48 protein-coding genes and 1 riboswitch (1 of these 49 running past the window's edge) are annotated in these 57,671 nt (G+C 44.1%); of the genes, 25 read left to right on the top strand and 23 right to left on the bottom strand.

What is annotated here, in order from left to right; translation table 11 throughout:
• Positions 1–504 carry the 5' end (the start) of a carboxypeptidase M32 gene (locus L3V33_RS17985; RefSeq protein WP_237290957.1) on the bottom strand. It extends 969 nt beyond the left edge of the window, so only the first 504 of its 1,473 coding nucleotides appear in the window; its start codon is at positions 502–504; its stop codon lies off the left edge, out of view.
• A gap of 313 nt (positions 505–817) precedes the next feature.
• On the opposite strand from L3V33_RS17985, the gene L3V33_RS17980 reads away from it, so the two are divergent.
• Positions 818–1,453 carry a LysE family translocator gene (locus L3V33_RS17980; RefSeq protein ID WP_102567533.1) on the top strand — a complete coding sequence of 212 codons (636 nt, stop codon included), beginning with the start codon at positions 818–820 and terminating at the stop codon, positions 1,451–1,453.
• A gap of 154 nt (positions 1,454–1,607) precedes the next feature.
• Here the strand turns inward: L3V33_RS17980 and L3V33_RS17975 are convergent, their stop codons facing one another.
• The 4 genes from L3V33_RS17975 to L3V33_RS17960 all read right to left on the bottom strand — a co-directional run bounded on the left by L3V33_RS17975 (position 1,608) and on the right by L3V33_RS17960 (position 6,706).
• The gene (locus L3V33_RS17975) at positions 1,608–3,083 is read right to left on the bottom strand and encodes an aerolysin family beta-barrel pore-forming toxin (protein ID WP_237290956.1); all 1,476 of its coding nucleotides are present in this window, start codon (positions 3,081–3,083) and stop codon (positions 1,608–1,610) included.
• A 557-nt stretch (positions 3,084–3,640) separates the two neighbouring features.
• Positions 3,641–4,102: a hypothetical protein gene (locus L3V33_RS17970; protein ID WP_171313520.1), complete on the bottom strand. Its 462-nt coding sequence runs from the start codon at positions 4,100–4,102 to the stop codon at positions 3,641–3,643.
• A complete protein-coding gene (locus tag L3V33_RS17965) occupies positions 4,099–4,959 on the bottom strand; it encodes a winged helix-turn-helix domain-containing protein (RefSeq protein WP_237290955.1) in 861 nt (286 codons plus the stop codon). The genes L3V33_RS17970 and L3V33_RS17965 overlap by 4 nt, the downstream gene beginning before the upstream one ends.
• 376 nt (positions 4,960–5,335) lie before the next feature.
• The gene (locus L3V33_RS17960; protein ID WP_061025471.1) at positions 5,336–6,706 is read right to left on the bottom strand and encodes a sodium:alanine symporter family protein; all 1,371 of its coding nucleotides are present in this window, start codon (positions 6,704–6,706) and stop codon (positions 5,336–5,338) included.
• Positions 6,707–6,834: 128 nt separating this feature from the next.
• A riboswitch (glycine riboswitch) is annotated at positions 6,835–6,969 on the bottom strand.
• Between the two features lie 301 nt (positions 6,970–7,270).
• Between L3V33_RS17960 and L3V33_RS17955 the strand changes: the two genes are divergently transcribed.
• The 3 genes from L3V33_RS17955 to L3V33_RS17945 all read left to right on the top strand — a co-directional run bounded on the left by L3V33_RS17955 (position 7,271) and on the right by L3V33_RS17945 (position 8,834).
• The gene (locus tag L3V33_RS17955; RefSeq protein ID WP_048659466.1) at positions 7,271–7,429 is read left to right on the top strand and encodes a hypothetical protein; all 159 of its coding nucleotides are present in this window, start codon (positions 7,271–7,273) and stop codon (positions 7,427–7,429) included.
• Between the two features lie 173 nt (positions 7,430–7,602).
• Positions 7,603–8,337: a chromosome partitioning protein ParA gene (locus L3V33_RS17950; protein ID WP_102495782.1), complete on the top strand. Its 735-nt coding sequence runs from the start codon at positions 7,603–7,605 to the stop codon at positions 8,335–8,337.
• Between the two features lie 263 nt (positions 8,338–8,600).
• Positions 8,601–8,834 carry a hypothetical protein gene (locus L3V33_RS17945; RefSeq protein WP_237290954.1) on the top strand — a complete coding sequence of 78 codons (234 nt, stop codon included), beginning with the start codon at positions 8,601–8,603 and terminating at the stop codon, positions 8,832–8,834.
• Positions 8,835–9,019: 185 nt separating this feature from the next.
• Here the strand turns inward: L3V33_RS17945 and L3V33_RS17940 are convergent, their stop codons facing one another.
• The 6 genes from L3V33_RS17940 to L3V33_RS17915 form a co-directional block, all read right to left on the bottom strand.
• Complete coding sequence (locus tag L3V33_RS17940) at positions 9,020–10,561, bottom strand: alanine/glycine:cation symporter family protein (protein ID WP_054547673.1); 1,542 nt, start codon at positions 10,559–10,561, stop codon at positions 9,020–9,022.
• 572 nt (positions 10,562–11,133) lie between these two features.
• Positions 11,134–12,288 (bottom strand): ABC transporter permease, encoded by a 1,155-nt coding sequence (locus L3V33_RS17935; RefSeq protein ID WP_237290953.1) that lies wholly within the window; start codon positions 12,286–12,288, stop codon positions 11,134–11,136.
• The gene (locus L3V33_RS17930; protein ID WP_237290952.1) at positions 12,285–13,637 is read right to left on the bottom strand and encodes an ABC transporter permease; all 1,353 of its coding nucleotides are present in this window, start codon (positions 13,635–13,637) and stop codon (positions 12,285–12,287) included. Before L3V33_RS17930 ends, L3V33_RS17935 begins: the two co-directional genes overlap by 4 nt.
• A 7-nt stretch (positions 13,638–13,644) precedes the next feature.
• A complete protein-coding gene (locus L3V33_RS17925) occupies positions 13,645–14,619 on the bottom strand; it encodes an efflux RND transporter periplasmic adaptor subunit (RefSeq protein ID WP_054547676.1) in 975 nt (324 codons plus the stop codon).
• 3 nt (positions 14,620–14,622) lie between these two features.
• On the bottom strand, positions 14,623–16,062 hold the full coding sequence (locus tag L3V33_RS17920; RefSeq protein ID WP_237290951.1) for a TolC family protein: 1,440 nt from the start codon (positions 16,060–16,062) through the stop codon (positions 14,623–14,625).
• Between the two features lie 212 nt (positions 16,063–16,274).
• Positions 16,275–16,502: a hypothetical protein gene (locus L3V33_RS17915; RefSeq protein WP_004733582.1), complete on the bottom strand. Its 228-nt coding sequence runs from the start codon at positions 16,500–16,502 to the stop codon at positions 16,275–16,277.
• 662 nt (positions 16,503–17,164) lie between these two features.
• Here L3V33_RS17915 and L3V33_RS17910 point away from each other — a divergent pair.
• The 5 genes from L3V33_RS17910 to gnd all read left to right on the top strand — a co-directional run bounded on the left by L3V33_RS17910 (position 17,165) and on the right by gnd (position 23,668).
• Positions 17,165–18,772, top strand: coding sequence for a sensor histidine kinase (locus L3V33_RS17910; protein ID WP_237291005.1), 1,608 nt, complete (start codon positions 17,165–17,167; stop codon positions 18,770–18,772).
• Positions 18,773–18,841: 69 nt separating this feature from the next.
• Complete coding sequence (locus L3V33_RS17905) at positions 18,842–19,537, top strand: response regulator (protein WP_237290950.1); 696 nt, start codon at positions 18,842–18,844, stop codon at positions 19,535–19,537.
• Between the two features lie 437 nt (positions 19,538–19,974).
• A complete protein-coding gene (gene zwf / locus L3V33_RS17900) occupies positions 19,975–21,477 on the top strand; it encodes a glucose-6-phosphate dehydrogenase (protein ID WP_004733585.1) in 1,503 nt (500 codons plus the stop codon).
• Positions 21,474–22,190, top strand: coding sequence for a 6-phosphogluconolactonase (gene pgl / locus L3V33_RS17895; RefSeq protein ID WP_237290949.1), 717 nt, complete (start codon positions 21,474–21,476; stop codon positions 22,188–22,190). Before zwf ends, pgl begins: the two co-directional genes overlap by 4 nt.
• Before the next feature lie 29 nt (positions 22,191–22,219).
• Positions 22,220–23,668: a decarboxylating NADP(+)-dependent phosphogluconate dehydrogenase gene (gene gnd, locus L3V33_RS17890; protein WP_004733587.1), complete on the top strand. Its 1,449-nt coding sequence runs from the start codon at positions 22,220–22,222 to the stop codon at positions 23,666–23,668.
• Positions 23,669–23,801: 133 nt separating this feature from the next.
• Here the strand turns inward: gnd and L3V33_RS17885 are convergent, their stop codons facing one another.
• Complete coding sequence (locus tag L3V33_RS17885; protein WP_237290948.1) at positions 23,802–24,962, bottom strand: HD domain-containing phosphohydrolase; 1,161 nt, start codon at positions 24,960–24,962, stop codon at positions 23,802–23,804.
• A gap of 425 nt (positions 24,963–25,387) precedes the next feature.
• On the opposite strand from L3V33_RS17885, the gene L3V33_RS17880 reads away from it, so the two are divergent.
• Complete coding sequence (locus tag L3V33_RS17880; RefSeq protein ID WP_004733589.1) at positions 25,388–25,801, top strand: VF530 family DNA-binding protein; 414 nt, start codon at positions 25,388–25,390, stop codon at positions 25,799–25,801.
• A gap of 174 nt (positions 25,802–25,975) precedes the next feature.
• Here L3V33_RS17880 and L3V33_RS17875 read toward each other — a convergent pair whose 3' ends face one another.
• From L3V33_RS17875 to L3V33_RS17855, 5 genes are all read right to left on the bottom strand, one after another.
• Positions 25,976–26,167 carry a hypothetical protein gene (locus L3V33_RS17875; RefSeq protein WP_004733590.1) on the bottom strand — a complete coding sequence of 64 codons (192 nt, stop codon included), beginning with the start codon at positions 26,165–26,167 and terminating at the stop codon, positions 25,976–25,978.
• 226 nt (positions 26,168–26,393) lie between these two features.
• Positions 26,394–27,152 (bottom strand): sulfite exporter TauE/SafE family protein, encoded by a 759-nt coding sequence (locus L3V33_RS17870; protein ID WP_146456780.1) that lies wholly within the window; start codon positions 27,150–27,152, stop codon positions 26,394–26,396.
• 193 nt (positions 27,153–27,345) lie between these two features.
• Positions 27,346–28,866 carry a tripartite tricarboxylate transporter permease gene (locus tag L3V33_RS17865; RefSeq protein WP_146456782.1) on the bottom strand — a complete coding sequence of 507 codons (1,521 nt, stop codon included), beginning with the start codon at positions 28,864–28,866 and terminating at the stop codon, positions 27,346–27,348.
• 10 nt (positions 28,867–28,876) lie between these two features.
• Positions 28,877–29,377 (bottom strand): tripartite tricarboxylate transporter TctB family protein, encoded by a 501-nt coding sequence (locus tag L3V33_RS17860; RefSeq protein ID WP_004733594.1) that lies wholly within the window; start codon positions 29,375–29,377, stop codon positions 28,877–28,879.
• Between the two features lie 245 nt (positions 29,378–29,622).
• Entirely contained in the window at positions 29,623–30,594 is a 972-nt protein-coding gene (locus tag L3V33_RS17855; RefSeq protein WP_017076146.1) for a tripartite tricarboxylate transporter substrate binding protein, read from the bottom strand.
• Between the two features lie 450 nt (positions 30,595–31,044).
• Here L3V33_RS17855 and L3V33_RS17850 point away from each other — a divergent pair, with 450 nt between their 5' ends.
• A complete protein-coding gene (locus tag L3V33_RS17850) occupies positions 31,045–34,215 on the top strand; it encodes an HD domain-containing phosphohydrolase (protein WP_237290947.1) in 3,171 nt (1,056 codons plus the stop codon).
• Positions 34,216–34,246: 31 nt separating this feature from the next.
• Here the strand turns inward: L3V33_RS17850 and L3V33_RS17845 are convergent, their stop codons facing one another.
• Positions 34,247–35,011: a helix-turn-helix transcriptional regulator gene (locus tag L3V33_RS17845; protein WP_237290946.1), complete on the bottom strand. Its 765-nt coding sequence runs from the start codon at positions 35,009–35,011 to the stop codon at positions 34,247–34,249.
• 98 nt (positions 35,012–35,109) lie between these two features.
• Here L3V33_RS17845 and L3V33_RS17840 point away from each other — a divergent pair, with 98 nt between their 5' ends.
• The 11 genes from L3V33_RS17840 to L3V33_RS17790 all read left to right on the top strand — a co-directional run bounded on the left by L3V33_RS17840 (position 35,110) and on the right by L3V33_RS17790 (position 49,026).
• Positions 35,110–36,231 carry a multidrug effflux MFS transporter gene (locus L3V33_RS17840; RefSeq protein ID WP_237290945.1) on the top strand — a complete coding sequence of 374 codons (1,122 nt, stop codon included), beginning with the start codon at positions 35,110–35,112 and terminating at the stop codon, positions 36,229–36,231.
• A gap of 377 nt (positions 36,232–36,608) precedes the next feature.
• On the top strand, positions 36,609–37,328 hold the full coding sequence (locus tag L3V33_RS17835) for a GntR family transcriptional regulator (RefSeq protein WP_054547688.1): 720 nt from the start codon (positions 36,609–36,611) through the stop codon (positions 37,326–37,328).
• Positions 37,329–37,428: 100 nt separating this feature from the next.
• The gene (gene prpB, locus L3V33_RS17830) at positions 37,429–38,325 is read left to right on the top strand and encodes a methylisocitrate lyase (protein ID WP_237290944.1); all 897 of its coding nucleotides are present in this window, start codon (positions 37,429–37,431) and stop codon (positions 38,323–38,325) included.
• Between the two features lie 146 nt (positions 38,326–38,471).
• Positions 38,472–39,686: a 2-methylcitrate synthase gene (prpC, locus tag L3V33_RS17825; RefSeq protein ID WP_237290943.1), complete on the top strand. Its 1,215-nt coding sequence runs from the start codon at positions 38,472–38,474 to the stop codon at positions 39,684–39,686.
• 101 nt (positions 39,687–39,787) lie between these two features.
• Positions 39,788–42,424, top strand: coding sequence for a Fe/S-dependent 2-methylisocitrate dehydratase AcnD (gene acnD, locus L3V33_RS17820; protein ID WP_237290942.1), 2,637 nt, complete (start codon positions 39,788–39,790; stop codon positions 42,422–42,424).
• Between the two features lie 9 nt (positions 42,425–42,433).
• On the top strand, positions 42,434–43,606 hold the full coding sequence (prpF, locus tag L3V33_RS17815) for a 2-methylaconitate cis-trans isomerase PrpF (protein ID WP_114633601.1): 1,173 nt from the start codon (positions 42,434–42,436) through the stop codon (positions 43,604–43,606).
• Between the two features lie 118 nt (positions 43,607–43,724).
• Positions 43,725–45,629, top strand: coding sequence for a propionyl-CoA synthetase (locus L3V33_RS17810; RefSeq protein WP_237290941.1), 1,905 nt, complete (start codon positions 43,725–43,727; stop codon positions 45,627–45,629).
• A 147-nt stretch (positions 45,630–45,776) separates the two neighbouring features.
• Positions 45,777–46,223: a hypothetical protein gene (locus tag L3V33_RS17805; RefSeq protein WP_237290940.1), complete on the top strand. Its 447-nt coding sequence runs from the start codon at positions 45,777–45,779 to the stop codon at positions 46,221–46,223.
• A 239-nt stretch (positions 46,224–46,462) separates the two neighbouring features.
• On the top strand, positions 46,463–46,864 hold the full coding sequence (locus tag L3V33_RS17800) for a glycine zipper domain-containing protein (protein WP_237290939.1): 402 nt from the start codon (positions 46,463–46,465) through the stop codon (positions 46,862–46,864).
• A 197-nt stretch (positions 46,865–47,061) separates the two neighbouring features.
• The gene (locus tag L3V33_RS17795) at positions 47,062–47,541 is read left to right on the top strand and encodes a GNAT family N-acetyltransferase (RefSeq protein WP_237290938.1); all 480 of its coding nucleotides are present in this window, start codon (positions 47,062–47,064) and stop codon (positions 47,539–47,541) included.
• 72 nt (positions 47,542–47,613) lie between these two features.
• Positions 47,614–49,026, top strand: coding sequence for a phosphatase PAP2 family protein (locus L3V33_RS17790; RefSeq protein WP_237290937.1), 1,413 nt, complete (start codon positions 47,614–47,616; stop codon positions 49,024–49,026).
• Positions 49,027–49,128: 102 nt separating this feature from the next.
• Here L3V33_RS17790 and L3V33_RS17785 read toward each other — a convergent pair whose 3' ends face one another.
• Positions 49,129–49,938, bottom strand: coding sequence for a Cof-type HAD-IIB family hydrolase (locus tag L3V33_RS17785; protein WP_237290936.1), 810 nt, complete (start codon positions 49,936–49,938; stop codon positions 49,129–49,131).
• A gap of 185 nt (positions 49,939–50,123) precedes the next feature.
• Here L3V33_RS17785 and queE point away from each other — a divergent pair, with 185 nt between their 5' ends.
• Together queE and queC are read left to right on the top strand one after the other, a co-directional pair.
• A complete protein-coding gene (gene queE, locus L3V33_RS17780) occupies positions 50,124–50,792 on the top strand; it encodes a 7-carboxy-7-deazaguanine synthase QueE (RefSeq protein ID WP_308829676.1) in 669 nt (222 codons plus the stop codon).
• Positions 50,793–50,852: 60 nt separating this feature from the next.
• Positions 50,853–51,548, top strand: coding sequence for a 7-cyano-7-deazaguanine synthase QueC (gene queC, locus L3V33_RS17775; protein WP_237290935.1), 696 nt, complete (start codon positions 50,853–50,855; stop codon positions 51,546–51,548).
• On the opposite strand, the gene L3V33_RS17770 is transcribed toward queC, so the two are convergent.
• From L3V33_RS17770 to L3V33_RS17755, 4 genes are all read right to left on the bottom strand, one after another.
• Entirely contained in the window at positions 51,508–53,541 is a 2,034-nt protein-coding gene (locus L3V33_RS17770; protein ID WP_237290934.1) for a tetratricopeptide repeat-containing diguanylate cyclase, read from the bottom strand. The two genes, queC and L3V33_RS17770, sit on opposite strands and share 41 nt — an antisense overlap.
• Positions 53,542–53,703: 162 nt before the next feature.
• Positions 53,704–54,054, bottom strand: a complete 351-nt coding sequence (locus tag L3V33_RS17765) for a DUF2750 domain-containing protein (RefSeq protein ID WP_004733613.1) — start codon at positions 54,052–54,054, stop codon at positions 53,704–53,706.
• Positions 54,055–54,190: 136 nt separating this feature from the next.
• Positions 54,191–54,808 (bottom strand): OmpA family protein, encoded by a 618-nt coding sequence (locus tag L3V33_RS17760; protein ID WP_237290933.1) that lies wholly within the window; start codon positions 54,806–54,808, stop codon positions 54,191–54,193.
• On the bottom strand, positions 54,808–56,115 hold the full coding sequence (locus tag L3V33_RS17755) for a TolC family outer membrane protein (protein WP_237290932.1): 1,308 nt from the start codon (positions 56,113–56,115) through the stop codon (positions 54,808–54,810). Before L3V33_RS17755 ends, L3V33_RS17760 begins: the two co-directional genes overlap by 1 nt.
• 403 nt (positions 56,116–56,518) lie before the next feature.
• Here L3V33_RS17755 and L3V33_RS17750 point away from each other — a divergent pair.
• The coding region (locus L3V33_RS17750) for an Ig-like domain-containing protein (RefSeq protein ID WP_237290931.1) at positions 56,519–57,671 on the top strand (1,153 nt) is incomplete at its 3' end.

Genomic DNA, 57,671 nt, shown 5'->3' with positions numbered 1-57,671 from the left:
GTCAAGCGAAGCAGAGCTCGTTCCCGGTTCATAGATATCCAGCATGGCATCATAAGGCGTTAGGTTCGCTGCATCGGCGCGGATCTGCGCTTCTTCACGAGATAGCTCAACCACTTCACGCCAGTTCTTTTCGAACCCAACCCAGTCGTTGTTACCACGTTGGCTTCGCCATGCATGTTCACATTTTGAACCTGCTAGAGATTTCGCTTCAACCAGTTTTTCTGGAAGTAGATTAGCTTGTTGCCATTGGCGTTTAATTTCACGCAAAGACGATTGTTGCTCGCCATTTAGCGCTTCGTTTTCAGCGTCTGAAATCCAATCGCCAAGCTGTGGTTGCGTCATCAACCCGTGAATATGAACCGAAAGTTCGGCCATCGCTTCACTACGAGCTTGGTTACCACCGGCAGGCATCATTGAAGCTTGGTCCCAACCACAAATAGAGGCGAGGTGTTGAAAGCGTGAACATTTTTGAGAGTGCTCGACTAGTTTTTTGAATGCGCTCATTTGACTACTCTTAATTTGGTTTCTTTAAATGATCCTTAGGACAGCGTCAGCTTTAAGGTTCATCTCTCGTGTACTTTGATTATGGCTCTGCTTTTTAATGACGCAGTACTTCGTAGTTGAAGATACAGCGATAGAAGATATAGCGATAAAAGCATGAGGCAGTACGATGCCTAGAATTTACTATTTCTTAACAAATCAAACTGTTCCATTGTGCACAAAATCAGTGACTTGTATAGCAAATGGCAATTGTTGCTTGCGAATTGTTCAGATAAGCGGTATTGATGATAGATCGCTGAACAACAATGACAATAATATGGATATTTTGAACTTTGAGGCATTTCTAATTGCCATCACTATTTTAACACTAACGCCGGGCTTAGATACGGCTTTGGTGATTCGCAACACGAGCCGCTCGGGCTTATCTGACGGTATAATGACCAGCTTTGGTATTTGTAGCGGCCTCTATGTACACGCCTTTTTCTCTGCTGTAGGGATTTCTGCAATTCTTGCCCAGTCTGCTGAACTCTTTCAAGCCGTTAAGATGGTGGGTGCGGTTTACCTCATCTGGCTTGGCTTAAGCAGTTTGCGAGCGTTGATGAAAAACGGTGGCGGTTTGAAGGTTGGTGAACAAGTTCAGCAAGCATACAGTGCAAAGCGTTCTTTGCGTGAAGGCTTCTTGTCTAACGTTCTTAACCCCAAAACAGCGGTTTTCTATTTGGCCTTTTTACCTCAATTTGTAAACCCTGAAGGTTCGCCTTTATTGCAATCTATGTTGATGGCTTCGGTCCACTTTATGATTGCGATGGTGTGGCAATGCGGTTTGGCTGGGGCACTTAACTCAGCTAAAAACTTGCTCAAGAACGCGAGTTTTATGAAGTGGATGGAAGGTGTGACGGGTATGGTGCTGGTGGGGCTAGGTGTTAAGCTTCTGATGGAAGAGCCAGTATAACCTGAACCGTTTTGGGTATAGGTTATTGAGAGTCGTCCTAAAGGCTCTACACAATTGAATTAAAAAGAAGAAAGCCCACGTTAGGTTTGTATATAAACACTGCCGTGGGCTTTTTTGTTAATGGTAAACCGAGTGTTAGATGTGAGCTACTGCGTTATTCGACAACGCTAATGTTCATCTCAGCGCCTTCGAAACCTAAGTCACTTAACTCATCTGCATTAAAGTTGGTGGTAACTTCGATATCACCAATGCGCTCAGTGGTTTCGCTGACTGAATCAACGCTTCTTTTGCTACGAACACTGTTGGTAATTGGTGTTGCTTGGCCAATTTCAATGGTGCCTGCAAATTGAGATTCAGCGTTAAAGTCGCCAGATACGTAAGAGTGGAATGGGCGTAAGCTTCCTCCAGTCGCGTACTGCATGCTTGATAAACCGGCTTCTTTGATAGCCCAGCCCCAGTCCCACCATTTCGTTTCGCCTGGGATGTATCGGTGATCCCATTGGTAGCGAATATCGGCTGATTCATTGCTGCTACGGCCCATAGTGAAGGTGTGAGCTTTGTAAGGGCGGTTGTCTGGTTGAGTGTGCCATGCGTTACCACCCCAACGAAGGAAGCCGTTAAATTCAACATCGTAACTGATGTCAGCGTTGAATCGGTACGGATAAGAGATGGTTGAACGATACAACTCAACTCGAATCGGCAGCTCCGAATTCGCTGGAACCATAGGACGAGCTTGCAGTGTTACTTGCTCGCTAGTGGAGTTGCCATTGGTTTCAGCAAAGCTCTGGTTCGCTTCTAACTTGATTGTAAGCTTAGTCTCGCCAACCAAAGGCCACTTGAATGTATTCTCTGTTTGAACACTTTCGGAGAACCCATAGCTATTCGTTTTCGACCAATTTGTAGACTCATCGACTTTTAGGTCGACAACGACTTGCTGCGCGATGTCGCTTCTGTTTCTTGCCGTTGCATAAACGGTCTTAACCAGTTCACGATCGGACTCGACGACATCGCCGTGCCAAAAATTATTGTCGTTAACGGTGTAGGTGAAGTTATCGACGGTGATCTTAGTCTTTTCGTTACAGCGATAACCATCACAAGAGCCACTGTTGTTACCTTGTATCACCCAAGAGTCACCCGAGCGGTTAATGGTCATGTCCTCACCAACATACTGACTGTTGTTACCGCCAACCCAAGCATAACCTAGGTTGTGAGCTAGATAGCTAAGAGGGCGTACAAAATCATTGCGGTTGTTTACTAAGTCATATTCAACGTCTATCTCGCTGCCTTCTGTGACGGCTTTAGCAGAGTAATTTGGTATTTCAGATTGGTCATTGTTCGGATAACAGAACGTCGACCCGCTGTTTGATTGTTTAATTTCGCCATGATAACCAGGTCCCATGATTACCCAGTTTCCTTGTAACCCGGTAATCTGCCAAGTGCCCATACGAGCGACCAAAGCACTCTTCTGCTCTTCGGCTTCATAACGGTCTAAAGGGCGATAACCAGAGCGACATACATCTTCACCAAGTTGGTCAAACACTATTTGGTCTGGGTAAACCTTTGCGTTTACACCGGTTGATAGAACAGACAACACTGCGGTTGCTAAGAGACTTCTGTTTATACTAATCATTAACAATTCCCTCGTTTGTAATTTTTCTATTTTGATAATGTTTTGTGTGCCGTGTAGTTAACAAGACAAGTTCACTTTTTCATGTTGATAAATAGATAGATACTGAAAAGGCTTGAATTAATTTACCCTTTGAATTCATCGGGTTGTATTGTTGAATGTGTTTATATGGTGAAAGTGTATGCAACTTAAAGGAAATTATTTGATGGGGCTCAAACCGTTTTTAGAAAAATAGAGTGTTATTATTTGGGCTTAAACGTCAAAACGCTTTGATGTTATTTCGTTACGCTTGATGTGAATGGTTAAGTAGAAAGCTAGATATAACCATTCACAATGTTCGTAACTTTAAGGCGGGTATTTAGCCATAAGGAGTCTAAATCTAGATTGGATATCTTGATATGCGACCTTTTTTAACATTGAAACACTTTAAGTTAGGATAAAGTCGCCATTGTATTACTGACAGAAGAATAAAAATAACCATCCGTTTTCTATGTGTAATATCGGCAAGGATCGTCATTTGATAATAAAGTAGCGGTTGCTGGTGGAAAAACTGTTCCTAATTATCGCTTAGCCAGAAGTTGTGTTCGGCCTGTATTACACGTTTTTATTATGGCAAATAAATCATTTGAACTTAAGATATCAATCTTTATCGTTAATGGGTCATTGTTGATTAAAAGATAAGGTGACAATAGGCTGTCATTCATTGTTTTATTTATTTTTTGTACAGAGACTAAGTCGATGGTACCAGATATAGAAAAGAAAAATGATTGAGAAGGGTTAGCTTTTCCTTTGAATCTCAGGACAATCGGGTTTGGCATGTTGTCGTCCTGGACTGACATAAGATGCAGGACTTCGTTGTTACTTATTTTTGTTAATCCATCGGTACGTAATACATTGTCATCCACTATGAAGTCCACCACACTATGTTGATAGCGATGCTCTTCTTTTGGTTGGGGCGAAGGGATATTCCATATGCCAACTAATAAAGCGAATGCGGAAATGAGTGCAACGAATGGCATCATAGTTGGCCTCTCTCTAGGAATAGCGCCAGCTCGGTGCTAGCTCGATCCAATTGTGTTGACGTGTAAAAGATATTGACAGACTGGCGTGTTGCTTTGTTGAGTACGGAGAGTTCTGAATAGCCGGGCTCTTCGCTAACGTACGCCACACAATCACATTGATACTGATAGAGGATGCTTTCTAGCTCAGGAGTCATCGCCATTTCAGGATCTTGGAAAACTTGTACTTGACCAATCCACTGCTCGTTTAGTCGGTTAACCGGGTTGATATCACTGAGGTTTCTCTCATTAACTTTAGCGAAAGCCAATAACGCGGATGCCAGCAGCAAACATCCAGTAGTGAAGTAACACAGTCTATTTCGGTATGAGCCGACTTGATGGTAAGCAGGTGTCGTCTGTTTAGATTCAGATTCATGGCTACTTGCAAGAGAGAGCGCAATACTGCTTTGACCTTGTGAACAGCGATTACCTAATGAACTGCTATGACTTAGTGAACTGGTATGACTTAGTGATATGTGGTCGCTCACTGGAGTGAGAAGTATAGTGGCTCCACTTTGTGGCTGCGATTCGATCAAGACACAACCATCGATAAGGCGGTAACCAACCTTTGGCACAGTCACGATTGGCGTCTCTTTGATACCGAGCTTAACGAATCCTTGGCGAAGCAAGCTGATACATTTCGCTAGTGACGTATCACCAATGAATTCGCTTCCCCATGCGAAACTAATAATATCTTGTTTGCGCACAATTTCGGGAGATTTTTTAAGTAATAACTCTAAAACACGAGTCTCACGATATCCTATTTTAATAGAACGTTCGTCGTTATAAATACGGTTTTTAATTGGGTCAAATTTGATCATATAGCCAACATTTTATTTTTATTATAATTCTCTCAAGAGTGTAGATGACTATAAACTGACTCATATGTGAATTAAAGTCACATATTTTATTATGGTGTTTTTTTGTGTGGTTGGAACAAAATGTTTCTTATTCGTTTATGATAAAAATAACGCTATTTAGACACAACCTGTTAAATATAAGTAACATCTAATTAAGCGTTGGTTTTATTAGTGACCTTTTTATTAGTCTTTTCATTATTTTAATTAGAACAACCGCCGAATAAATATCTTATTATATTTTTGGGTATATAGGACAAGTAATAATGTAGTCATTTGAAGCGTTGAATCAATAAAAAAGCCCGCATTTATTGCGGGCTTGGTGTTCAATCAATTCAAGTTATGCTTTAACGGCTTCACAATCATTTGAAGAAGTTAAAGGTTTGAAGAATAGCTTTGTTTCTTCGATGACAACGTGGCGTAACAAGATAAGACCGATAAGGTTAGGAATAGCCATTAGGCCGTTCACGATATCAGCCATCAGCCAGATCATGTCGAGTTTTAGGAATGCACCAGAAGCAACCAACGCAATGAAGATGATTTTGTAAGGCAGTACTGCTTTGGTACCTAGTAAGAAAACAACACAGCGCTCACCATAGTAGTTCCAGCCTAAAATCGTTGTAAACGCAAAGAAGATTAAGCCAATCGAAACTAACATTGGACCTAGAGTATCGGCGTTTAAACCCACAGCGAATGCATGAGTGGTCATCGCTGCACCAGAGAGGTCGGTTTGCCAAGCACCCGTTAAGATTAGCGCCAAGCCTGTCATCGTACAGATGATGATGGTGTCAAAGAAGGTACCTGTCATCGAGATAAGGCCTTGCTTCACGCACGAGTCCGTTTTAGCCGCTGCTGCTGCCATAGGCGCACTACCTAGACCAGATTCGTTCGAGAATACACCACGAGCGATACCTGATTGGATAGCAAGCATGATGCTTGCACCAAAGAAACCACCGGTTGCAGCGGTGTTGGTAAACGCAGAGGTAACCACAAGGGTAATGGCATTCAGTAATTGGTCTGCATTTGAAACCAGCACGCTCAAACACGCGACGATGTACATAATTGCCATGGTTGGAACCACTTTTCCTGCCACCTTCGCGATAGATTGAATACCACCAAGGGTTACAACTGCCACCAATATCGTAAGAACGACAGCAGACATCTCACGAGAAGCACCAAATGAAATTTGAGTTGCGTCTAAGATAGCGTTGACCTGTGGGAAGGTACCAATACCGAAGCAGGCAACACCTAACGCGAAGACAGCGAACATTACCGCTAAGATTCGTGAGCCGACACCGTATTGCAGGTAGTACATTGGGCCGCCAACCATTTCGCCATTGCTATCGGTTCTGCGGTATTTAACGGCAAGTAGACATTCTGCATATTTGGTCGCCATACCAAATACAGCGGCAAGCCACATCCAGAATAGGGCTCCAGGGCCACCAATCTTAATTGCGGTCGCTACACCAACGATGTTACCTGTACCAATAGTTGCTGAAAGTGCTGTACACAAAGCGGCGAAACTCGATACGTCACCCGTACCGGATTTGTCTTTGGTGAACACCATTTTTAGTGCGGTTGGGAGGTGTCTAAACTGGAGTAAGCCTAAGCGAAAAGTAAAGTAGATCCCCGTTCCCACTAGAAGAATAAGCAGTGGTGGTCCCCAAACGAATTGGTTGATGGTTTGTAGTGTAGCTTGTAGATGGTTCATAGTTTCCCCTTAATAAATATAAAATTTAAGGAGAAGAGGGAAGGCAGTGCGGATCTCAGGGATCGATAGCACTACTTAATACAGACGGATTTCTAGATAGAATTCTTTTGTTAATTAAGGCTGTTGCTTTCCACTCCTCTGTCCTTTTGCCTGAGAGTTTCACTTAGCGAATCACTTATAGATAAGTAACGGGCACTAAGCTTGCTCCTTCGGCGACCGCTTGCTACAAAAAAAGTAGTACGGTTCTCTCCAGAGGTTCCTCCAACGACAGTCCTCACTTTTCTGGATTTCTCCAGCATAAAGCACCTGAAAGATTTACTTCTTCGGCGGGTCAATCTAACTAAATGTTAATATTTAGTTAAAAACCACTCTCCTGCAGTCTTCATCGGAACAATTACCTAAATAATTAGGTAATCTGTAGACGTATCCTAGATCATATAAAATGTGATGTCAGCTACAAAATATCTGTTTGCTTAAATGTTGTTCAACTAAATGATCAAACAACGAGTCTCTGACGTAACTTGCTTATTTAAATGGTATAAAATAGAGAAACAAGGAGGAGTTATGACTCGACTAATAGCGATTGTTTTTTTATTGGCTTTGGCATTTGTGCTGTTTCGTTACCGGACAAACGAAAAACTGCAAAAAGGGGTAGTGATCGTTATCGTTAGCAGCTTCCTTTTGTATACGGCCAGCTTGATGATTTCGGAGTTAACTCGTTAAACCTGTCTGTGAGTAGATAAGACGAACGTGTAAGCAAAGCTCAAGTGCTTCTGGCTTGGGTAATAGGTTTAACTGAGCTTAAAGTATCAGTATCAGTATCAGTATCAGTATCAGTATCAGTATCAGTATCAGTGACCGTGTAACGTTAAACAAATTTTTGGGAGTACCCGCTAGTGAACCAGCAATCTGGACAAAGCGAACAAGATGAAGTGGTTGTTATTGAAGAACGCGATAAGCGCAGTCAGCTTTATATCGGCATTGCTGCGGTTATAGGTTTGGCGTTAGGTGGCTTGATCGGTTCTACAATCACGGCTTCGAAGTGGGAGTCCACTTATCAGGTACTCGAAACTCGTTATCAAGAACTGCATGACAGCAAAACACAGTTGATGACATCCGTTGAAACTAAAGTGGCAAAAGTCGATACCGAAATCGATGAAAAAGTAGAAGCCGCTCTAGTAAAACAAACAGAAGAACATCAAAAAGAGCTCCAAGACCTAGCGAAGCAGTCTTCGGTTTTAGAGAAAGCGAACTACTCATTAGAGCAGCAGCTAAACGAACAGAAGCAAACGTTAGAGCAAACTCAGCAAGACAACCAGAAACTTAATCGTCAGGCTGATATGCAATCGACCTTGTTTGAGCGTTCGCGTGAAGTTTTCCGAAAAGAATTACAGATCTCTCAAGAACTTGAAAAGCTTGAGAAAGAAAAAAATGAACTTGAGCAGAACCTTGGTTCTCTGAAGAAAGCGTGCGACGTTTTCTTAGATGGCACATCATGGGATGCTAAATCTGACGCGTGTGAGAAGCAGGATAACGCTAACTCTCGTCTGAGTGATATCAGACAAATGATTGAAGTCCACACCATGGATCTTAAGCAGATCAAAACGCTCACTGAAGAGATGGGCCTATAAACCACAGGCTTTAATCAACCCAGAGATAGTTTACAGTAAATATTGAAACGCCCACATCACACACGTTATGTGGGCGTTTTGCGTTTTCTGGGGAGCATAGATCCGGTGCTTTCTCATTATTGATTATTTGAGTGTTTTCATTGTTTGCTTAGATATTTGTGAATAGTTACGTATATTCGCAATGATATGTTACTTGTTGTCTATTGAATGACTTTGCATACATATTTTCAGATCAGAGTCGCTGCATAATAGTGTTGTTCAGGATGAACACGCAGTCGATTGCTAGCTCGCATTTGGCTGCTTTGACGACAAGGGATGAAGTGATGCCAGAGTACCTTTGTGAGAACTGCACCATAGCTTATTGTTTCGATGATTGTTGTTCGCCATTAGCGCAAAAAGAGATGATCGAAGTAGAAGAATTAGTTCGTCGTTTCGACGTTGAACATGATGGTGAAAAGAGTGAAAAGAGTGAAAAGAGCATTGAGGATAGCAACTAGCCCAACTATTCAGGCATAAAAAATCCCCACAAGCAAAGCTAGTAGGGATTTGGATAAGCTGCAGTCCTGTTCTCGCTTTCTCAAGCAAAGGGTCTTACAAAAATTTTTAGAACAGCCTCGTTTATTAGAACTGTATCGTTATGAGACCTAAATTAGTTATCAGATCAACATCATTCCACTAAACGTTATTTATCGTAAGTTTTGATTTCACCTGATTTCACACGAGCAACAAATGATTGCAGTTCTTTCTTCACAACAGGCATTAGGAAGTACAGGCCAAGAATGTTGAAGATAGACATCGCAAAGATAGCCGCATCAGAGAAGTCGATTACCGCGCCAAACTGAATCGTCGCACCAATAACAACAAACACACAGAACATCACTTTGAAAATCAGTTCCGTTGTTTTGCCTTCACCAAATAGGTAAGTCCAAGCCTTAAGACCGTAGTACGACCAAGAAATCATCGTCGAGAACGCAAACATGATTACCGCGAGAGCAAGTGTGTATTTGAACACTTCTGCAGTTTCAGTAAACGATGCAGCAGTAAGCGTTACGCCCGTTAAACCTGTTCCATCATATGGACCTACGTTTAAGCCAGCGATAGTGATTACCAATGCCGTCATTGTACAAATGATTACCGTATCAACGAATGGTTCTAGTAGTGATACAAGACCTTCAGTGATTGGTTCTTTTGTTTTTACTGCTGAGTGAGCAATTGCTGCTGAACCTACACCTGCTTCATTTGAGAATGTTGCACGTTTTAGACCTTGGATTAGGGCACCAATGAATCCACCAACCACACCTTCACCGGTAAATGCACCTGTAAAGATTGCGCTGAACGCAGGGCCAACTTGATCAAGATTAGAACCGATAACAATCAGAGCCATACCGATATACAGAGCAGCCATCCAAGGAACAACTTTTTCCGTTACCGATGCGATAGAAGGCATACCACCAACAATCACAGAGAAAACTAAAGCAGCGAGTACAAGGCCAGTGATCACACCGTATTCACTCGGTACATCGAATGCGTAAGTTAACATGGCATGTGCTTGGTTAGCTTGGAACATGTTACCGCCGCCCAACGCACCTAAAATACACATTAACGCAAAACCAATTGCAAGGGCTTTACCTAGTCCACCGAGTCCTCTTTCGCTTAGGCCTTGGCTTAGGTAGTACATTGGACCACCTGAAACAACACCGGAAGGTAGAATAGTTCGGTATTTCACACCTAAGGTACATTCACAGAACTTAGACGCCATACCCAGAAGACCACACAAGATCATCCAGAATGTCGCACCAGGACCACCAATTGCGAGTGCAGCACCCACACCGGCAATATTACCAAGCCCAACAGTTCCAGAAAGCGCGGTTGTTAACGCTTGAAAGTGAGAAACTTCCCCTTCGTGTTTGGAGTTAGGGTCTGTGTACTTACCTTTAATAATGTCTATTGCCATCCCGACACGTTTAAATTGAACAAAGCCAAAGTAAACAGTAAAGATGATCGCAGCGAGCAATAGCCAGCCAACAATGATTGGGAAGTTTGCTTCACCAAGTGGAACACTTTTAAATATTAATCCAACGAACCAACCTGTGTAGTCATTGAAAAAACCATCAACACTTTGGCTCAAGTTACTGATACTTTGACTAAATGATCCTTCTTCTGCAAATGCACTGGAACTAAACAATAATATAAACCCAAAAAATAATTCACGTAAGTTTTTCATGGTTTTCCCTGTCTTTTTATTAAATTATGTTTGCTGCTGTTGTGTTTGTTTTTTATTTGATTTTTTACATCTCAGTGATTTATCTACTTCATTCGACGGCAACATAAACGGCTGTAGCTAGGTCGAAAAACGAAATAAATATAAGTACTGATCTTGCTTTGTATGGATATCCTTTTGGTATGTGAACCAATAAGACTATGGTATTCGGCCTACCAAGCCCTACTGATAATCCTATACATAAAAATAATACCCTCAAAGAAATTTTTACAATAAATTTACAATTGTTCGGGTTTTGTCATTGTTTTGGAATAAGTCGATGCTTTTTAGGTTGTAAAAGGCATATGCAGTTGCTGTTATAGCGACGGGCTAAGGTGAATTATAGTGGGGGATCACAGGGAAGTCGGCGAGTTTGAATATTCGATATGTGCTTGGGAAGCGTTTATACAATTGATGGCTTAAGATGGAATCAGGCCAGAGAGTATTAAAAAGGCCCTTTATCAGAGCCTTTTTAATGGTTTACGATGAGCATGAGCATGAGCATGAGCATTAGGCTTAACGTTTAGAGACTAGTGCTACACGGCCCCAGTGATACGTTTACTCGATTTGTGGTAGAGCTTGAGCGCCAACAGCGAGCCCCATAAAGCGACTTGTCCCCATAGCAATGTCCATTGAGATGCCACTTCTTGCCAAGATGCACCCATCTGATTAAGCGCTAAGAAGCCTTGAATAGCTGGTGTGCTTGGGAACAATTGCGATAACAGTACTAGCCATTCAGGCATCATTTCAACAGGCCAGATAAAACCTGAAGAGAAGATCAGCGGCATTGAACTGATTAACACCACAACCGTGACTAACTCTCTTCTTGGCACTAGCTCACCAATAAAAATCCCGATCAAACAACTGGCCAATAAGAAGGGCAGCAGTAAAGTCAAAATCTGTGTCGTTGAGGCGAGCAAATTTATTCCATACATCGAAAAGCTCGCGCCGAAGTAGTACATCGACAACAAGTAATAAATGCCGACTAAGGTACAACAACGAGCAAGCATCAGTTTTGCCGGAGAGGTCTTACTCCAATAGCCAAACGTAGATTGAGCGTTTTGGGTTGCCCCAACTAAACCAGAAGCCATGGCTAAGGTTTGTTGCAGGATCAACACAAAGACGGCTGGAACCACGTAATCGATATATCCCATGCGGCTATTGAACGTTGGTTTTAGGTTCAAGCTAAACGCGCTGTAGCCTTTGGCTGCGGACTCTAAAGGTACTCCTTCTACTAACAAGTGACTGACCTTAACTTGTGCAGCTAACGTGCCACCTGCCTTGGCAAGCCCTTCAACAATGGTTCCATACACTAAGAAGTAAGAAGCATCGCCGGCGTAAGAAAGCGTCGGGCTCTTACCGAGCAGCAGGTCTTTATAGAAGTCTTCTGGAATGACGAGGAACCCACCGATCTCTTGGTTAAGTACGGCTTGTTTTGCATCTGCGATGCTGGAGTCTCGACGTACCAATTCGATTTGAGAGGTGGCATCCACCATTCGTTCTAATTGGTAGCTGCTTTGACTCTTGTCCAAGTTTACTACCGAGGCTTTAAGCTGTTGAGGAACTTGGTGCGCGTAAGGCAATGGATACAAGAATGAATAGAAGACCACACCACCAAATACCGTAAGAAGTACAACAGGGTTACGCAGTACCGCTAACAGTTCTTGCTTGAGCAGTTGAGTAAAGCTCATCGTTTTACTCCTTGTGGTGCTGATTGTTCAGATTTCTCTTGTTGTGTTGAAGGTGTTGAAGGTGTTGAAGGTGTTGAAGGTGTTGCTTTTGCAGATAGAGCTGCTTGGGCTGTTAGATCCGTTTGTGCAGACTGATTCGATTGCGCCAAGTGTTTCTTAATCAACAAAATCACCACGAAAGCAGGTATCGCATACCACAACATAGAGGAGAGGCTGATAAGCGACTGTGCCACGCTCGCGCCATAACTTGATTGTGCTGTTTGTACTTCGATGTAATGACTCACGGGCAGTAAGCTTCTCCAGATTTGAGCTGCTGTGTTCATGTCGGTGACTGGAAAGGTAATCCCCATGAACGCAAAGCTTGGTGCTGTAAAGGCGCCAGCGAAACTCATCGCCCTTGCAGGATCGAGTGTTAAGAAGAAAAACAAACAACCCATGATGATACAACTGATGACGGTAAGCAGTTGGGCGACGGTCAGTGCCACAAAACTGCCGTTAAACGGCCAGTCTAAGAGGACATAGAACCAAAAGCTAAACGCGATACCAAACATCAAAAACAAGACAAGGTAGGGCGCTAGTGTTGATGTTAGTGATTTCATCGGGGCGTTGGATAACCAAGCATGAAGACCACGAGCTCTAACGTTCGCCGTCAAAACCAATATCGTGCCCACCACAATCATGATCTGCCATAGTGCAGGAATAACCGCAGACACCAAGAACTGAGCATAACTGGTGTTCTTGTTGAACAGTGGCGTGATCTGGCTTTGCACTGTTACTGCTTGGCCTAATGCTGATTGCACCGTGGTATCACCGTGTGATAACTGCTTAGCGACCTCAAGTTGCGCGTTAAAAGTCCCCTGAGCCTGCAGCAACGCCGAATTCACTAGCTTACCTATCAAGATAAATTGGCTGTTGTAGAACACAGACACTTGCGGATTCAATCCGAGCAGAAGGTCTCGGTCAAAATGCCTTGGTATCACAACATAACCGTAGATATCGCGTTCAATCATCGCTTTCGCCGCTTCACTCGCAGAGCTGTATTTCTGAGTGACTTGCAGCGTTGGTGATGTATCAACAAGACGTGTGAACTGTTGCGAAATTTGGCTGTGTTCCAAGTCAACAACCGCAACCGGTAAGTCACGAGCGATCCCTTGCGAAAAAATCAGCCAAATACTGGCAGCAAGAAGCAAAGGTATCCAAGTTAGGCAAGACAACAACCATTTGTCTTTGCGGACAATCGCCCACTGCCTAAGCAAGGTATTCTTCGCTCTATGATGCTCAGTTGATTGCGATCTTCTAGATTGCGAGGCTGTAGATCGCGAGCCTATCGATCGAAAGTTAGCAGACATACGTCACCTAAAGCTCAACCACTAGGCTCATGCCCATACGCAGTGTTTCGCTCGTATCGACAGGGTGCGCTTCTACTTCAAAAGTACGTAAGTCGAAGCCTTGTGCTGCGTCTGTTGAACGCCAAGTCGCGAAATCACCCATTACGGCAATGTGTGTCACTTGGAAAGTTAATGATTTATCCAGAGCCGGTAGGTACGCCTCAAACTGGCTGCCTTTTTCGAAGTGCTTAAGCATATCTTCACGTACGTTGAGCACGGCCCATGCATCCTTGGTGTCGATAACAGTCACAACAGGGAAACCTTGTGGTGCGAGCTCACCGCTGCTTAATAGCACCTGAGACACTTCGCCATTAAACCAACTGTGGATCTGTGTGTCTTTTGCGTAAGCTTCAACTTCCGCCACCGCACCTGCCGCCATTAATGCTTTTTGAGCGGCTGCCACTTTGGTTTCGTCACGAGCGCCTTCTCGTGCTAATTGATACATTTGGAACGCAGCACTTTCGGTGTACTTCGCCGCTTGCCACTGTGTTTTTGCTTCATCGCGTTTTTGCTCGGCAACGACACCATCGTTGTAAAGGTTGTTTACACGTTGGTAGGTTTTGTCCATAAGATCGGCTGCCGCTTTTGCTTTCAACCATTGGTCTTTAGCGGCTTGGATTTGCTGAGTACGGGCACCATTCTCTGCTTGTTTTGCTAATGCGCCAGCAGCTTTTTGACCTGCTTTTGCTTGTTCTAGCTTCGCGTCAATCTCAGGGCTAAGAAGAGAAAAGATCAATTCGCCTTTTTCAACTGAATCGCCTTTACGCACGAATATTTCATCAATTCTGCCAGGTACTTTCGATGAGATGCTGTATTGCTGCGCATCGATTTGACCTTGAAGCTTAACCGGCTGAGGTTGGTAAGCTTGGTAGAAACTGTATCCGACCCAGCCAATAACGCCGATACCAACTAAAGATAGAAGAAGGGGCTTAATAGGTTTCATGAATTATCCTTTTGACTGGCTATCGGTGTCTGTTTTTGAGTCGAAGTCAGACGGAACAGAAGAGGTTAAGTAACTCGAGTAAGCATTCATTTCGCTGGTTAGCGCTAATAGCTTGTTCAGAGAGATTAGGTATTTGAATCGCGCAGCAGATTGCTGGGTTTTGATGCTCGCAAGGTAGAGCTCTGCATCAACCACTTCTAGCGAGTTCGAGAGTCCTTGAGTGAAGGCTTTTTTACGGAGTAATAGGTTTTCTTGAGCCAAAGCCAAGCTTGAGTTCAGGCCTTGAACCTCCTCAATTGCTTGGTTCGCTTCAAGGTAAGTCTTCTGTACCAACACGGTTAAGTCTTGCTTAGCTTGCGACTTCAGGAATTGAACCTGTGAGACAGCACTGTGAGCGGCGGCTACTTTGTCTGAACGGCCAGAAGTATCAAGCAGCGGCACATTCACACCAATGCCAACTAACCAATCGGGTTTCATTTCGCTGGCTAGAGAGTCATCTTCATACAGGCTGTAATCACCGTAAAGGTATACTTCTGGATAGTATTTACCTTTCTCAGCTTTAATTAAGCTGCTTGCTTGTTTCTCTTTTGCATCAAGAATCTTAAGGCCGGGATAGGTCATGAGTGTTTGGTCAATGAACACATCCATATGAGGCAGGTTCTTATTGATAAACAGTTGCTCTGAGGGTTCTACACTTTGGCTCTGACCAAGGATTTGAGTCAGCGCTAATTGAGCAATCTTAAGATCGTTTTGAGCTTTAGTTCGCTCGACAACCGCTTTGTCTAGTGACGCATCCGCTTGCAAGCGTTCTACTCGTGCGATTTGCCCTTGTTGTTCAAGCTTGATGGCGAAATCACGATGCTGAGTTAAGCCAGCTTCAACGGCTTGACGCGTTTTCACGACGTCTTCCGCTAAGATCACCGAGAAGTAATATTTACTTAAGTCTTCGTAGCGAGCTTGTCTTTCCATCAACAACTGGCTTTGCGCTTCTTCGCTTTTACCTTCAGCAGCATTTTGCGCAGCGGTAATTCGCCCGCCTGTGAAGATAGGCCAAACCGCGCGAATGGAAGAGCTAAAGATGTCTTGCTCGGTGATGGTGGAGGTTACACCGCCAAGTAGGCCAGCAAATCCGGGTGGTATTGGAAATGGCAGTCCACTCAAGCTATCTGAAAACTGTTCACCATTGATGGTTACGTCACTATCAAGGTGCGTGTAGTTAGCCCCTAAGGTAATAGAAGGCAAGTTGAGGCTACTCGTTGAGTTCTGAAGGTGTTGATAACGTTCAACATTGGCTTGTTGAGCCGCAAGTGAGTTGTTGTTTTCTTGTAATATTTGCCACGCTTCAGAAAAAGTGAGCGGGGTAGCATAGCCTGGCGAAGTCATGGTGCCGAGAAGCATACTAGCGACCGCAAGGTAACGGAATTTTGGTTTGGTCATCTGCATTAAATACCAAATTAGAGCATTAACTCTAATGTTAACAGGGTGATAGTCATTTGTCTTGAGTTGATTGTCTCATATGATTAGAAACACGCATACTCGTTAAGTTAATGTAATAAAATACGTGATGTGAATAACAAAGATCACTGAAACGAAAAGAGCACGACAAAGCGTGCTCTTTTCGTTCAGTATAGAGGTGTTTTACAAAATGAAGTGGCTTATTTAAAGCCAGGACAATGGTGATCGGCGCGCCACACCAATTGTCTTGAGCCTTGCATTGTTTGTAATAAATCTCTGCCCGACATTTGCGGGAACGCTAACAATACCTTGAGATCGAGAGGGGAGGTACCGTCTTTCTCATAGGCTCTTACGTGAGTAAAAGTCGATTGCAAGTGTTTGAACAGCATGGTCTTAGTAAGACAAATTCCAAAATTATCGCGCTTCATTGCCTGGTTTCCTTTTCAACAATGTTTATACGTTATGTTTTTAATCCTGTTTCTATTGGACGTTGCCACTGATCGATACTTCCTGCTCATCAATGTTTTATTATTGGGCGCTGCTTTATCAGGCACCTCTGAGTTGTCATGCTGGCCTATAGTGTAAATAGAGATGTATGAATGAGGTTAGGTTGATAACCTGTTTGTTCAACAATCCTAACGGCGAGCGTGCAACGTTTCGTTATAGATACGTCCAGTGAGCGAAGAGTTGTTGTCTTTTTGTTAACCGAAATTTCGATTTAAAGCAGAGTCTGAAAATCATGACTTTTGGCTTGGCAACAATAAACTTCTTTATATGCAACTATTATAATTGTATTTATTTTAAACAACCTAAAAAACACCTAAAAGCTTAGTGATCTAGCTCAATATTTATTCGTTTATTTTGATTTTTAAGCTAATCCGTTCTAAAAGCGAACGATTAATCGAGGTGAACAACGTAAAGGATTATCAATTAATAATCTGCTCAATTATTTAGTTGAGTAACAGTCACAAATTCGCGTACGTAGAAAGGTCATCTAATTAACTTGGTGTTAACATTGCTCGTCTAACACTAGGGACGGTGGAATATGAAATGGAGTAGTATCAGCTTCCGTAAAAGGCTGCTGATTATCATGACGGTCACTGGTCTTGTTGAACTTTTGATACTTTCAGCGGCTGGTTTTTATTATATCAAACAATCTCAAGAACAAGAGATGGGTTTGAAAGCGTTAGGTGTTGCTGAATTTCTGTCTGAATCGCCACTTGTCACCAGCATTATTCAAGAAAATGAAACAATGGGTCCTAATGGCGTTCCCTACGTTATGTCTGAAGAAACTCAAGTTAAATTTCGAAACCTTACCCAGCTCATTGGCGCGGCGTTTATCGTTGTGGGAGATGACAAAGGTATCCGCTTGATTCACCCTTATGATGATCGGCTTGGTAAACCAATGCGCGGTGGTGATAACCAAAAAGCATTGGTGTTGGGTGAATCTTATGTGTCGACGGCCAAAGGATCACTTGGCTTCTCTGTCCGTGGGAAATCCGCGGTTAAAGACCCACAAGGCACTGTCATTGGCGTGGTGTCGGTTGGCTATTTGTTGGACTCGTTACAAGACCGAATCGAACCTTATTTAACCTTTTTGATTGTGATGGCGTTGCTGGTGGTTGCGGTCAACGCTTTGATTTCAAGCTATGTGTCTCGTCGCTTTCAACGCGCTATTTTAGGCTTTGAACCCGAAGAGATCGGCCGACTGTATGTCGAGTTAGATGTGACTATGAGTACCGTGAAAGAAGGTATTCTGAGTATCGATAAGCACGGAATTTTACGTTCTATTAATAAGAGTGCCTGCGATATTTTGTCTATCGATAGAGAGTCTGCACTAAACCAGCTGCGCCTTTCAGATGTATTGGCCGGCAGTGATTTAGAGCAACTGTTATCCACTGGTGAAACCGATCACGACGTCGAGCTGTACCTGAACAATAAGCGAATCGTTGCCAACCGCAGCCCAATTATCGTGGCGGGTGAAGTCGTTGGGGCGGTATCCAGCTTTCGATTGCGAGATGAAATCAATGACTTAACAGACCAGCTCTCACAAACCAAAGAGTATGCTGATTTACTCCGTTCACAAACCCATGAGCATCAAAACAAGCTCAACACCATTAGTGGCTTGATCCAGATGGGCGAGTTGGATTCAGTACAGCAGCTGATTGGCCAAGAAACAGCACACTATCAAAGCTTGATCGAGTTCTTGCGTGAAACCGTTAAAGACCCGCTCATTGCAGGCATGCTCTTGGGGAAAACGGAGCGTGCGAGAGAAATAGGCTTAGAGCTCAAAGTCGAAGAAGGCTCAAGGCTTGAAGCATTGCCTAGCTGGCTGAACGCGGATGACGTTGTCACAATTCTTGGCAACCTGATAGATAACGCCTTTGATGCCACTATGACGGCTATTAAGCAAGAGGGTCAAATTACTCCAGCGCGTCGAGTTATTGAAGTTTCAATCAGTGATTTTGGTAATGAAATTATCGTAGAAGTAGAAGACAAAGGGTGTGGTTTGCCGAAAGACTTGGCGACGAAAGCACTCACCGAAAAAGGCGTATCAAGCAAAGCGAAACAGAATCGCGGCGTCGGTTTGTATTTAATAAAGCAACTGGCAGACCGATATCAAGGACAGCTTGAAATGGTCGACAACCACGATTTTGGTACGCGAATGACGGTTTATCTGCCAAAAGAAGCACAATAATAATTAAGCGCGAAGTGATCGAGTGAAGATCATCGTGACGGAAAAAGCATGGTTAAAGGAAGAACATAAATGAGCGCAATCACGAGAGTCATGGTCATTGAAGATGATATTGCGATTGCAGAGCTTCACCATCGTTATTTAGAACAGATGGGAGGCTTTGATGTGGTCGGAATTGCGACCACACAGTCTGAAGCGTTAATGCAGTTAGATATCTTAAAACCTGATTTGGTTTTATTGGATGTGTATCTGCCGGACGGATGCGGACTTGATATTTTGAACCACGTTCGTGGCAGTAATCAGGGCTGTGATGTGATTCTGATTACCGCCGCTCGAGACGTCGACACCCTTCAGCAAGCGATGCGTGGTGGAGTCGTCGACTATCTACTCAAACCTGTGATGTTTCCTCGTTTGGAAGCGGCGCTGAAAAAGTACCAATCGCAACAACAAGAATTTGAAAGTGTGTCTGACTTAAACCAAGGTTTGGTCGACAAGATGTTGCAAGCCAATGCCAAGGCCGATTCTCGAAAGGTTTCTACGTTACCGAAAGGGATTGATGGCGTAACGCTTGATAAAATTAGAGCCATTTTTCAACAAGCCGACATTGCTGATATTACAGCAGATGAAGCAGGTGAACGTATTGGAGCAAGTCGAACCACCGCTCGACGCTATTTGGAATTTCTAATCACGACTGGTGAGTTAGTGGCCGACTTAAATTACGGGTCAGTAGGCCGCCCAGAACGTTGCTACAACAAAGCTAGAAGATAAATTTAGCGACAACAAGTCACAAAGACAAACGCGATGCTGTCAAATTAATATAAAGCCAGTTGAATAGGCTGGTTTTGCCTTTCTCTCCATTTCCTATTATTCACTCCACCGACCAGATACCGTTCTTTCTTGACTACAATGTTTGAGAATACCGATTTGCTTCTCTCTCGGGCTCGGCGAACTGATCTATCGATTAGAATTTGTTCAAAATGAGTCAATATTTAATCGATTGCTTTCACAGTGGTTGATGTAAATCAAATACTCATAGACAATACTGTCCCGAATAGAGGTGATAGCTTTCACCCTCGTTTACCAAACGCATTCTCAAGTGTAATAGGCACTCGCTATTGATGTAATAGCCAAGACCTATTATCTATTTTCGTATGTCGCTGATACCTTTGGCGAATACTAAAAACCTTGTTTTTATAGGAAAGATGATGGTAATACCTGAAAACAGCAGCATCGTTATTTTTGGTGCATCGGGAGATCTAACTTACCGCAAGTTAATTCCTGCTTTGTACCACCTGTATGCTAGCAATCAACTACCAAAATCCTTTGCGATTCTTGGCGTGAGCCGTACTGAGTACAGCGATGAGTCTTACCGTGAGAAGCTGAAGAAGTCTCTTCAGGAAATGGAAAAAACTGAGCCAGAGACGCTGAATGCATTTATTGAACATCTGCATTACCAAGCGATCAACACTTCAGATGTAGACGACTACGCTCGTTTAGCACAACGTCTAGACAAGCTTGAGCAAGACTACCAATTCGAAAACCATAACACATTGTTCTACTTGGCAACCCCGCCAAGCCTATACGGTGTGATTCCGGCAAACCTTGCTGCGCATGGCCTGAACGATGAAAAGAACGGCTGGCGTCGTCTGATCATCGAGAAACCATTTGGTTACGACTTAGCATCAGCTCAAGCGTTAGATGAAGAGATCCATCATCACTTCCAAGAACACCAGATCTACCGTATCGACCATTATCTTGGTAAAGAGACGGTACAAAACCTTCTAGTGCTTCGTTTCTCAAACGCGATGTTTGAACCACTGTGGAACCGTAACTTTATTGAATACGTTGAAATCACAGGTGCTGAGTTCCTTGGCGTTGAAGAGCGTGGCGGATACTACGACGGTTCTGGTGCAGTTCGTGACATGTTCCAAAATCACTTGCTACAAGTATTAGCAATGGTTGGCATGGAACCGCCTGCACAAATCAATGCGGATTCTATTCGTGACGAAGTGGTTAAAGTACTTCAGTGTCTGAAACCACTGGAAGAAGACGACCTGCGTAAAGATTTGGTTCTAGGTCAATACACAGCATCAGACGTTCGTGGTCAGCACTTGCCTGGTTACCGCGAAGAGCATGGTGTCGCAGACGACTCTCGTACTGAAACGTACATTGGTCTTAAAGCACATATCAACAACTGGCGTTGGAATGGTGTTCCTTTCTACGTACGTACGGGTAAACGCTTACCAACACGTGTGACTGAAATCGTGATTCACTTTAAGAACACGCCACACCCAGTGTTTGGTCAAGATGCACCAGAGAACAAGCTGATTATCCGTATCCAACCGGATGAAGGTATTCAGATGAGCTTTGGTTTGAAAGAGCCGGGTGCAGGCTTCAAAGCAAAAGAAGTGAAAATGAACTTCTCTTACTCTGACTTGCCTGAAACTCAAATGCTGACGGCTTATGAGCGTCTTCTTCTTGATGCGCTGAACGGTGATGCGACTCTGTTTGCACGTACTGATGCAGTAGAAGCATGTTGGAAGTACGTTCAACCGATCTTAGATCTCAAACAAGACCCTCAAGCACTGTTTGGCTATGCTTGTGGTACTTGGGGCCCGCAAGAAGCGGATGAGCTTCTGCAACGTGATGGCCGCGCATGGCGTTTCCCATGTAAAAACCTAACAGACACGGATTACTGCGAACTATGATCAACCACAAGATCTTTGCAACGCCTGAATTGGTCGTTGAAAACCTAGCAAACGAAATGAAAGCATACAGCGAACAGGGCAAACCTGTTCACATTTCATTGTCGGGTGGCAGCACGCCAAAAATGCTTTTCAAGCTTTTAGCTCAAGCGCCATACGCGGAAGGTATTCAATGGAATAACCTTCATTTCTGGTGGGGCGACGAACGTTGCGTGGCACCAGACGATGCGGAAAGCAACTTCGGTGAAGCGAATACACTGCTGTTTACAAACGTAAACCTGCCTGCAGAGAACATCCACCGCATCCGTGGTGAAGATGAGCCTAAAGCAGAAGCAGAACGTTTCGCGAAAGAAATGGCAGATGTGATTCCAACAGAAAACGGCACGCCAGTTTTTGATTGGATTCTGCTCGGTGTTGGCGCAGACGGCCACACAGCTTCACTATTCCCGGGTGCAACTGACTACCAAGATGAGAACCTATCTGTATTAGCTTCTCACCCAGAGTCGGGCCAGATCCGTGTTTCTAAAACTGCGAGAGTTTTAGAAGCAGCAAAACGAATCAGCTACCTAGTACTGGGTGCAGGTAAAGTTGAGATCGTTAAAGAAATTCATACAACTCCTGCTTCAGAACTGCCTTACCCGGCAGCGAAAATCCAGTCTAAAACTGGCGAAACAGAGTGGTTCCTAGATTCAAATGCAGCAAGTGCTATCGCATAAGTGCGAATAGCCGCAAGGAGATATAAATAATGAAAGGTGATATCGGTGTAATTGGCCTAGCGGTAATGGGTCAGAACCTTATCCTAAACATGAACGACCACGGCTTCAAAGTTGTGGCTCACAACCGTACTGCTGCTAAGGTAGACGAGTTCCTAGAAGGCCCAGCTAAGGGTACTAACATTGTTGGTGCTTACTCTCTAGAAGAGCTAGTTGAGAAACTAGAAGCGCCACGTAAAGTGATGCTTATGGTTCGTGCTGGTGACGTTGTAGATACGTTCATCGACAAGCTTGTACCACTTCTAGACAAAGGCGACATCATCATTGATGGTGGTAACACTAACTTCCCAGACACAAACCGTCGTGTTGCTGCTCTTCGCGAGAAAGGCATCCACTTCATCGGTACGGGTGTTTCTGGTGGTGAAGAAGGTGCTCGTTTCGGTCCTTCTATCATGCCAGGCGGTTCTCCTGAAGCTTGGGAAGCGGTTAAGCCTATCTTCCAAGGTATCTCTGCGAAAACTGACGCGGGTGAGCCTTGTTGTGATTGGGTTGGTAACGACGGTGCTGGTCACTTCGTTAAGATGGTTCACAATGGCATCGAATACGGTGACATGCAGCTTATCACTGAAGCATACCAGTTCATGAAAGATGGCCTAGGTATGAACCACGACGAAATGCAGGCTGTATTTGCTGACTGGAACAAAACTGAGCTAGACAGCTACCTAGTAGAAATCACTGCTGACATCCTTGGCTACAAAGATGAAGACGGTGAAGCGCTAGTTGAGAAGATCCTAGACACTGCTGGCCAAAAAGGTACAGGCAAATGGACTGGTATCAACGCACTAGACATGGGTATCCCACTGACTCTAATCACTGAGTCTGTATTCTCTCGTTGCCTATCTGCACTTAAAGATCAACGTGTTGAAGCTGAGAAACTGTTCGGTAAGACTGTTGCTCCAGTTGAAGGCGATAAGCAAGAGTGGGTTGATGCAATCCGTCAGGCTCTACTTGCTTCTAAGATCATCTCTTACGCTCAAGGTTTCATGCTAATGCGTGAAGCGTCGAACGAAAACGGTTGGGATTTAAACTACGGTAACGTTGCACTTATGTGGCGTGGCGGTTGTATCATCCGTTCTGCATTCCTAGGTAACATTCGTGATGCTTACGAAGCGAACCCGGAGATCGCATTCCTAGGTTCAGATGCATACTTCAAAGGCATCCTAGACAACTGCATGGGCGCTTGGCGTAAAGTTGCAGCTAAGTCTATGGAATCAGGCATCCCAATGCCATGTATGACTTCTGCACTAACGTTCCTAGACGGTTACACTACAGCTCGTCTTCCAGCGAACCTTCTACAAGCTCAACGTGACTACTTCGGTGCTCACACTTATGAGCGTACTGACCGTCCACGTGGTGAATTCTTCCACACAAACTGGACTGGTACAGGCGGCGACACTGCTTCTACAACTTACGACGTATAATCGTTAGTTAGGAGCAGTTAAGAACACGTTTGTTCTTTAAGCTGTAAACTAGAAAACAAAAGGATGCCAATTGGCATCCTTTTTGTTGGTTCACGTTCTCTTACTTAGGCCTGAATAACAAAGAAGCCATAGTTTAAGCTGTCATTAAGTGCGGCTGAGCATCGTCATTGTATTGCTCCCGAATTGCCATAAAGCCGTCTAGGTTCTGTTTAAGAGCCACAACACACTCTGGGTCGAACATTGAACCGTTCTGCATTTCAATGTATTCCATCACTTCATCGAGTGTCCACGCGTGCTTATAAGCTCTTTTGCTCATCAGCGCATCGAATACATCGGCTAATGTCACTATTCGAGCTTCGAGTGGTATCGCTGTGTTACTCAAAGCATCAGGTAATCCAGAGCCATCAAACCGTTCATGATGGTGGCGCACAATATTCTTAATGAATTGAATCTCTTCACTGCACATCGAGCTGTGGTGGGAAAGGGCAACCACGTCATCAATCATCTCTTCGCCATACAAGGTGTGATTGTTCATGATGTTTCTTTCTTCTTCGTTGAAACGCGCGCTACTGAATAGCACCTTATCTGGAATTCGATATTTTCCTATGTCGTGAAAGGGCGCATACAACCGGATTCGATGAATGAATTGGTGGGTGATTTCTCTTTTGGTCTGCGACAGAGTGCGAGCAATTTTTTCACTGTATTTACCCATGCGAATTAGGTGTTCTTTGGTTTCTGGATCTCGAGCATGACCCATGTTTAAAGCTATCGCTAAAGAGGATTGAAAGTGACGTTGGCGCTCAAACCACTGAACGAAAAGGCTAGAGATGACTTGAGTGAGATAGGCGATATCACACTGAATAGTTTGGTTAGCAAAAAATCCTGTTGATGAAGCATTGATAAATACAAACCCAAGATTACTTTCTTGATGATGAATCGGTGTTGTATAACTGCTTTGATGACCGAGATCGAGCAGGTGAGATATTTGTTTGGTTGAGCTAATGGTGGTGAGGTCGTTGATGATCCGGGTATCTAAAGACTCAGCCATGCGCGACAAAGCCGATTCTGGCGTAAGTTCTTGCTCAACGTAGCGATGTTCGGCTTCTTGGCACAGAGTGTCCGAAACAAAGTAATTCGACGCTCTATTTTCGTTGCATAGCACAACCGAGAGCCTAGACAGAATGGGGTAATGTTCGCGAGCTAGCCGAAAGAGATCATCAACGATAGCGATAATGTCTTTATCTTGGGCGGCTACTCTGCTGATTTTTGAGTAGTCAAACATGGTCAAAGCCAACCTTTATTTATAATTATATCATTGTTTAATATCGTTATTTGTAGGTTTCTATACCACTTCTAACATAGCATCGTGCTGTTAATTAGCAATACTGCGTTCTAATAAATTTATAATTCATTACTTAAATTATGGATATTTCATGCTTCTATCATGGTTTTTGTTAACTTGAACGAATTTGGTCGAAATCTAAGAGAAGCACTCGTCGGGAGTGCATGGCGGTATTGCACGCAATATTAGGATAGTAAGTGACCATTTTAAAATTAAATTGAAAGATAAATAGGATAACGAGCATGCTTTATGCCATCATAAAGGCATAGATAAGGGCAATGGATGTAATGCCCAAATGATTGAGCTAGATATGGTCAGTGATGACGGTGTTCTAGAGTATATTCAAGGCCTTTAGTTGCCTTGGAAAAGGTAAAGATATGACTGAAGAAGAAAGAATCGAACTGCAACAAAACAACCCACTGCACGGCTTAAAGCTAGATACTATGATCACTGAATTAGTGGATCATTACGGTTGGGAAATTTTGGATGCTGCAATGCGCATGAACTGCTTTAACACTAAGCCGACAGTAGCAAGTGCCGTTAAATATTTGAAGAAAACAGAGTGGGCTCGCGAGAAGGTTGAGAATTTCTACCTTTACCGTTTCAAGCGCATGCCTAAAGCTTCTGATATCGAATACCAGATGCCTCCGCGTTCACGTACATTCCGTCATGGGTTAGAACCTCGTGAGCCAATGGAATTGACGGTTGAATCGATTCTAGCATCACAAGCTAAAGCAGCGTCTGCATTTAAAGAGCGCCGCGGCGGTAACGGTCGTAACTTTCGTCGCTAGTAATAGGGCGTCGTTAATAGAAAGGCGTCTGCATTTAAAGAGCGCGTCGTTAGTTTTAACGTCTTTATGTAAAGGCGTAAGTTGAGCATCGTCAGATAGACAAAGCCTTGACTGCAAAATACAAAAGGAGCCTAAGCGCTCCTTTTTTAGTGCGTGTCGCTTTAGTCATTCGTCTTAAGCTTCGCGGTTCTTTCTTTGATTCTTCCAAAGGTCAACGACATAGACAATGGCGCTGATCAGTAGGAATAGCGCTGACACAGAAAACAGAGCGGGCATTTTTAGAATCCACGCGAATGTGGCAGCAAGAAAAGCGACAAAGCAAATGAGTCGACTTGATGACATGACATGACCGAGTTTAATGTTCATAACGCCTCCTAATGAAGTCTCACTTTCGACAGGAGAATTATCCCACCTTTGGCAAAATAAAGGCTAAAAAACAGTCTAAATTGTTATCAAATTTGCTAATTGAAGGACTCGCCTCACATATTTCACCTTGGCTATTTTATGAGCAATAAAATAGCGAAATAGGTATTGAGAGAGTGGAGTCTTTTCGGTCTGTCTTTCATGTTGAAAGCCTTATTGAACTGAACGTCTAGTTAGCATAGAAAAAGTAAGCGGTGATCAAAAAGCTAGCGATGATCACTGTGGTACGAACATATTGTTGTGGGATACGGCGAGAGATTTTTGCTGAATAATAACCACCAACCAATGTACCAAATAATACTGCCATGCCAGACGGCCAATCAATCGAACCATTCACAACAAAGAACACGATTGCCGCGAGTGATGCACACGCAGACACCAACAATTTGATGCCATTCATTACATTAATGTTGGTGTAACCAGCCAGAGCTAAGTAACTTAACGTTACTATCCCCAAACCTGCGTTAAAGTAACCACCATAGATACACACGACCAAAAGCAATAAAGCGGAAAAGAATATCCCTGCGCTGGTGGCGTGCTTATGTTTTGCTGTTGCTTGCTTAAGCCATTTATTGAGTGTGCCACCAAAGGTAAAAAGCAGAGCGGCGAACAGCAACAACCAAGGGACGGATTGAGTAAATAGCGCTTCTGGCGTGTGTAGTAGTAAAAATGCACCAATGCCGCCGCCAATGACACACAAACCAATGGTCAGTTTTAGTTGCTTAGTACCAGATTGAATTTCGTGGCGTAGAGCGTAGGCTCCGCTCATGTAGCCAGCGCATGAAGCAAAGGTATTGGTCGCGTTGGCTGCTATTGGTGGAACACCAGCAAACAATAGAGCGGGGAAGGTGATGAAGCTGCCGCCGCCCGCAATTGAGTTAAGCACTCCGCCAATCACGCCTGACAAGAATAGAATCAACCAATCCATAGTTTTAGAATCCAATGCGTTAAATGATGAATCACCTTACTTGATTTTGTTATTAATATCAGGGATATGTGTTTTTCAGGAGTCGGATTGTGAGTTTACTACCATCTTAGAGCTGTGTTTTTTTGAAATAACGGATACGAAAAAAGGAGCCTGAGGCTCCTTCTGTTTAGTTTAAATAAGTGATGTTCTGAGCCTAAACTTCAACAGGCTTTGCTCTAAAGCTCTTGAACAGCTTAACGAGAATCGGACTAGAGAGAACCAATACCGCCAAGATAGTGAATGTCATGGTGATTGGTCGTTCCCATAGGAAGCTCAGCTCGCCATCGCTGATCATCAATGCACGTCGTAGGTTCTCTTCCATTAATCCACCAAGGATAAAACCTAGGAGTAATGGGGCAAGTGGGAAGTTAGCCAACCTCAGCGCAATCGCAACCATCGCAACAATGAGCATTACAAAAACATCCATCGTGTTGAAAGACACCAAGTACACGCCTGTGATTGAGAAGAAGATAATCATTGGCAGTAGTACCGTTCTTGGTACCGCGAGCAGTTTAGAGATGTAAGGGATTAAAGGCAGATTCAAGATAACCAGTACGATGTTACCAAAGTACATCGAGATAATTACTGACCAAAATACATCTGGGTGTTCAACAAACAAGCGAGGGCCTGGCTGAATACCGTAAGCGATTAGGGCGCCAAGCATGATTGCGGTAGTACCAGAGCCAGGAATACCAAGCGTTAACAGCGGAACGAATGAACCACTTGAAGCTGCGTTGTTTGCTGATTCAGGAGCAACAAGACCACGAATACTGCCTTTACCAAACTCTTTCTGTTTGTCTTTTGGCGCAAGGCTACGTTCCATACCGTAGCTTAGGAATGCCGCAATAGTTGCACCTGCGCCCGGTAACACACCCGTAAAGAAACCTAGAATAGAGGAGCGAATCGAAACTGGCGCCACTTCTTTGAACTCTTCTTTGGTAATTTTCATGCTACCAATATCAGCCATCTTTTGGCTTTCTTCGCCGCTAGTGTCTTTCTCTGGTTTCAAAATACCCATTAAAGTCTCACCTAAAGCGAAGGTTGCCATAGCAAGAAGTAGGAAACTAAAGCCATCCATCAGATCCGTTAGGCCGAAAGTGAAACGTTCAACACCAACCCCTTTATCGATACCAACAGTAGATAGCATCAAACCAAGAATGGTCATCATCCATGCCTTGATCACCTGACCTGGGCCCGCAAACGCCGCTACAGCCGATAAACCTAATAGCATCAATGCGAAGTAGTCTGAAGACTGGAAGCTCAATGAGACGCTTGCTAAAGCCGGAGCCGCAATCAAAAGCATTATTGCCGAAAGCGTGCCGCCAGTGAAAGAAGAGTAAGCCGCGAGTGCCAACGCTTTACCAGCTTGGCCTTTTTGTGCCATCGGGTAGCCATCGAATGCGGTTACTACCGTTGAAGAACAACCCGGAGCGTTGATTAAGATTGATGACGTCGAGCCACCAAATACAGCGCCGTAGTACACACCAGCCATCAAGATTAGGCCAGAAGAAGGATCTAGGCCGTATGTAATCGGGATCATCAACGCGATTGCTGAAATTGGACCGAGTCCCGGTAGCATTCCAATAAAGGTACCAACAAAACAGCCAACAATTACCATCATGATGTTCATTGGCATCACGGCGGTCGAAAGTCCTTGTAAAATTCCGTCTAACATAATGTTATCCCTACCAAAGAGTGAAGATTAAACCAGGCTCTAGGTAGATATCTAAGCCTTGAGTTAATAAAAGAAAGAACGCGATAACGAAAGGAAACGACGCGCCAAATAAGACAGCTTTGCGGCGCTCACCCAGTAGGTAAAAGCCTGCAAGTAAGAAGAAGCTGGTTGCTAAAACAAAGCCAAGATAAGTCAGCCCAACACCGTACAGAGCCATTAACACCAAGAAGCCAATCAGTAGTTTCCAGTTCAGCGGCGTAGTGTCGCATGTGACTTTTTTATCCGGCTGTCCGGTTATAAGCAGGATCAACGAAAGGCCAATGCCGATAAACGTTAGCAGGATAGGTAAGGTTCTTGCTGTGAAGGGTTCGTACTCGTCACCGGGGAACAAAGGAATCAGCGTGGTTTGGTAGCCATAGCATAAACATGCAAGCATAAAGAGCATGGCTCCGATGCGATCCTTCGAAAGCAAAGATTCCTTACTCAGAAATTTGGTTGGTAAGTCCGACATATCCAACTCCATTTGGGGTGGTATAAAAAATAAAAAAGCCGTACATGAGCGAGTCAATGAAATGTCTGGGATCACTAACCAAAGGTAAGCGAATTACGGTACTGGTTTATCAGCCACTTGCGTTTATAACGAATCGGCAAGCGTTAGTAATACGTCTACGAATAAACAAAGGAGTTTGAAGTTAACTCATGTACGGCGAAACAAGGAAAGAGTAAGAGGGCACATAGGCCCTCTATGGTTGTTGGTTATTTCAAGAAACCAAGCTCACGCATTAGGTCGCCCATCTGTTTTTCTTGATCTTCTAGGAAGGCGTAAAAATCTTTGTCAGCTTTGTAGTTGTCGATCCAACCGTTACGGTCACGAACCACTTGCCACTCATCGGTTTTGTACATTTTGCCAAGCGCTACATTCCATTCATCGATCTTCGCTTGGCTTGTGCCCGGTGCTGCAAAGAAACCACGCCAGTTAGCGAATACGGTTTCGTTGCCGTACTCAGTCAGTGTTGGGATGTTAGGTGCAGCGTCAAGACGCTTTGGTGCCGTTACAGCAAGCACTTTCACTTGGCCAGATTTAGACATCTCTAGCACTTCACCAAGGCCAGTAGAAAGAAGCTGTGTTTCGCCAGACAGTAGCGCTGCCATTGCTTTGCCGCCTGCATCGTAGGCGATGTAACGTACTTTCTTAGCGTCGAAACCTTCGCCTTTGAACGCCGCTGCTACCACAAGGTGATCCATACTGCCACGAGCTGAACCACCTGCGATTTTCACTTTACGTGGGTTGGTTTCGAACTCTTTTACTACATCTTCCCAAGTGTCGTACTTCGAATCAGCAGACGCCACGATTGCACCGTAGTCGGCAATAGTTGCTGCAACTGGTGTTAGGTCTCGGAAAGATTGTGGGAAGATACCTGTTAGTGAGCGAACAACGATAGGTGTTGAGTTCACCATCAACGTGTCTTCTTGGCGTTGAGCTGTTTCGATTAGGTGTGCAATGGCTTTACCGCCGCCGCCACCAGACAAGTTTTGGAAAGAGACATTTTCAACGATGTCTGATTTCACTAATACATCACCCGTACCACGAGCCGTCATATCCCAACCGCCGCCAGCACCGCCAGGGATTAGGAAGTGGATTTTCTCTAGGTCCGCAGCAAAAGTGTTGAAAGAAAAGGTAGCTGCGATGATAGAAGCCGCAAGAGTAGGTTTCAGTGCCTTGAACATGGTTCACGTTCCTTATGTAGGGGATCTCTTCAATGGAGAGAAACTTATGTTTTATATCCAGCTGCTAAACACACGAATAGAGCATTGCTTAGCAGATGAGGTTAAAGTTAACGATGTGTTAACGAATTGTCTTTAATGCGGCGATATTGAGGATAAAGAACATTGGGTGAATAAAGTTCATAAAGTTCACGGAGGCGTGGCTATAGGACTCTTCCAGCAATAATAACTAGGTTTTTCTTGAGGTTATGTGAACAATTTTTTTGACTGCTGGTCGCTTTATACTGCTGTGTATCATTAAAGAGGGTACTTATTGCGACACAAAGAGTGATATGGAGAGGCGCTCTTTAATATATAGAATAATATGTTGCTAGGTGTGCAGTGCTACTGTAATAATATGATTATAGCTGGCACGTTACATTTCTGAGCTAGTGGTTATTCAAGGATCGAATAATGACAGACAAAAAAATTTCGTTACGATTTACTGTTGGAGGAATGTTTTTACTCGCGACATTTCTTACCGCTGTTGTTGCGGTTTCACTGCAATATTACTTCAGTAAAAAAATGGCGACTGAGAATACCCTATCAAAGTTGACGATGGTGTCCCAAGAGCTGAGTAACTATATCGGCGCGGTTGATTCTGACGCAGCCAATACCGCGCGTTTACTTTCTTCAGTGAAACGTTCTATAAGTAACAAAATATCTAAAGAAGAGTCGCGTACTATTCTTTCAGAAGCAATTAAAGATAACCCTCTCTTTTATAGTATTTACATTGGCTCGTCTAATGAAAACTTCTTCCAAATTATTAATCTAGAATCTGCCCCTGTCGTTAGAGAAAAAATCGGTGCACAACAAACGGACCGTTGGGTTGTGGTTGAGATTCATAATATAGGGGAGGAGCGCGTCCGTACGACGAAATATTTTGACCAAGAGTTTACGCTAAGAAACTCAACTACGGAGCAGAGCAACTACCTTCCAACGACCAGGCCTTGGTATGTTTCTGCTAATGTTCAGTCGGTCGAAAAAACTCAGCCATATCTTTTCCAGCATTTACAAATTACCGGGCAAACTTATTCTTTAGCGTTTGATTCAAAAATAGAATCTGAAGTTCAACATGTGATTGGTATTGATATTGTGTTGTCTTCTTTGGCTAGCAAACTATCAAGTGCGGCGCTTGGCTTAGCAGAAGACAGTAAGGTGGAGTCTTTCTTATATTCGAAATCGGGCAATATTATTGCGTCTAACCTCAAGGTTAACAATCAGGAATCGGAGTTTGATGTACCAACATTGATGCTATCGTCTGAGCAGCAAGCCTTGGTTAACGATACCCCTCCGCTGTTAGTGTCTAATCAAAATGATTGGGGGCCGATGGACTTTTCAGTGGCGGGAAAACCGAACGGCTATGCGATAGACCTTCTTAAAATGATTGGTGAGATGACAGGGATCAAGTTTGAATTTGTTAACGGTTTCTCTTGGGGCGAGCTTGTCAGTAAGTTTCAAGAAGGAAGTATTGATGGCTTGCAATCGGTTCAAAATTATAAAAATAATGGCATAGATGGCCTATACACGACTCCAATTTATGAATTGCCATTTTCTATCGTGACAAGGGTCGGCGCGAAGGTTGTCACTAATTATGCCGAGCTTGAGGGTAAAAAAGTTGCCATTTTATCTGGGTGGTCAATTATTCCTAAGTTGAGAGAGGATTTTCCGAACATTGATTTAGTTGAATTTGAAAACCTAGAGTCTGCATTTAATTCAATTGAAAGCGAAGAGAACTTTGCTTTCTTAGAAGCAGAACCCGTACTCTCGTTTGCATTAGATAGGTTTTTCCAGCCAGGCCTTGTTGTCAATGGGACTCTAGAAGATCTAAAACAGAACTATTCAAACCAATTCCATTTGGTGCTGCAGAGCAAGCATAAACAATTGCTTCCAATCATTGATCAAGCTATCAGCAAGTTAAGTGGTGAACAACTTGATGCCTTAGCGAAAAAGTGGCTGCATGATACCGGCTTTAATACGAATACGACGGTTCCTTATACTGAACTTTATGATTTGACTAAGGAAGCAACGGTTGAAGGCAGTATGGTAAGGGTAGAGTTGAATGGCGAGATCAAACATCTCTATTTAAAGAAAATAGACACGGGCGAACACTACTCTGAGTATTTTGCGGTATTGATTCCCGAATCCGAAGTCTTCAGTACAGTCAATAAACGTCTAGCAACCTCTGTTGGTGTAACGGTGTTACTGATGAGTTTGACGTTGCCTATTGCTTGGGCTTTTGGTGCGCCGATAGTGCATCCAATTCGCCAATTAGAGGAAGAGACTCATAAGGTTAAGCTGCGTGATTATGACAACGTGACAATTCTTGATACTCGAATCAAAGAAGTGTGGGAATTATCTGTTGCCGTAAAAGATATGGCTATGGAGATTAAACGACATGAACAGATGCAAGAGGCGTTTGTTGAGTCGTTTATCAAGCTCATTGCTCAAGCGATCGATGATAAGTCCGCTTATACGGCAGGGCATTGTAATCGTGTACCAGAACTCGGCTTGATGTTGGCTGACGCGGCTGAACAATCACAATCTGAGCACTTCAAAGACTTTGAGTTTAAAAATGATGACGAACGCCGTGAGTTTAGAATTGCGGCTTGGCTTCATGATTGTGGCAAGATCACGACACCGGAACACATCGTCGATAAAGGTACGAAGCTAGAAGCGAACTACAACCGAATCCACGAGGTGAGAACGCGATTTGAAGTACTTTGGCGTGATGCGGAAATCACTGCTTTGAGGAAACAACTTGAAGGTACTCTATCAACGCAACTGATAGCCGATGAGCTTGCGGCAACGAAACATCAGCTACAAGATGACTTTGCCTTTATCGCGATATCAAACGTTGGTGGTGAGTTCATGAGTGACGACAAAGCTGCTCGTATTCGCTTGATAGCTGAAACGACTTGGATGCGTAACTTTGATGATCAACTTGGTCTATCACCGATAGAGGCGTTGAATCGAGAATCAAGTTCAAGCTTACCAGCGGTAGAACCGCTGTTATGTGATAAGCCTGAACATATAGTGAAAAGAGATAGACCGTTAGAGTTCGACCCGAAATATCAAATAAAAATGGATGTGCCTGAGCACTTATACAATCTGGGCGAAGTCTATAACCTGAGTATTGCACGTGGCACCTTAACTGCTGAAGATAGATTTAAGATAAATGAGCACATGCTTGGCACGATTAAGATGCTTGAGAATCTGCCGTTCCCGAAAGAGCTAAGCCGTGTTCCTCGCTACGCTTCAACTCACCATGAAACACTTAAAGGTACAGGATATCCAAGGAAGCTGACTGGTGATGACCTCTCAATCCCAGAACGTATTCTGGTTATCTCTGATATTTTTGAGGCATTAACCGCTGCGGATAGGCCGTACAAGAAAGCGAAGCCGATTAGTGTTGCTGTCGATATCATGTACAAAATGGCGTTGGACGAGCATCTCGATATAGAACTGTTTAGGTTGTTTCTAACTAGCGGGACACATATCCGTTATGCCGAAACGTATTTAAAACCGGAACAAATCGATCATATAGACCTATCAAAATATGTAGTTGAAGGCGTCGCTGCTTAACTTTGCCAGAAAGCATGAATGGCTGTTGACCTCACTTCATGTAGTGAGTTGGGGTTTCTCCGGTGTGTTGCTTAAAGAAATGAATAAACGCACTGTCACTGGAGAACTCTAACTCGTGGGCAACCACAGAGACACTCTTTTTTTCTGACAATTGCTCAATGGCACTTAACAGCCTCCATTGTTGACGCCAAGCTTGGTAAGGCATCCCCGTTTCTTTGATGAATAATCGGCTAACGGTCTTGCTGCTTGCTCCAATATGCTTGGCCATTTCATTGAGTGGTTGAGGTAACTGTGTTCCTAGTTTTACTTTTTCTAACCACAACGCTAATCGTTTATCTTTGGGTAAAGGTAGCGTTAGCTCGTTCCTTTCTGCGTAAGAAAGTTCCTCGCAACACAACGCCAATGTGTTGTGTTGCTCTTCACTAGGTTTATCCCAATCCCAAAAAGCCATTCGTTCGATCAACTCCTTTAGTAGTGGTGTGACGTTAAGAATACTTAACTCTTCAGGCAAGTTTTTAATGCGAACAGGATCAAAATAAAGCGAGCGATAGGCCACTACATTGGTCATGGTTGCACAATGCTCAATTCCCGCGGGTATCCAGGCAACTTTGGTGGGCGGCAACACACAATGCATTCCGTCGAGGGTAATACTGATGCAACCGTGTGGTGCAAATAACAATTGTGCACGGTTGTGTGTATGCATACCAGAATCGTGCCTGCCGACTTGGGCGGCAATGCCGACAAAGGGATAGGGCATTCCATCAACATAAAAAGGTGTGTTGTCATCGATTAACATGATTTGTCCTTATTTTGATGTTTGTTGTTCTACTGTTGATATTTGAACATAAATGAAATCCATATACTTCTCTTATTCCAGTTTTAGAAGAGAATAATATGAATAAAAAAAACCATATGGGACTGATCATCGTTCTGCTGATGTTCCCCCAAATTGTTGAAACTATCTACAGCCCAGTATTGCCGCACTTAGTTGATTATTTTGGTGTATCAATGGCAAGCGCTAGTCAAACCTTGTCGATTTACTTTATTTCTTTTGCTATGGGTGTTGTTTTTTGGGGACGAGTTTCTGATCTTATTGGCCGAAGAAAAGCGATGTTGTGTGGTTTGTTTACTTATGGCGTTGGTTGCCTTTTAGCCATCACGGCAACTCAATTTGATATGGTCATGATTGCGCGGGTTGTTTCAGCTTTTGGGGCGGCGGTAGGCTCAGTTATTGGTCAAACAATATTGCGAGATAGCTATGAAGGCAAAGAGCTAGGGAAAGTGTTTTCGCTAGCAATTGTTGCAGTATCAATTAGTCCTGTTGTTGGTTTAATGTCAGGAGGATTGATTGCTGAATATTTTGGACACTTAGTGGTGTTCAGTTTACTGCTTGTCATGGCTTTTATATTGCTGATCGTATCGGCCTTTTCCTTACCCGAAACGAAACCTGCTGATACTAAAACAGTCAGCTTTATTGGTATTTTCACGGTAATGGTAAAAGATAGAGATATTTGGAAAAGTGCGATTCTTGTGGCTTGCTTTAATGTCATGATGTTTAGCTATTATTCTTTAGCGCCATTTATGTTCAGCCAGTTTGGCTTAAGTTCCATTGAATTTGGTTACAGTGGCGTGATATTAGCGGCAGCATCTGTTTTAGGAAGCTCGATGAATAAACGATTGCTAGTAAAAGAATGGGGTTCCCAAAGACTCATTCAGATCGCGGTGTTAATCAGCTTTGTTGGGGCTGTTCAGGTGTACTTTTACCAAGACAGCCTTTGGTTTCTTTTAGGAATGGCTGCTGTGGTTGTAGGATTTGGTATGGCAAGTCCTAATATATTTAGTACGGCGTTGGTCAATTATAAACAGCAAGTTGGCACAGCAGGGGCGGTTCTAGGATTGTTGTATTACTGTTTAATTGGTGGGGGATTAGGGCTTGCTGGTGAGATTGGTAACTTAGGGGTAGTGCTAATAGGCATGTCTTTATTGGCAAGCACTATGTTGATGTCTCGTGATTAACCAATTTTTAGAGTGTTAATCTTGTGAATAATAAAGAGAGGCGATCATTGCTTCTCTTTTTTTGGTCTAAATAGCTGATGAGTAGAAATGAATACTATCTCTGAAAGTTGACTGTCAGTTGTCGACACATTGTTTTCGAGCAAATTTGGGGTGGGTAAGGGTTTGAAGCTTGCTCACGATTTAACTTAATGAATAACATCTATTTATTTTCTTTTATGGCTTCGCTTTACTACTTCTCTACCGATTAATAAAAGTACTACCTTAGTCTAAATTGTCGACAATCTACTTGATTGTCGACAATTTGATCGTGTATTTTATGTTCATGTTATGAAATTGTTGACAGTTAGGGTCGGCAATCAGAAGTGAGCAGCGTGAATATGAATACTGCGATAAAAGATCTCACCTTAAGTGCAAACACGAAAACACGTGTGAGCGACAAAGAAAACACCAAGTCGGAAAATCTGACAGAGTATCTCGTTGAGGCGATTGTTAACGGTGAATTACCACCGGGCAGTAAGATCTCGGAGCCTGAACTGGCTAAACGCTTCGAGGTAAGTCGAGGGCCATTACGTGAAGCGATAATGCGTATCGAAGGGCTTGGGCTGATTGAGCGAATTCCTCATGTCGGCGCTCGAGTTATTACTTTTTCGGCAGACAAACTGCTAGAGCTTTACGCGGTGCGAGAGGCATTGGAAGGCATGGCGGCGCGCTTAGCAGCGCGACATATCACACAAGAAGAGCTTATCGGGCTTGAAGGATTATTGTCGACACACTCAAAGCACATCGATGAAGTTGAGGGTTCATCTTACTTCCATCAACATGGCGACTTCGATTTTCATTACCGCATTATCAAAGCGAGTCGTAACAGCAAACTCATTTCGTTGTTGTGTGACGAGCTTTATCACCTATTACGCATGTATCGCTACCAATCGCCTAGAGCACAGTCTCGACCAAAAGAGGCGCTTGATGAACACAAATACATCCTACAAGCGATTCGTAATCGCGATGAAGAGCTAGCAGAAATGCTAATGCGACGACACATCTCGGGCAGTCGATTGCTTATAGAACAACAAATTCAATCCAAAGATCTTGATTAAGCGACCATTGGAATCTGTCAGCGGATCAGTGCTGGCGATAACCAAAAGCCGTAAGTCTTAAAGGTTAGCTAGAAATAAACAATTAACAGGGAGCGTCATTATGAAGTTATCAGCAGGAGCTAAGTTCCGACAAGCTGTGCAAGACAACGACCCATTGCAGATCGTCGGCACGGTGAATCCGTATTGCGCGATGATGGCAAAGAACTTGGGGCATCAAGCTATTTACCTATCTGGTGGAGGCATCGCCAATGCGTCTTATGGTTTGCCTGATTTAGGTATTACGACATTGAACGATGTGTTGGTGGATGTTGAACGTATTACCAATGCGTGTGATCTGCCTTTGCTGGTGGATATCGATACGGGATTTGGTGGCGCATTCAATATCGCACGTACCATTCGATCGATGGAGAAGGCAGGCGCAGCCGCAATTCACATGGAAGATCAAGTCGCTCAGAAACGCTGTGGTCATCGACCAAATAAAGCGATTGTGAGCCAGCAAGAGATGGTAGATAGAGTCAAAGCGGCAACAGATGCTAGAACCGATGAGAGCTTTGTGATTATGGCGCGTACGGATGCATTGGCGGTTGAAGGTATTGATAGTGCGATTGAACGAGCGATTGCGTGTGTTGAAGCGGGCGCTGACATGATTTTCCCTGAGGCGATGAATCAGCTAGACCAATACGTGAAGTTCTCGGCGGCGCTGAAATCTGCAACGGGTAAGCACGTGCCTATTCTCGCGAACATCACTGAGTTCGGCCAAACACCACTCTACAACTGTAACGAGTTAGCCCAATCAAGTGTCGACATGGTGCTCTACCCGTTGAGTGCGTTCCGTGCAATGAACAAAGCAGCGGAGAATGTTTACAGACACTTGTTAGTTGAAGGTAATCAAGAAGCTTTGTTGGATTCAATGCAAACCCGTAAAGAGCTTTACGAACACCTGAATTACCACGACTACGAGAATAAGCTTGATCAGTTGTTTTCAAGTGAAGGGTAAACCAGTTTCAATTAATCAAAAATCAACTTAATCCAATAACGTGAAATGGTTAGTCGCCATATCCAGTACCGATGATAAAGATCATCGGACATATAAACAGGCAGCACCAAAGAGTGCAGGCGGCTAACACAGAAAAGGAGTTCACCATGTCTGTATCTTTGAGTGATAAAGCAGCTTTCGATAAGGCTTCAACAGAAAATCAACAACAAAACGCAAATACAGAAAGTGCACCAGCCAGCGCACCTGCAATCGGTGGTGCTGGTCTACGTGGTCAGAGTGCGGGAACCACGGCGCTATGTACGGTAGGTCAGTCAGGAACGGGTTTAACTTACCGTGGCTATGACATTACCGACCTTGCTAATCATGCTCAGTTCGAAGAAGTGGCGCATCTGCTACTAAGAGGTCACTTACCCAGTGAAAAAGAGCTAGACGATTACAAAACATTGTTGGTTGGTTTGCGCGGCTTACCTCAACCTTTGAAAGCAGCACTAGAGCTTATTCCAGCAGACGCTCATCCAATGGATGTGATGAGAACGGGCTGTTCAATTCTAGGTAATCTAGAGCAAGAGTCCGGTTTCTCCGAGCAACTGCCTGCGACCGAACGAATGCTCGCGCTTTTCCCTGCCATTATTTGTTATTGGTACCGCTTTAGCCATGATGGCGTGCGCATTGATACTGAAGATCAAAGCGAAGCCTGTCTAGGTGGCTACTTCTTGAAGATGCTAACGGATAAAGCGCCTAGTGAACTTCATAAGAAGGTGATGCACTGCTCGCTAACGCTTTACGCGGAACATGAGTTTAATGCATCTACATTTGCGGCTCGAGTTTGCGCATCAACTTTATCTGACATTCATTCTTGTGTTACCGCAGCGATTGGCACGTTAAGAGGCCCATTACACGGTGGCGCAAATGAAGCGGCGATGGAAATGATCCAAGATTGGCAAACCGTTGATGAAGCGGAAGCGAACATCATGAATATGCTTGCTAACAAAGACAAAATTATGGGCTTCGGTCATGCCATTTATCGTGAAAGCGACCCACGAAATGCTCTAATCAAGCGTTGGTCAAAAGAGCTAGCTCAAGAGGTAGGTGATAAACAGCTTTACGCCGTTTCAGAACGTGTTGAAGCGGTTATGAAGCGCGAGAAAGGCTTGTTCTGTAATGCTGACTTCTTCCACGCATCGGCATATCACTTCATGGACATCCCAACCAAATTGTTTACTCCGATCTTTGTGATGAGCCGCCTTACAGGTTGGACGGCGCATGTGTTCGAACAAAGAGAAAACAATCGCATCATTCGTCCAAGTGCAGACTACACCGGGCCAGAGCATCAAGAATGGTTACCTATTCATCTACGTTAGCCCTCTATAACGAGCCGACTTATGTCTTGAGGTGACTTCCGTCTTCATACGACAAGGCCTCAAGAACCAACGAATAGAATTTAACAGATAATGGTGGATGTATGTCTGATGTGAAACTTGAACAAGCTCAGTACCTTGATAAAAATCAGTACCGAAAACTTTTACCCGGAACTCATTTAGAGTATTTCGATGCTTGCGAAGCGGTAGAAGCGATATCTCCGGGCAGTTATAGAACCTTGCCTTATACGTCGAGAGTATTGGCAGAGCAATTAGTAAGACGCTGTGATCCTGAAACCCTTGAAGACAGCTTAAAACAGATCATTGAACGCAAGAGTGACCTTGATTTCCCTTGGTATCCTGCGCGTGTGGTGTGTCATGACATTCTTGGTCAAACAGCCCTAGTAGATTTGGCTGGATTAAGAGACGCGATTGCCGACCAAGGCGGAGACCCTGCCAAGGTGAACCCCGTTGTCGAAACCCAACTGATTGTTGATCACTCTTTAGCCGTGGAACATGCAGGCTTTGATAGTGAAGCCTTTGATAAAAACCGTGCGATTGAAGAACGCAGAAACGAAGACCGTTTTCATTTTATTGAATGGTGTAAAACCGCGTTTAAAAACGTGAGTGTGATTCCTGCGGGTAATGGAATTATGCACCAGATTAACTTGGAGAAAATGTCTCCAGTGATTCAATCTAAAGAAGGCATCGCGTTTCCTGATACCTGTGTCGGCACCGACAGTCATACTCCTCATGTTGATGCTCTGGGTGTTATTGCAATAGGTGTAGGTGGTTTGGAAGCTGAGACTGTGATGCTCGGTCGTCCGTCGATGATGCGCTTGCCTGATATCGTGGGCGTCAAGCTAACGGGTCAAAGACAAGAAGGGATAACCGCAACGGATATTGTGCTTGCGATTACAGAGTCCCTTCGAAATGAAAAAGTGGTTTCCAGTTATCTAGAGTTCTTTGGTGAAGGTGCTCGTGCACTGACTATTGGTGACCGCGCCACTATATCTAACATGACGCCAGAATACGGCGCGACAGCAGGTATGTTCTATATCGATGAACAGACCATTCAATACCTGAAACTCACTGGTCGAGAGCCTGAGCAGGTTGAATTAGTTGAGATTTACGCTAAGCAAACTGGCTTATGGGCCGATGATTTAGATGCCGCTCAATACGAACGTGTGCTTGAATTTGATTTGTCGAAAGTTGAGCGCAACCTTGCAGGGCCATCCAATCCCCATCGCCGCCTACCAACCAGTGAACTTGCCAAACAAGGTATTAGCCAATCATCTTGGAAAGAACAACATTCGGCGAAATATAGCGATGACCAAATGCCAGATGGTGCCGTGATCATTGCGGCGATTACTTCTTGTACCAATACCAGTAACCCAAGAAATGTCGTCGCCGCAGCATTGGTGGCTAAGAAAGCCAATCAACTTGGATTAGTTCGCAAGCCGTGGGTGAAAACGTCATTTGCGCCGGGTTCTAAAGTTGCCAAGCTCTATCTCGAGTCAGCAGGTTTGCTTCCTGAACTTGAACAATTAGGCTTCGGTATCGTGGGTTATGCGTGTACGACTTGTAATGGAATGAGTGGGGCGTTGGACCCTAAAATCCAACAAGAGATCATAGACCGCGACCTGTATTCAACCGCTGTGTTATCGGGGAATCGAAACTTTGATGGTCGAATCCATCCCTATGCTAAACAAGCGTTTTTAGCCTCACCGCCATTGGTGGTTGCTTACGCTTTAGCGGGCACGATTCGCTTTGATATCGAGAAAGACAGCTTAGGCACCGACAACAATGGTAAGCCAATCTTTCTAAGTGATTTGTGGCCAAGTGACGCAGAAATTGATGCGGTTGTCGGTGAGCATGTTAAGCCTCAGCAATTCCAACAAATCTACGTGAAAATGTTCCAGCCAGACGAGGAGCAGGTGACTACTGAACCGCTTTATGACTGGCGACCTCAAAGTACCTATATCCGAAGACCACCTTATTGGGAAGGGGCTCTTGCGGGGGAACGAAGCCTTTCAGGGATGAGACCTTTAGCTATTCTGGGGGACAACATCACCACAGATCACTTATCCCCTTCAAATGCGATTCTCGCTTCGAGCGCTGCGGGGGAATACCTCACCAAAATGGAAGTGCCGGAAGAGGACTTTAACTCTTACGCGACCCATCGAGGTGATCACTTAACCGCGCAACGAGCAACATTCGCCAACCCTAAGCTGTTTAACGAAATGGTGAAGGACGCTGGAGAAGTCGTGCAAGGTTCATTAGCAAGAGTTGAACCTGAAGGTCAAGTTACGCGAATGTGGGAAGCGATTGAAACCTATATGAATCGTAAACAACCCTTGATTGTCGTTGCTGGTGCCGATTATGGACAAGGTTCATCACGTGACTGGGCTGCCAAAGGTGTGCGCTTAGCGGGTGTTGAAGTGATTGTGGCTGAAGGGTTTGAACGAATTCACAGAACCAACTTGGTTGGCATGGGCGTGCTGCCTTTGCAATTCAAAGCGGGGACCAATCGCAACACCTTAGAATTGGACGGTACCGAGCTTTACGACGTTTATGGTGACATCCAAGCAGGTTCTGATTTGGCTCTAGTCATTACTCGTAAAAACGGTGAAAAGCTTGATGTTCCCGTGACCTGTCGACTAGACACTGCAGACGAAGTGAACGTGTACAGCGCTGGTGGTGTATTGCAGCGTTTTGCCAAAGACTTTCTTGCACAGTAGGAGCTTGATATGACAAACAAACAGATCAAAGTGCCTGCAACTTATATGCGAGGAGGCACGAGCAAAGGGGTTTTCTTCAATCTAAGTGATTTACCTCAATCAGCGCAAGTTGCTGGAGAAGCGAGAGATACATTGTTGTTGAGAGTGATTGGCAGTCCAGACCCTTATGGTAAACAAACCGATGGTATGGGTGGTGCAACATCGAGTACCAGTAAAACCGTGATTGTTTCGAAAAGCAGTAAAGCCGATCACGATGTTGATTACCTATTCGGCCAAGTGGCGATAGATAAGCCGTTTGTGGATTGGAGTGGTAACTGTGGGAACTTGTCTGCAGCGGTCGGTCCGTTCGCTATTCATAGTGGCTTGGTTGACTTGACTCGTATCCCTGAAAACGGTGTTGTTGAGGTGCGAGTATGGCAAGTGAATATCCAGAAAACCATTATTGTTCATGTGCCTATCACCAATGGTGAAGTCCAAGAGTTAGGTGACTTTGAGCTTGATGGTGTGACTTTTCCTGCCGCTGAGATCCAAGTCGATTTTCTTGACCCTGCCGATGCGAGTGGTTCGATGTTCCCTACAGGGAATGTTGTCGATTTTTTAGATGTTCCCGAATTGGGCTGCATCAAAGCAACATACATCAATGCAGGAATACCGACTATTTTTGTTGATGCTGAATCGGTGGGTTATCAAGGCACAGAGCTTCAATCGGATATCAATAGCGATGCCAAAGCTTTGGCGCTGTTTGAATCTATCCGAGCGCATGGTGCGGTTGCGATGGGTCTTATTGATTCCCTAGAACAAGCCGAATCACGCCAACACACACCGAAAGTCGCGTTTGTTGCTAAGCCTCAAGCGTACCAAGCATCTAGTGGTAAATCGGTTGCTGCCGAAGATACTGACCTTCTGGTGCGTGCTTTGTCTATGGGACAACTTCATCACGCTATGATGGGAACGGCTGCGGTTGCGATTGCTTCTGCTGCAAGTGTTCCTGGAACTCTTGTTAATTTGGCTGCTGGTGAAGGCCAACGTGAATCGGTGACCTTTGGCCACCCGTCAGGAACCTTAAAGGTAGGTGCGAAAGCGTTGCAGACCGAAAGTGGGTGGAAAATTGAGAGGGCGATTATGAGTCGTAGTGCCCGAGTGATCATGGAAGGTGCCATCCGTGTGCCTTTTCCTAAGTAAAGCGATTGTCGTGAACGGTTAAATATTCACGAACACAACGCTGAGAAAAGAGTGCACCCAAGTGACACTGCTAAAAGCTAGTCGCTTGGACAAATGGATAAAGTATGGAGGAGGCACTATGTCTGCTATGAATCAAATGAACAGAAAAACAGACTATATCACCGAGTACCAATGGGCTAGGGAAGACCCTAATTCGTTTTGGGAAACACAATCACAAGCGATAGATTGGTTTGAACCACCAAAAACGATATTACAAACTGACGATAACGGTATTGAGCGCTGGTTTCCTGATGGGGTGATGAACACGTGCTGGCTGGCGCTGGATTATCATTGTGAAAATGGGCGAGGTGATAAAGTGGCGTTGATTTACGACTCGCCTGTAACGGGAACTCAGTCGTCCTACACTTACAAAAAATTACGTGACCAAGTGGCTAAAGTCGCTGGTATGTTAGCCACGCAAGGCGTTACCAAAGGCGATCGTGTGGTGATCTACATGCCAATGATTCCTGAAGCGGCGATGGCAATGTTGGCCTGTGCACGACTAGGCGCGGTGCATTCGGTGGTGTTTGGTGGGTTTGCTCCTCATGAGCTTGCCGTTCGAATTGAAGATGCCGAGCCGAAGGTGTTGATTACAGCGTCTTGTGGAGTCGAGATAAACAAGGTTCTACCATATAAGCCAATGGTTGACAGAGCGATCATGGACAGCCGTTGGAAACCAGAAAAAGTCGTGGTATTCCAAAGAGAGCAGTCTCTAGCCGAATTGAACAATGAACGTGATGTACTTTGGCAACAAGCGGTTAGCGATGCATTACCTCATGTGTGTGTGCCTGTTCTAGCGACTGACCCACTATACATATTGTATACATCAGGGACGACGGGTAAGCCAAAAGGCGTGGTGCGTGATAATGGTGGTCACGCGGTCGCGATGAAATACTCGATGAGCACTATCTACGATATGCCGCAAGATGGTGTGTTTTGGGCAGCTTCTGATGTCGGTTGGGTCGTGGGGCATTCCTATATTGTGTATGCGCCACTGATTCACGGTTGCACCTCTATTCTGTTTGAAGGCAAGCCGGTAAGAACACCCGATCCAGGCGCATTCTGGCGTGTTTGTGAAGAATACAATGTTGATGTGCTGTTTTCTGCCCCAACAGCGTTTAGAGCAATCAAGAAAGAAGATCCTGAAGGTGAGTTGCTCACCAAGTATGACTTATCATCGCTCAAGTCGATTTTTATGGCGGGAGAGCGTTTGGACCCGCCAACATTGGATTGGGTCGAGTCTCATACCAATAAACCGGTTATCGATCATTGGTGGCAAACAGAAACGGGTTGGGCTATTTCTGCAAATCCGACAGGGCTTGAATCTTTGCCTGTAAAAGCGGGTTCTTCAACCAAGCCAGTACCCGGTTACCAAGTGGAGATCCTCAATGAATTGGGTGAAATCGCACAAACGAATCAACAAGGGTTTGTGGCACTTAAACGACCATTACCGCCTGGTTGCTTACCCACGGTATGGCGCAATCATGATCGGTTTGAATCCGGCTATTTGAGTCAGTTCCCGGGCTATTATGTTTCTGGGGATGGTGGTTATCTTGATGAAGATGGGTATTTATTTATCATGGGTCGTATCGACGATGTGATAAACGTAGCGGGACACCGTCTGTCGACCGGAGAAATGGAAGAGATAGTGGGTGGTCACCCAGCCATTGCAGAATGTGCGGTAGTCGGTATTCACGATGACTTAAAAGGGCAGCTGCCTCTTGGTTTAGTTGTGCTGAAAGATGGCGTAAAAGTCGATGGCATTGAGTTGCAAGCGGAGTTGGTTGGCAAGGTTCGCAATGAGATTGGCGCGGTCGCCTGTTTTAAGCAAGCCTTGGTTGTTGAGAGGTTACCTAAGACTCGTTCAGGTAAGATCTTACGCAGAACTATCCGACAGATCGCAGAAGGCGAACAATATGTGGTGCCTTCGACGATTGACGACCCTACCAGCTTAACTGAAATTGCTGAAAAGCTCGGTAAATAGATGTTGCAGTTTAGGTAGTATGCTCTTTGGCTTGTTGATTTATACATAAGCCAGCGTGATGGTTTACCTAAACTCTACTTTATTCATTCGCTTATCCATTACGTTTACTATGACCTCATTATGAATCCCACATATTGAGGTCTTTTTATGCGAGCTTACTTTTTGTTGATTGCTTTACTGGTCAGTGGTGCTGCTAGTGCCAGTATTTCAAAGGATGAAGCGAGTAGAGCGTTGTTAGAGCCTTTGAGCCATCCCAAGGTATTTAAATGTGAATCCAAGACTGGCGTCGATCTCTATCAAGCCGTGTTTGATATTGGTGTCGGGTATGATGCTGATCCAATTAACTCGAAGATGATCGTCAATTCAAGAAAAGGTCGCTACGAATATCAAATCTTAGGTGCGATAAGGTCTGAAAGAGCTGGTGAAATTGTCGTGTTAACTCGTCATGTGGGAGACGGTGTTAAAGTTGCCGCTATGATTGACGACGAAAATGGCAAAATACTGGGGATCGGCGATAAAAATCATTATAGAGATTGCGGTGTTAGGCCACCACCTAGCGCAGAAAATATGCAAAACTTTTGGTCCAAAGGCTAAGAGCGGCATCTGAAAGAGAAGAATTATAGAGAAAGAGCGATTGAGGCGACCTTATTGGTCGCCCTTTTTGTTTGTCTGGATAAAGTGAAGCTCAAAGATATGTATCAATAAGCACTTATGCGATGGTTGAATGATACATAACTGAACATGATGTATCGTCTAAACGTGGCTTTATTTATCTCATTCACGGTTCTGCTTAAGATGGCTCTACTCCAAACGAAGAACTAAGCGAGACTCCTATGAAATTCACTAAACCTTTTCTTTTAGCGACACTGATTGTGACTCTTTCTGGTTGCGCATCACCAGCAATGGATAACGAAAATGAAAACGCAGCGCGTAATCGTGGTGCTATTGGTGGTGCTTTATTAGGAGCGACGGCTGGAGCGCTGACCGGAGACGCGAGCTTAGCGGTTAAGGGCGCTGCATTAGGTGGCGTGACAGGTGGTGTGGCTGGTTCAATGAAAGATACGGATGATGCGAGAAACGCACAACGAACCCAAGTCACTGCGGATGGTCTAGCGCAAGACAATCGCACCGATGCAGAAAAGCGAGTTGCTGAAGTTGAGGCTGAAATTAAACTTATCGAACTAGAACAACAGCTTGCTGAACTCAAAGAAGATAAAGAAGATAACGGCGCATAAAGCTACAACTAAAGCTAAAGCCTAGATATTCGTTTAATTCAAAATCATTCAAACAGAATGGCCACGTAATGTGGCCGTTTTTGTATCTAAAATACGCACTTCAAACAATGAATTAATTCAATAACTTGTATAGATACTCACGCCAAGTAAACTAGACTCAGTTTAGATATCAATTTGGTTTGAGAAGCGCAATAGTCATGAATGTCACCTTAAGGGCTGCAAAGCACACGGATTTGGAACAACTTAACGAGTTAATGTTCGATCTCCACCATCATCACCACCTTGCTAGCCCAGAGCACTTTAAAACGGCAGAAGAAATTGAGCAGGAAAAAAGCATTGCACGTTACTTGGATGATCCTGAATGCTTGGTTTATGTGGCATTAAAAGGTGAGCTCATTGTTGGCTTTATCTCCGGACATTTTTGTGAGCTTATCTCAACGGTGAGTAAACCGGTGCCGATGGGGAGTGTCGATGAACTGTTTGTCTTGCCTCATTATCGAAAAGAATCGATTGCTGAAAAGTTGTTTAGCAAAGTTGAAGCGACTTTTGATGATTATGGGGTTGAACAAGTCTTTGTAGAGGTTTGGGACTTTAATTCACCTGCCAAGGACTTCTATCAAAAAATGGGGTTCACACCTCACATTCAATGGATGAGGAAGGCTTTGCACAAAACGTAGACAGCGATTTTGTGCGTGTTTGATTACACTAGAGCAGTCTTTAACTTTTTCTCTTATTTTTAGGTAAAGTCGTTGGCTATTCGATATTTATTAGTTTTCATATTATCTCTTTTGAGTACTACTTCCGCTTGGGCAAGTAACACTTTGCCCGATCATATCGCGGGCGCTTTGTGTGTAGTACGTGCTGATAACCAAATCGTATTGGTTGATGAATTGATCACGGGGCAATTGTCTCTACCGGGAGGCACTGTGGTTTCAGGTGAGCCGCCAGCCGTCGCAGCGCAGCGTGAAACATGGGAAGAGGCTGGGTTGTCTGTTACCGTCGGTGATGTGTTGGGTTATACCGACAGTGCCGTTGTGTATGATTGTGTCTCTGACTCTGAAGTTATCAGTTACAAAGCTCGAAATGAGTTAGGTGGCTTTGAACTACCAATCTGGTTTGCTCCACATTACGGTGTGGAAGTCAGTCGCGCGATGTTATTGCCACCTACGGAGTTACAAGCCAACCAATACCGTTACCCAGAGCAATGGTCTGAGATTAACGAATTCTTTCTATCCGCGACAGATCAACCTGTGACGTATGTGACTGAGCTGGTGGGCGCGGCACCGAAAGTCCATCAAGTTGAATTAAATTGGATTGTGTCGCTTCAAAACGCGTTCGATAATATGCCAAGCGTGTTTGCGAATACTGTGCTTTTAACTGACTCGTTAGCGAAGCCATGGATTTTCATCGTGATATTGCCGCTAATTGCTTGGCATTTTGGCCGTAACTTCGCGTTGAAGTTTGGCTTCACTTTGATCTCGGTGACATTGCTCACTTTAATCGCCCACCAAGGGTTTGGTTTTCCACGTCCGCATGCTTACTTGCCAACATTGAAGCTAGTGATGAGCAGTGGGTATAGCTTTCCAAGTTTATTGGCTGGCTTGTGGGTGAGTTTAACCTTGTTAGTCTTTTGGAAACTAAAGCGCCTCTTGGAGAAAAAATCGATTTTGATAGTGCTCATTGGCCTACTGTGGATCATGCTATTTAAGTCTTATTCAGGCAACGCGTTCTTTAGTGATGTCTTTATGGGAGGCGTATTGGGCGCGTTAACAACGTGGCATATCGTAAGGTTAGATGCGAAACCTGATGTTGATATTAGTGCCTTATTAAGCTCTAAAGGTGTCTGGTGGGCATTATGCTTACTTTCCATCGTTCTCACGGTGATATGGCCACTGCCAACATTCTCATTCTGGGTCGCTATTTTGATGACGATTGCATGCCTAGTGACGTTAACAGGCTCGAAGCCTTTGGTCGGCCAGTTCTCATTCAAGATTGTATTTGGAGTGATGGCGATGTTGTTAGCGGGGAATTTGCTGATTAGCTGGGCAGGAAGTTTTGTCTCTTTCAGTGGCATCGCTTCATTTATTGTTGAGACTTTACGTTTCCCAATCTTGATACTGTTTGGCGTCGTGGCGTTTCGTCAGCCATGGAAAAGAGAGTAGGCGAACCGACTAACTTAGAATCCAAAAAAGGCTGTGCAGTGCACAGCCTTTGTGATTTGTGCAACAAGCAAAAAGTAAACCTCACTAAAGCCTGTTGAGCTTTTACGAGTTGAAGATAAACTTTTCAATTGCGACTGCAACACCGTGCTCGTCGTTACTCGCTGTAATGTGGTCAGCTAGCTTCTTGGTTTCTTCCATTGCATTGTCCATCGCAATGCCAAGGCCAGCGTATTCAAGCATATGGTGATCGTTTTCAGCATCGCCCATGCAGATAACTTCTTCCGCTTTAATGCCTAAGTGTTTAGCTATTGCTTCAATGCCGACACCCTTGTTTGAATTTGGGTTTAGGAACTCTAAGAAGAATGGTGCACTTTGCACTATAGTAAACTGAGTCTTAAGCTCTTGTGGCAACTTGCCGATGATTTCAGTCAGCTTGTTTGGTTCTGCGACAATCATAGTTTTGATGATTTCGTGGTCATCTTCTAGTTGAGAAAAGTCGAACTCGGTAATCTCTAAGCCATTAATACGCGCTTCAATAGCTGTGTACTCATTGTTTTCAGGCGTGATTAAGCCATGAATCTTGCTGAATGCATGAACATAACCACCAAGCTGTACAGCCAGTGCTGCGATCTCTTTCGCGGCTTTACCATTGCTGATCTCACTATGAATGAGTTCTTTTGTAGAGACGTTTTGAACCATAGAGCCGTTGTAGAAGAGCACAAAGTCATCTTCGCCGTTGATTGAAAGCTCGTCTAACTTACTCTGCATGCCTTCTAAAGGACGACCAGAAGCCAGAACCACTTTCACACCTGCAGCGCGTGCTTTGGCAATCGCGTCTTTGTTCTCTTGAGAAATTACTTTATCACTGTTGAGCAGTGTGCCATCCATATCAAGAGCAATCAGTTTGTACATGTTGTTCCTTACTAAAAAATTAAAAGCTAACGAAATCTAATGGGCGAAAGGATAAGGGAACTTGAAAGTTCAGGCTAGGGCTTTGATCAACTCATTTATCAGTACTCATTTGTTTGACCAAAAGGGGCAAGTGCTTTAAGGTCTGCGGTTGATTAATTTCATCAAATGATTGAGCTGAGGATAAGTTGTACAAGATTAATGAAATGTTTGAAACCATCCAGGGCGAGGGCGTATTTACCGGCGTTCCTGCTGTTTTTGTTCGACTGCAAATTTGCCCTGTAGGCTGTTCTTGGTGTGATACCAAGCAGACTTGGGAAGCGTTGCCGGAAGATGAAACGAGCCTTGGTGATATTATGGTTAAGACAAAGGATTCACCGACTTGGTCTGCAATTGATGCGCAAGGAATCGTGAATGAATATATCAAGCAAGGTTACACCGCGAAGCACATTGTGATTACTGGTGGTGAGCCGTGCATCTATGATCTTGTCCCTCTTACTGAAGCATTTGAGCAGCACGGTTGTCGCTGTCAGATTGAGACCAGCGGAACATCAGAAGTAAAAGCCACACCGGACACTTGGGTTACGGTGTCACCAAAAGTCGCAATGAAAGCCAAATTGGATATCCTTGATAGCGCACTCGTTCGTGCGAATGAAATCAAGCACCCTGTTGGTACAGGTAAAGATATCGAGCAACTAGATGCTCTTATTGCTAGAGCCGATGTTCCTGAAAATACAGTCATTGCACTTCAGCCGATTAGCCAAAAAGAACGTGCAACGCAACTGTGTATTGATACTTGTATTGAACGTAACTGGCGTTTATCTATTCAAACTCACAAATATTTGAGCATCGCATAGGTTGCATTTGTTTACTGGCCTAGATAAGTCGCTAGTAGAAGATTCTCGTAAGGATTTAAGATGAAAAAAGCAGTCGTAGTATTCAGTGGTGGTCAAGACTCAACAACGTGTCTTGTTCAAGCTTTAAAAGAGTATGATGAAGTTCATGCGATTACGTTTGACTATGGTCAGCGCCATAGACTCGAGATTGAAGTTGCGGAGTCGTTGTCGAAAGAGCTTGGTGTGAAAGCGCACAAAGTGATGGATGTGACTCTGTTGAATGAACTGGCTATCAGCTCTCTGACTCGCGACGATATCCCTGTATCACACGAGCTACAAGAGAATGGATTGCCAAACTCGTTCGTTCCTGGTCGTAATATTCTTTTCTTAACACTTGCCGGTATTTACGCGTACCAAATCGGTGCTGAAACTGTGATTACTGGTGTGTGTGAAACAGATTTCTCTGGTTATCCTGATTGTCGCAATGATTTTGTAAAAGCGATGAATTCTGCGCTTGTACAGGGCATGGACAAGAAGCTTGATATTAAAACACCACTGATGTGGCTGAACAAAGCTGAAACATGGGCGATGGCCGACCAATATTCAGCACTTGAGCTTGTTCGCAATAAAACCCTGACTTGCTACAACGGCATCATCGGCGACGGTTGTGGTGATTGCCCTGCATGTGAACTAAGAAAAGTTGGCCTTAACGATTACCTAGGTGATCGCGAAGGTATTATGGCTGAGTTGGTTCGCAAACAGGCTGAGAATAAATAACATCAGGTAAGTCGATCGGGTCGTTATAAGCATCGATGATGCAGTTTCGGCCATTACTCTTCGCTTGATAAAGTGCTTGGTCAAGAACCGAGTACAAGTCATCAAAGTCACTTAATGCGTTTGAGGTTGCTAGATAAGCAAAACTCGCGGTTACATTAAGTGGCTTTTTGCTTTCTGATAAGAAGACAGCGCTTGATATGGCATAGTGCAACTCTTCAACACGCTCTCGTACTTCAGAAAGTTTGGTGTCGGTCAGCATGATAAGAAACTCTTCACCGCCTAAGCGGCCAAACAATTCATCAGTCATCAAGTGCTTTCCTATTTGTTGACTAATATGGACGAGTGCTCGATCACCAGTAGGGTGGCCATGTTGGTCATTTATCTTTTTGAACTTATCGAGGTCTAGCAAAACCAGAACGTGTTGCCTGTTCGCGTCTTTACTGCGTTTCACTCGTTTGATTCTTCGTATTATTTCGGTTCTGCCGTACGCCTTTGTCATTGCGTCAACAGCCGCTTTCGCACGAACCGTTTTGTTCACCAATATCGTAAAGCTCGCAGTACACAGCAATAAAATAATAAGGATGTTGTACATCAATCGCTGGTGTTCCATTTTTTCGATTTGAAAGCGGTCAATTCGTGTTTGATTGGCCAAGAACGAGCTTTCTAGTTGTTGCTCATACTTAGCGTGAGTCAGGTCTAGTGCTTCAAAAGCTAATCGATTATCGATGTCTCGCGCTTCCATCTGTATCGACGAGTATCGTTGGTAAAAGTAAAACGCCTGTTGGTAATCGATCAATGCTTGATGAATGTCAGAAAGCTGAAGAAGGGCTTTGGCAATGTACTTATGCCTTGTGACTTGCTCAGCCAACTCTAAAGCTTGCTGTGCATAATTCAATGCTTCCTGAGTTAGCTTCCTTTCTTCGAACATGTCGCTGATCGCTAAGTACGCGTTGATGCGAATGACATCGTTGTTTAGTGCGTTGGAGTCGGACAGAGACTCGACTAAATAGTCTCTCGCCAAATCATAGTTGTTAGTTTGTGTGTAGGCTTTTCCTAAACCAAGGTTTGTCAGAGCGATGCCGTAGTTATGAGATGAGGTACTCAACAGTACTTTGGCTTGCTTAAAGTGGGAAATCGCAAGGTTGCTTTGACCTTGACTAAGATACAAGTCAGCCAAGCTATGATGTACTTGAGCTTTCATCAAATCTGAAGCATCGGCTCTGAGTTCGAGCGCTTGTTCTAGGTACTGCGCTGATTTGTCGTATTGCTTGAGCTCTTTGAGCAAATTACCCACATCGTTATAGATACCGGAAATATCATGTCCTTGTGGGAACACATTGATCAGTGCGAGGTAGGTGCTTAATGCTGCTTGATAGTCGCTACGAAAATGGTGATTGTTGGCGATGACTCGATAAGTTCCAAATTTAGGCAATACTGGATCTGCGATGTCGTGTAAGTCCGATTGAAGTGCAGAACAGTAATAATTCGCTTGATGGTATTTTGCTTGCTCGTTCAGAGATCGACATAGTTGGTACTTTAGTAGGGTTCTTCCAGTCAAATCACTGCGCGACTGCATTTTGGCTAATAGGCTTAAAAAGCCTTGTTGCGCTTCTTCATATTGGCCTTGGCCGTCTTTCATCAATGCAGAAATAAACGTTTCTTCGATTGCTTGGTATTCACGATCGTTTGAAGCGATTCCATAGAACGGTTGATCTCGGTGGCTCATGTATTGGTATAACAGAGATGAAAGGTAAAGCTTATCCCCATAGACGGTTGAGCCAGTGTAACGGGTTTGCAGCATGTTTAATGCACGCGATGGGGAATGAGTTAGAGTCGAGAGATAGAGTGCATTCCAATCAGCATTTGGAGTCGTGTTTGAATCCAAATTAGATGAGTTGAAAGGAGAGTCCTGGTGACGATCTTGTGTTGATACTTGGCCATGAGAATAAAAGCTAATGAACAGTAGAAGGGTAATAAAAACAGAGTGAGTCACAAGAAACTATCTATCAGATAAAGAACGATATTCTATTATTAGTTTGATGTTGCTTCAATTTTTGAATGGAATAGGTAGGGCGTTATGCGAGGTAAGTCTCTAATTTGTTGATATTTATCAGAGGTGTATCGGTCGTACTGTTCGCACGACCGATATCGGAAATTAGATGTATAATTTCGCTAGGTCAGAAGGCTCAAGTTCTTTGCCTTCTAATGTTGCATTCCAGTTAATACCAACAAGAACGCCGTCTTCAGCTAGAGTCAGTAACCAATCTTCTACAAAGATATCTAGTGGAATTTCTAATACTTCGAAGTCAGCCCACTCTTCAACGTTGTGAGTCTGAGCATCTTCTTTTGAAGACCAAAAAGGCATCACTTCGCTGCTTTCGAATTCACTTGAGTCACATGCTAGCCAACCTTCTTCATTGCGAAGGCCCCATACCAGTTTAGTTTCTTGTGTTTCAGAAACGAAAAGTTCTAGATTTGCTTGAGTATCAGCTGTTAGTTTGCTCATGGATTAATTCTCTATGTTGATAACGACGCAAGATTAACATTATAGACGGCTTAGGTACATGCTATTCAAGGAATTATCACCATACTGAAACGTTAACTAAAGATCACGTTTCAGTATGATAAAAGCAGGAGAGAGCCTACTTTTTTATTTTGGTGAAGATGTGCCACTCTTCTTTGATGTTGCCTTTAAATCCAACAACGGAAGCGACAACTTTTCGATGTAGTGCGTGATTAATTTGGCTGTCATCACTACTGAATTCAGAATCACCATGACCCACGATATTGACTCGAGATGGTTGAATACCATTACTGATAAGGGCTCGCCTTACGTGGGATGCTCGCTCTTTTGACAGTTTTAAATTGTGTTTGGCATTGCCCACTTTACTGGCATAACCTTGCAACTCAATCGATGTACCCTCGTAACGCTTCAAAAACGCAGCCATCTGGCGTATCTGCCCTAGGAAAACAGGGTTAATTTCCGTAGAGTTATTAGCAAAGAGTATGTGGAGCTCTTTCTTTTCTGACGATTCAAAATATGAACCACAACCGTCGTTATCGATCTCTGCACCAATTTGCGTATCGGGACATAGATCTCGCGCGTTAATTACGCCGTCATTATCATCATCTTCGAGATCATAAATTTGCGTGATGTCTGGAAGAGCTCGATATTCAAATTCTTCATTGCTTGTTTCAGCTAAAACGTTGGCAGAGACAATCATGAGACAAAGCGAAAATACAGTCTTTATCAGCTTCATTAGTATTCTACCTTTTCGTTCCATTCTTGAGGGGTTTCGACGCGTAACCCAGCTAACAGGTTTCCTGTTGCATTCATTACTCGGTATTTCGCATATTGTTCGTCGTACTTGGCATCCAGATAGCCCTTACGGGCTTCGAATAGTTCGTTCTCGGTGTTAAGCAAATCGAGAAGGGTACGTTTACCGATACGGTATTGTTTCTCATAAGAGATAACGGTGTCTGATGCCGAGTCTACGTGGTCAGATAGAAACTCTTTCTGTTGAACGGTTAAATCAAGTGCGCTCCATGAAAGGCGTAAGCTCTCTTCTACATTACGGTAAGTACTCTCGCGGAGGTCTTTCGCTTTGTTTAGTTGATAAGCGGCACTTTCTGCACGGTCTTGGTCTGAACCGCCGTTGTAAAGGTTGTATCTTAAACGAACCATCGCAGAAAACTCGTCACTGCTGCCTGGAGTGCCACCGGCATCATCGCGCCAGGTTTGAGCGGCTTCAAAAGAAACCGTTGGGTAATTAGTGCTCTTAGATTGTTTGTATTGAAATTTCGCTGAGTCTACATCGGCTTGTGCAATCTTAATTACTGGGTGCTGATTAAACGCTTTTGCTAATGCACCATCAACCGTGTAAGGGATAGCGCCTGCATCTGCGCGAGGGAAGGTTAACCCTAACGGAGATTGACCCACAAGCCTTTTGAATTGTGTATGAGTGTCAAAAAGGTTGTTTTGCGCCGCAAGTAAATTACCGTGCGCTTTAGCAATACGTGCTTCTACCTGTGACATATCTGCCGTTGAGCCAATACCTGACTCAACACGCTTGCGAATATCGCTGTATATTTTTTTGTGGGTTGCGAGGTTGTTTTCAGAGAGTGAAAGCACTTCATAGGCTTTTACCGCATCGAGATAAACCTTGGTTACTTCTAATGCGATATCTTGGGCATTAGATATCAATTGATAACGCACTGATTCCGCATCAGCAGCGGTACGGTCAATATCATTCGATGTATTAGCCCCATCCCAGATAAGCTGGGTTAGCGTAATTGTTGCTTCTTTCCGAGTCAGATCGGTCGTGCTTGAGTTAGTTGCTAGATCGGTATGTTCGTAACCAATACCTCCATCCAAGTCTATACTTGGACGATAAGCACCGCCAGAAGCATCATTAAGATATCGCTTGCTGACATATTCGTTATAAGCACTTTTGATTTCAGGATTACTTTCTAAAGTGAACGCAACGGCTTGCTCTAGGGTTTGTGCTGTCGTCGGTAAGCTCATACTTATAGCTAACCCTAATGTTGTCTTTTGAAGCCTATTCAATGTGCATCTCCCTAAAGTTAGCTCGCATCTAAGTCTTGAATTTGTGCTGTTATATACGAAATTTAGATGAACCGCCAAAAAAATTACGATCGCTAAGCTGGCGTTCGCAAATGGTTGTCAAAATGTTAACCGATCAGCGTGCGTTTTATGGTGTTTTTATACACGTCAATCTTACGTTTTTAAATCTATTATTTTACGCAAACACAATAACTTATATTACTGGTGTGAGCACTAAGATTGTTATGCGATGTGATCACCGTCATTAGCTTGTCACTCAAGTTGTTAAATACTAGATTCATAACTAGGAATTATATGACTTTAAGTGTTATATTTTAACTAATATTATAAATATAATGTCACTATTTTGACGTTAATGACAAGAAATGCTTTTTTAGGGGTTTATATGGACATGACAACATTGAATTTGGGTGGTGCATTAGCACTTGGCCAGCGCATTGTTATCTCGGTAGATGGTACGATTAAAGTCTTAGAAGAAGGCCAACCACTACAAACAGGGGATGTCGTTCTTGAATCCCAGAACGGATCCAATGAACCTCAGGTATCGGCAAAACGCTTCTCATCAGAAGAAGGCGAAATTGAGCTCGACCAAGATATTGCGAATATCTTTGCCGCATTAGAAGAAGGTCAAGACCCGACCGAGCTAGGTGAGGAGTTCGCAACGGCAGCAGGTCAAAACGGTTCAAGTTTGGCTTCTAGCGGAACTATTGAACGTGATGGTGAAGAAACCATTCCTGGTACAGAGTTCGTGACTACGGGTTTTGAAGCACTGGGTATGTCTCGTACTCAAAGCTTGAGTCTTCTAGATGCCTTCCGTTCGTTTGAGCAATCTGGTAGCCAAGGCACAGACAGCGAGACCATCGGTGACACAACAGCACCCGCTGCACCAGATCTGACTCTTGATACTGACTCAGGCTCAGCGGCGGACGACTTCTTAACTAATGACGGCAGCTTCACAGTCGGCGGCACAGAAGACGGCGCGACAGTTGAATACTTTGTTGATGGCAACTGGACAACAACCGCGCCAGTACCCGTTGAAGGTGGTAACACGATTACTGTTCGTCAAACCGACGCAGCAGGTAATACATCAGGCAGCTCAACGCTGACGTTCACTCTTGATATCACAGCACCCGCTGCACCAGCACTGACACTTGATACAGATTCAGGCTCAGCGGCGGATGACCTCTTAACCAACGACGGCAGTTTCACAGTCGGCGGCACAGAAGACGGCGCGACAGTTGAATACTTTGTCGATGGAAACTGGACAACAACCGCGCCGGTACCCGTTGAAGGTGGTAACACCATTACTGTTCGTCAAACGGACGCAGCAGGTAATACTTCAGGCAGTTCAACGCTGACATTTACTCTTGATACGCAAGCAAAATCAGGAAATGTGAGCGTAGATAACATTACAGAAGATGACGTGATCAACGCGGCAGAAAGCGGACAAACCATCGCGGTGACGGGTACGGCGACAGGTGGCGACATCAGCGAAGGCGATGTTGTGACCATGACCATCAATGATAAGCCTTACAGCA

Origin of the sequence: Vibrio sp. A2-1, assembly GCF_021728355.1 — a bacterium.
Classification (GTDB): Bacteria; Pseudomonadota; Gammaproteobacteria; order Enterobacterales; family Vibrionaceae; genus Vibrio; species Vibrio splendidus_K.
This window is presented reverse-complemented; position numbering and strand designations above follow the sequence as displayed.

Bases quoted from the DNA above. Each gene is read 5' to 3' on its own strand.
- L3V33_RS17980 (WP_102567533.1), top strand. From the start codon at position 818: ATGGATATTTTGAACTTTGAGGCATTTCTAATTGCCATCACTATTTTA.
- L3V33_RS17975 (WP_237290956.1), bottom strand. From the start codon at position 3,083: ATGATTAGTATAAACAGAAGTCTCTTAGCAACCGCAGTGTTGTCTGTT.
- L3V33_RS17970 (WP_171313520.1), bottom strand. From the start codon at position 4,102: ATGATGCCATTCGTTGCACTCATTTCCGCATTCGCTTTATTAGTTGGC.
- L3V33_RS17965 (WP_237290955.1), bottom strand. From the start codon at position 4,959: ATGATCAAATTTGACCCAATTAAAAACCGTATTTATAACGACGAACGT.
- L3V33_RS17960 (WP_061025471.1), bottom strand. From the start codon at position 6,706: ATGAACCATCTACAAGCTACACTACAAACCATCAACCAATTCGTTTGG.
- L3V33_RS17955 (WP_048659466.1), top strand. From the start codon at position 7,271: ATGACTCGACTAATAGCGATTGTTTTTTTATTGGCTTTGGCATTTGTG.
- L3V33_RS17945 (WP_237290954.1), top strand. From the start codon at position 8,601: ATGAACACGCAGTCGATTGCTAGCTCGCATTTGGCTGCTTTGACGACA.
- L3V33_RS17940 (WP_054547673.1), bottom strand. From the start codon at position 10,561: ATGAAAAACTTACGTGAATTATTTTTTGGGTTTATATTATTGTTTAGT.
- L3V33_RS17935 (WP_237290953.1), bottom strand. From the start codon at position 12,288: ATGAGCTTTACTCAACTGCTCAAGCAAGAACTGTTAGCGGTACTGCGT.
- L3V33_RS17930 (WP_237290952.1), bottom strand. From the start codon at position 13,637: ATGTCTGCTAACTTTCGATCGATAGGCTCGCGATCTACAGCCTCGCAA.
- L3V33_RS17925 (WP_054547676.1), bottom strand. From the start codon at position 14,619: ATGAAACCTATTAAGCCCCTTCTTCTATCTTTAGTTGGTATCGGCGTT.
- L3V33_RS17920 (WP_237290951.1), bottom strand. From the start codon at position 16,062: ATGCAGATGACCAAACCAAAATTCCGTTACCTTGCGGTCGCTAGTATG.
- L3V33_RS17915 (WP_004733582.1), bottom strand. From the start codon at position 16,502: ATGAAGCGCGATAATTTTGGAATTTGTCTTACTAAGACCATGCTGTTC.
- L3V33_RS17910 (WP_237291005.1), top strand. From the start codon at position 17,165: ATGACGGTCACTGGTCTTGTTGAACTTTTGATACTTTCAGCGGCTGGT.
- L3V33_RS17905 (WP_237290950.1), top strand. From the start codon at position 18,842: ATGAGCGCAATCACGAGAGTCATGGTCATTGAAGATGATATTGCGATT.
- zwf (WP_004733585.1), top strand. From the start codon at position 19,975: ATGGTAATACCTGAAAACAGCAGCATCGTTATTTTTGGTGCATCGGGA.
- pgl (WP_237290949.1), top strand. From the start codon at position 21,474: ATGATCAACCACAAGATCTTTGCAACGCCTGAATTGGTCGTTGAAAAC.
- gnd (WP_004733587.1), top strand. From the start codon at position 22,220: ATGAAAGGTGATATCGGTGTAATTGGCCTAGCGGTAATGGGTCAGAAC.
- L3V33_RS17880 (WP_004733589.1), top strand. From the start codon at position 25,388: ATGACTGAAGAAGAAAGAATCGAACTGCAACAAAACAACCCACTGCAC.
- L3V33_RS17875 (WP_004733590.1), bottom strand. From the start codon at position 26,167: ATGAACATTAAACTCGGTCATGTCATGTCATCAAGTCGACTCATTTGC.
- L3V33_RS17870 (WP_146456780.1), bottom strand. From the start codon at position 27,152: ATGGATTGGTTGATTCTATTCTTGTCAGGCGTGATTGGCGGAGTGCTT.
- L3V33_RS17865 (WP_146456782.1), bottom strand. From the start codon at position 28,866: ATGTTAGACGGAATTTTACAAGGACTTTCGACCGCCGTGATGCCAATG.
- L3V33_RS17860 (WP_004733594.1), bottom strand. From the start codon at position 29,377: ATGTCGGACTTACCAACCAAATTTCTGAGTAAGGAATCTTTGCTTTCG.
- L3V33_RS17855 (WP_017076146.1), bottom strand. From the start codon at position 30,594: ATGTTCAAGGCACTGAAACCTACTCTTGCGGCTTCTATCATCGCAGCT.
- L3V33_RS17850 (WP_237290947.1), top strand. From the start codon at position 31,045: ATGACAGACAAAAAAATTTCGTTACGATTTACTGTTGGAGGAATGTTT.
- L3V33_RS17845 (WP_237290946.1), bottom strand. From the start codon at position 35,011: ATGTTAATCGATGACAACACACCTTTTTATGTTGATGGAATGCCCTAT.
- L3V33_RS17840 (WP_237290945.1), top strand. From the start codon at position 35,110: ATGAATAAAAAAAACCATATGGGACTGATCATCGTTCTGCTGATGTTC.
- L3V33_RS17835 (WP_054547688.1), top strand. From the start codon at position 36,609: ATGAATACTGCGATAAAAGATCTCACCTTAAGTGCAAACACGAAAACA.
- prpB (WP_237290944.1), top strand. From the start codon at position 37,429: ATGAAGTTATCAGCAGGAGCTAAGTTCCGACAAGCTGTGCAAGACAAC.
- prpC (WP_237290943.1), top strand. From the start codon at position 38,472: ATGTCTGTATCTTTGAGTGATAAAGCAGCTTTCGATAAGGCTTCAACA.
- acnD (WP_237290942.1), top strand. From the start codon at position 39,788: ATGTCTGATGTGAAACTTGAACAAGCTCAGTACCTTGATAAAAATCAG.
- prpF (WP_114633601.1), top strand. From the start codon at position 42,434: ATGACAAACAAACAGATCAAAGTGCCTGCAACTTATATGCGAGGAGGC.
- L3V33_RS17810 (WP_237290941.1), top strand. From the start codon at position 43,725: ATGTCTGCTATGAATCAAATGAACAGAAAAACAGACTATATCACCGAG.
- L3V33_RS17805 (WP_237290940.1), top strand. From the start codon at position 45,777: ATGCGAGCTTACTTTTTGTTGATTGCTTTACTGGTCAGTGGTGCTGCT.
- L3V33_RS17800 (WP_237290939.1), top strand. From the start codon at position 46,463: ATGAAATTCACTAAACCTTTTCTTTTAGCGACACTGATTGTGACTCTT.
- L3V33_RS17795 (WP_237290938.1), top strand. From the start codon at position 47,062: ATGAATGTCACCTTAAGGGCTGCAAAGCACACGGATTTGGAACAACTT.
- L3V33_RS17785 (WP_237290936.1), bottom strand. From the start codon at position 49,938: ATGTACAAACTGATTGCTCTTGATATGGATGGCACACTGCTCAACAGT.
- queC (WP_237290935.1), top strand. From the start codon at position 50,853: ATGAAAAAAGCAGTCGTAGTATTCAGTGGTGGTCAAGACTCAACAACG.
- L3V33_RS17765 (WP_004733613.1), bottom strand. From the start codon at position 54,054: ATGAGCAAACTAACAGCTGATACTCAAGCAAATCTAGAACTTTTCGTT.
- L3V33_RS17760 (WP_237290933.1), bottom strand. From the start codon at position 54,808: ATGAAGCTGATAAAGACTGTATTTTCGCTTTGTCTCATGATTGTCTCT.